The sequence below is a fragment of the Pseudoalteromonas xiamenensis genome (assembly GCF_017638925.1).
Classification (GTDB): Bacteria; Pseudomonadota; Gammaproteobacteria; order Enterobacterales; family Alteromonadaceae; genus Pseudoalteromonas; species Pseudoalteromonas xiamenensis.
In genome coordinates this window covers 692,055-749,725 of record NZ_CP072133.1, presented here as the reverse complement: position 1 = coordinate 749,725, position 57,671 = coordinate 692,055, and the positions used below count along the sequence as shown (strand labels likewise).

Here is a 57,671-nt window from a genome sequence, read left to right as displayed (position 1 = left end):
GATATTGTGGAACGTATTTGCAGCTTGTTGGCCTTGTTCAAGCGCTATACGCTCTAATTCGTCCGAAACGACTATTTCAAAGCCGCCAATGCCGAGTTCGTTAGCCTCATCTATGTTCGGGCGTCGTTTGTGTTCTTGATGGAACTGTCGAAGTAATAGCTCGTCTTGACGCCTTGCCTTTTCGAGGTCAGCTTTCCATTGTAAGGCTTTAGACGCTAGGCCTTCATTGCCCTTGACTCTTTCGATTTGAGATTTCCATTGCGCGACGATAGCTGCGGCTCGGTATTCAGCTTCTTTAAGGCTGTCAGTTCGCAAGCTTTGCCAAAACTCGGTTTTGTCGAAATGGTCTCGTGCGTCTTTGGGAATAGTTAAACGGGCGTAGTAAGTTTTGCCCTTGAGTACAACGTGGGATTTACCTGTCGATCCTTTCCAGCGCGTCATTAATTCATTACAAGCAATTGTTAACACTGGGGGCTATTCTAACGGGAAAAACGGTCTCCGAAAAGGGTCTCCGAAGCCTAGAAAAAGAAAAGCCCCAAGCCGTTGTTTATTAACGAATCTTAGGGCTTTCCGAGAGGTGGTGGAGCCGGGGGGATTTGAACCCCCGTCCGAAAAGCCTCGACCCTCGGTCCTACATGCTTAGTCTTGTCTATATATTAACCTTCAAAACTCGGACAGACACGATTAGTGAAGGCGAGGCCGCTTAAGTTTAACCCTTCAACCCCGGCCAGGGTTTCCGTGGCGATCTTGTGTAGGGTGACACTCAAAATCCAGGCCCACAAGAGAGCTTGGGAGAGTGCTAGCGGGCTATTATGCCGCTAGAGCGTAGTTATCGTCGTTTGCGATTACTTTAAATGCGGCTTTTTTACGAGGCCAACCGCGTCCTCGACATGCACCTCAGGCTTCTTGAATTCCGTCGAATCCTAATCGGCCCCTGAATCTTGTTCAGATGAAGTAAGGCAAGTATAGCGGAGTTTGGGGTACTAGCTCAATAGTGTTTCTAGCATATTCTTTTTTATTTTAATTACTTGGTGCTTTTCTGTTCGATTTCTGTTTACAATCATTTATATTTTGTTTCTACTTACGATTGCAATTGTAACGGAACAGCGATTAACTGTGCGTAATTCGTTGTCTGTTGCATAAAACAATAATAACAGCGTACCTAATTTAGCGTCGGAAGGTTGTGAATGTCGCTTTTTGTTTTCGATGAACAGTCTGGTCAACTGTCTCTTTCAGGTCACCCGAAAGATACAGGTTTTCCTGCCACAAGTGCTCAACTAATAGAGTTGATTGAGCAGTCTGCTTATGCTGACTTCGATATTTTGCATGCCAACGTCGGTAAACTTTTCAATCCGAGTAATGATCAAGCGAAAGACTCACTGTTAGTTGCGAAAGCAGCTGATGCGCAAATATCTGTTCGAATCGATGACAACAATATGCTCGCAGAAGCGCGTATTACCACTGCGCGTGGCGGCAAAATGATCAACATGGATCAAGCCAAAGCGACATTAGCAGCAGCAGGTGTGGTTCGTGGTATCAACCAAAGCGCATTAGACAAATTTTTAGGACAACAATTCGAGTCGCCAAGTGGTGCGACATACAATGCCATTGTGGCGCACGGTCAACGAGCTAAAGATGGTTCGGATGCTCGATTTGTTCGTTTGTGCATGACAGCGCAAGACCGTATTTTAAGCCCGCAGGAAAAAGAAGGTGGCAAGGTTGATATGCGTGACCTCGGTGCCATCATCACGGTGGTTCCGGGTACGCCATTGATGAAACGTATTCCCGCGACGCTAGGTGAAGCGGGATTCACGGTGTTTGGCGATGTGTTACAACCTAAGCCTGGCCGCGACCTTGAACTTGAAGTGTTCGATGGTACGAAGCTGGACCCCACTGATTCAAATTTATTGATTGCCGATGCGAAAGGTGTTCCTGTTGCCCTACCTCGAGGTATTCGTGTTGATGATGTGCTGTGCTATGAAAATATCGACGTTACAACGGGACATGTGGAATTTGACGGTAGCGTAATTGTCAGCGGCGATATTAAAGACGGCATGCGTGTCAAAGCGAGTGGAGATATTACGGTAATTGGTTTTGTCGAATCCGCAACACTTGAGTGTGAGGGGGCGGTTACTATTGTGTTAGGCGCGATTGGCCGTAAACGAATAGAGAATGAGGCGTTTTCTTGCGAAATTAAAGCGAAACGAACCATTTCAATTGGTTATGCGCAGTATTGCAATATCCACAGCGATCAAGACCTCTTTATTGACCGACAAGCTTTGCACTGTGATTTGAGCGCTCGACGCCTAATACGCGTGGGTAAAGGTGAAACACCGCGGGGTAAAATCATCGGCGGTCATATTTTAGATGCTTTGCGCATTGAAACGGGTGAACTGGGCGCACCATCTGGCACCAAGACTCGAATTTCGATAGCTCAAAATTGGCATACACTTCGCGAAAAACAATTGCAGTTTGTGGAATTTGAGAAAATTCTCAGTGCAAAAGCAGAGGCCGTTCGTCAAGCGAAGAAAAAAGCAGCAAAGGCTGCGCCTTCAAGCAAGCGCGACGCGTATCTGCAAAAGTTATTAAACAGTGAAAAACAGTTAGACCTCCATTTAGCTCGAAACCGCCGTAACGTGGTGCTGGTAAAACAGAAGATCAATGCGCTTTTAAAAACGAGTAGGGTGAAGGTGAATGAATTAATGCATCCAGGGGTGGAACTTAAAATAGCGCGAGATTGCAAAATGTTTTCACGAATTTACCCGCCACATTTGCTAAAACTGGATGAAGGTAAAATTACCCAGCAATTTGTAACGGGTTAAAGAAACCAAGCGTTAAGCTTGGTTTTCTTCAGAGAGTTCTTCTTCATTGTCGGCTGTATCGTTTGTCAGCGGCCATCCGCCTAAAGCTTGCCATTTATTAACGATGTAACAGAATAGTTCTGCGGTACGCTCTGTGTCATACAAGGCACTGTGCGCTTGCTTATTATCAAATTCAATCCCAGCCGCGATACACGCCTTTGCAAGCACAGTTTGCCCAAGTGCAAGACCAGCAAGCGAAGTGGTATCAAAACTCACAAATGGGTGAAATGGAGTACGTTTAATTCGGCAACGCTCGATTGCGGCATTCAGAAATCCATGATCAAACGCGGCGTTGTGTGCAACGACAACGGCCCGGCTGCATCCTGCGTCCTTCTGAGCTTTACGAACGGCTTTGCAGATCTCTTTGATTGCTTCAGTTTCTGGCACTGCGCCTCGCAACGCTGAAAATGGGTCAATTCCATTAAAGTCAATTGCAGCTTGCTCAATGTTTGCCCCTTCAAATGGTTCAACGTGAAAGTGCACCGTTTGGTCTATACTGAGTACACCGTTTTCGTCCATTTTAAGGGTGGTTGCCGCTATTTCTAGCAAGGCATCGGTATCTTTGTTAAAGCCTGCGGTTTCGACGTCGATAACAACAGGAAAGAATCCGCGAAAGCGTTTTGCAAATAACGTTTGCTCTGAATTAGTCATGACCATTTTGCGTTGCTGAGTTGAGCCGCGTATTATGTCAAAAGATGGCCTGTTTTGACCAGCCAATATTACCCCGAGTTTTTAATGTAAAGGCACGGGTATTGCATAACCTGTAACATTCAGCCGCAGAAATCGGATATTGGACGTTTTTTTGGCGGCATTGTTTTGTAAGTGAAGGTGAATAACGTGAAGTATGGTTGGCTTTTCCTCTCGATGGGGATCACAGTTACATGCAGCTTGAATGCGCATGCTGCGATGCGGCAATATTCCGCCACGGCGGACGCGTCTAATTGGACCGTGAACAAAACCAACCGATTAGCGTGTACTTTGCAGCACGAAGTGCCGTACTACGGTGATGCCATATTTTCAGCTGCGGCGAGTAAGAACAAAGATTTAACCTTTAACTTTGATATGATGGTCCGCCCTGAATCTTACGACTTTGCGGGAGTTCAATCGGTTCCGCCAGCTTGGCGTGCTGGACAGCCTGCGCGTGATTTAACAACCATGAAACTCTTGAAGAAGTTTGATGGTGAATTAGGTAACGATAGCGCGTGGGAAATGTTAACCGAGCTTGAAAAAGGGTACTTCCCAACGTTCTATTACAAAGATTGGTCGAATAAGGTGGATTACATCTCCGTTGCACTGTCTTCTGTGAATTTTAAACAGGCGTATTGGGCATTTTTGCAATGTCGTGATGGGCTACTTCCTTATAGTTTTGAAGACATCGCCTTTACGGTTATGAACTATAAGAGCGCGTCGAGTGAGTTAACCAAAGACTCGCGTAAACGCCTTGAAATGATTGGTGAATACCTGAAGAACGATCCTGAAATTGCAACTATAGAAATTGCGGCCTTTACTGACAGTTATGGTGGTCGTTCGACGAACTTAGAATTATCGAAGAAACGTGCTCGGGCGATAAAAGACTATATGGTTTCATTAGGTGTTGCTGAAACGCGTATTATGACCGATGGTTTTGGTGAAAAACGCCACATTGCGGACAACGCGACAGTCATTGGTCGAGGTAAAAACCGCCGCGTAGTGATCCAACTGGCACGGCAGTAACTTTTTCTAAAGGCATTCAAACCCCTTTCTTTAACTCGTTGGTAAGGATTCAAAACGTCCACGCCAACGAGTTTTACCCGAAATCTATCGTTCTTTTCTAAGCAGACCACGGATCACAAAACGGGCAGGGTGAAGGCCTTCGTTTAGTCGCTCAGATAAAGGTCTTGGTTCATCCAGTAAACAAGAAACATAATGCTCTGCGAGTAGCGGCGCACTGCATAGTCCTCGGGCGCCAAATCCAGTAAAGACGTGAAGCCCTTCATGTGGCCTTTCGAGCTGAGCAAAATCATAATGTTTGCCTTTGCGAAGATTACCAAATGCGTGATCGTAGCGACTTTCATCTATTACCTCACCGAGCATGGGAAGGTGGTCAGAGAAACAGCAGCGAACGGCCGATTTAGCGCCAGTGATTTCCCCAAGGGTTTGATACCACGGTTGGTCGCCATAAAAACGAGCCAACTGCGCTTGATTAATTTGGTTGTCCTCGTTAGTGACCGCACGCGACTTTGTGTTTTTATCAAAGGTTGCGCCCATGCAGTGTTCGCCCTGATGAGCAGGTGTAAAGTACCCTTTATGGCAAAGCACGGTGTTAAGTTTCATCGAATTGTTTGAGGCTTGAATGTGTGAAACCTGACCTCGCACGCCGTGAAGAGGCAGCGCAGAGGTTTGTGTAAACCCATCACTGTGTTCGCCTGCGCTGACAAATACGTCTGAAAATGGTCCGAATATCTCGGAGCCAGTATGCAATAACCAGCCACTGTCGGTAGGTTCAATATTCAATATTTTGCAGTTAAAATGGGTGTCCATTGATTTTAATGACGCCGCTTTCGCACTCACTGCTTGCGTTAATTCAGGTGGACTTACCCAACCGGCTTGCTCGATAAACAATCCGCTGTGGCCCGTAGGAAGGCCTGCAATTTGGTCAGCTTCCTGTTCGTCTAGTTTACGCAGTAATGCGTCAGGCCAAGTCGCTTTGTCCATAATGTTGGTTTGGCGCTCGGCCACTGTTTGACTAATCGCCTGGATCAATACACCACACCATTGATGTGCGTAATCAAACCCTTCATTCAAGAGTTGTTGGTACAGTCGTTTGGCGTATAGGAAGCTATGCGCATACATTTCACTTTGAACGGTAAAATCGGCCTGTAGATGCGGGTAAACAGCACCTTGACGATTGTGCGATGCCCCCATTGCAAATTCGTTATCCGCGCAAAATACTGACACGGATCTCCCTCGCTTAGCCAACGCAAAGCTTAGTGACGCGCTGGCGATCCCGCCACCGATGATGGCAACTCGGTCCAGCGTGCGCGGCGCATGAGTAAAATACACTTTTTCATGCTTGGCATCAGTGACGTTGTTAAGCTCACCTGTGAGCATTTCCCGTTTTCGACCATAGCCTTTAGATTTGACCATGTTAAAACCAGCGTCGATGAGGCCTCGACGAACAAACCCCGCAGCAGTAAACGTCGCCACTGTCGCACCTTTACGACTTATGTTTGCCATTTCATCAAACAATGATTGTTGCCACATTTCAGGGTTTTTACTTGGTGCAAATCCATCTAAAAACCAAGCATCAACAATTCCTCGGTCGCTGTAGCTCATTTGCGGTAAACTTTCTTGAACGTCTCCAAACCATAGGTCAAGGACAACATTACCATTGTCAAAGACTAAGCGATGGCAACCTTTTAAGGCCATTGGATATTGACTGCATAGCTGTTTTGCGTAATGTGCAACAGTAGGCCAAGCTGAAAGGGCTTTTTCCAAGTCTGCCTGATTGATGGGAAATTTCTCAAATGAGACGAAATGGAGTCGTTTAACTTTTCTTGTGTCGCGAAGTGCATCGAACTGTTGCCACGCGTTTAAAAAGTTTAATCCAGTTCCAAAACCAGTTTCTGCAATAACAAAATGCTCACGGTCATGGTTTTGTAACCGCTCATCGATACGATTTTGAATGAAGAAGACGTAATGTGATTCTTTGAGGCCGTCGTCGTTGCTGAAATACACGTCGTCAAATGCATCGGCGACCGGAGTACCTAGTTCATTAAAATGTATTTTGGCGTTTTGGATCATTAGCGGACTTCAGATCAAAGAATTTTGACTATTTTACGAGTTTTCTTTGCTTTAGTCCGTTGTTATTTATAAATTTGATTTCAGTTTACGTGTGTACGCTGGAAAGCTGACCACTTTGCATTAAGTTTCAGCGTAAAATAATTGCAATTTTGTATAGTTCTAAGGGAATTCCCATGAGAAGAGCCGTAATTACGGGTATCGGTGTAGTATCAAGCATCGGTAACAACAAGCATGAAGTATTAGAATCATTAAAAGCAGGTAAAAGCGGTATCGCTCACAACGAAGAGTTTGTTGAGTACAATTTACGTAGCACGGTATCAGGTAAAATTGATATCGATGTAAAAGAATTAGTAGACCGTAAAGCATTCCGTTTTATGGGTGACGCTGCTGCTTACTCGTATATTTCAATGCAGCAAGCAATTGAAGATTCAGGTTTGACGGAAGAGCAAGTGTCAAATGAGCGTACGGGCCTTATCGTGGGTTCAGGTGGCGGTTCTTCTAAATATCAAGTTGAAGCGGCAGACATTCTACGCGAAAAAGGCGTAAAGAAAGTTGGTCCTTACATGGTGCCTCGTACAATGGCGAGCACGACGTCAGCGTGTTTGGCAACACCATTTAAAATCAAAGGTGTGAACTATTCAATTAGTTCAGCGTGCGCAACGTCAGCACACTGTATTGGTAATGCGGTTGAGCAAATTCAACTTGGCAAGCAAGACGTGATTTTCGCAGGTGGTGGTGAAGAGCTTCACTGGACATTGGCGATGGAATTCGACGCGATGGGCGCACTTTCAACAAAGTACAATGAAACGCCAGAAAAGGCATCTCGTACTTATGACGCAAACCGTGATGGTTTTGTTATCTCTGGTGGCGGCGGTATCGTTGTTGTTGAAGAGCTTGAGCATGCCTTGGCGCGTGGTGCACACATTTATGCCGAAATCGTTGGTTACGGTGCAACCTCTGACGGTTATGACATGGTTGCACCATCAGGTGAAGGTGCGGTGCGTTGTATGAAACAAGCACTGGCGGGTGTACAAGGTAAAGTTGATTACCTAAATACACACGGCACATCAACACCAGTTGGAGACGTAAAAGAATTAGGCGCTATCAAAGAGCTATTCGGCAATGACTCACCAGCAATTAGCGCGACTAAAGCGATGACAGGTCACGCGTTAGGTGCAGCGGGTGTACATGAAGCGATTTTCTCATTACTTATGCTAGAAAATAACTTCGTTGCGCCTTCAATTAATATTGAAGAGTTAGATGCAGAAGCGCAGGGCTTGGACATCGTCACAGAACGTCGAGATACGGAACTGAATATTGTTATGTCAAACAGCTTCGGGTTTGGCGGCACAAATGCAACGCTAGTAATGCAAAAGTACAAAGGTTAATTGAGTCCAGCCTTTGAGTAAAAACCGAGCCTAGCTCGGTTTTTTGTTTTCTAAGACTTTAAGACGTGGGGAGCGGCTCTACTTTAAAATAAGTAAATGTTCTACATACTCGAAAAATCAAACCGAGATAAAAATCAATATAAGCGCAAAAGTTGATTAAAGTTAGTAAGTTGGCAAGAGACAAGGTTTGCAGAAATAAATAATATTATTGCAAATAATAATGAGAATAGTTTGCAATAAAATTTATGAAAAGTTAGGATGCGTCCAAATTCGGAACTCTATTTGGCGATTTGGGACCTACTATGCGCTTACTTTCTACCTCTTTGTCTTTACTCTCTTTATGTATATCAGCATCTCTTTATGCAAGTGAAACTAAAGCACCTCAAGAGCAATCTCTTGAACGTATTATTGTCACAGGATCGCGTGTTGCTGAAAGCATGGACGAGGTACCAGCTTCAATCACCATCATTACCCAGCAAGCGCTACAAGAACAGTTAAAAATCAATCCAGAATTACAAAGTATACTAGGTGCTTTGGTGCCAGGCATGGCTGCAGACACGGGTTCTTCAAGTAACTCATCACAAACCCTCCGAGGCCGAAACCCATTGGTTATGATTGACGGCGTTCCTCAGTCAACACCTTTGCGCAACGGGGCACTCGACATTAGAACAATTGACCCAAGTGCGATAGCGAGGATTGAAGTTATAAAAGGCGCAACGTCGATTTATGGAAATGGTGCGGCAGGAGGGATTATTAATTTCATCACCAAAAAATCACAAAGTGGTGCGCCTGTGAATGGTGAAGTAAACGTCAGCAGTCGTTTTAGCGCCGTTAAGTTAGAAGAATCTGCAGGTGCTCGGTTCTCCGGGGCGGTAGATGGTACTTTAGACAAATTTAATTACTTGTTTGTGGCGAGCTATGAAGAAAATGGCGTTCAACGTGACGCAGAAGGTGACATCCTTGGTTTGCAATATGGCTTGTCTGATTCTGTAACCGAAAACTATTTCACTAAGCTTGGTTATGACATCGATGCGGATAAATCGCTGAGTGTGAGTTACAACTTTTATCGCTCACAGCAAAAAACGGATCTTGGTGATGTGGTCAATGATATCAATACCGGTACAAAAACTTACGCGATTCACGTGCCGAAAGCCTTACAAAAACAAGGTAAACCGCAAGGTCCTGATGGCAATGAAAACGTCTCAATAAAATACATCGATAACGCTATTTTTGGTGACACGCAACTTACCGTTGACTTGTACTCACAGAAAATCGAAAACGTTTTCTTCTATTCACCTCGACTCGCAAATCCCGACTTAGGGCTAGACGGTGGGCAATCGATCATTCGGTCAGAGAAATCAGGCCTACGCTCAACGTTTAACACGCAATTGACGTTTTCAAATACGGAGGCAACCTTCATCTATGGTGTCGACCTTCTCAACGACACGACTTCACAACCTTTGGTAGATGGGCGTGTTTGGGTGCCAGAAATGGACATGCAAAGTGCAGCGGGCTTTTTGCAAACTAAATGGGTCTTCAATAATGATTTTATTGTCAAAGCGGGCGTACGAAACGAGCGCATCGACTTAGAAGTTGATGACTATTCAACGTTGAAGTTATGTACGTCAGCGACACAGTGTTCAACTGCGGTAGATGTCAAAGGCGACACCTTAGAATATCGCGCGACAACCTATAATCTGGGCATTAAGTACAATTGGAGTGAGGCGTTTAGCCCGTTTGTAAGCATGTCACAAGGCGCCGACATTTCTGATTTGGGATTATTGTTGAGAGCCGCAACAGTGTCGGATATTGCGGATATCCAAACGGAAGCCGCAATTATTGATAATTATGAAATGGGATTTAGGTCACAGTTTGAATCGACACGCTTTGAATTCGCAGCATTTCGAAGTTTGTCAGAATTAGGGACGTCGAATAAGCTCAATCCGCAAACGGGTGTCTACGAACCTTTGCGTGCTCCACAGCGTATTTGGGGCTACGAAGCGGTGATAAGTCATGACTTCTCGCGTGCTTTGCAAATGACAGCAAGTTATAGCTTTGTAGAAGGGAAGCAAACGAGTACAGATACCTACCTAGGTTCGCGTCAAATCAATGCACCGAAGGGGACCGTAAACGTGAAGTGGCGAGCGACTGATCGATTAATCGTGAATGTTGACGGTATTTACGTGGGTGATAGAAAACGTTTTGATCCGGATGCATCAGGTAAATATGGCGCGGATCAAGGGCCAGTGGACAGCTATTTCGTCGTAAATCTAAATAGTAACTATCAGTTCACGCCTAAATTATCAGGCTATGTTGGTATTCAGAATCTACTCAATTTAGATTATTACCCGTCTCGTTCGCAATCCTACGCTTATGGCAGTTATAACGTTAAAGGTCTTGGCACAACGGTCAATCTAGGCGTGCAATTTAAGCTCTAATGTACTCGCGATAAGCGCTGCATCTCCCTTTGACGAAGGAAAGGTAAAATCAATGCATTTTACAATTCCTTCGCATCTTTCCTGCCAAAACGCGTGGGATCAGTTACAATAGCGACCCACATAACCCCAATTAAATTCAAAGAGTTTGTAATGAAAATCCTTGCGGATCAAAATATGCCGTTGGTGGAGGAGTATTTCTCAGATATTGGCAATGTTGTACGCTTTGATGGCAGGAACTTAAGTCCTGAAGCGGTCCGAGATGCGGATGTGCTTTTGGTTCGCTCTGTCACGCCAGTGAATGCTGAATTACTAAAGCAAGCAGTAAAGTTGAAATTTGTTGGCACCGCAACGATAGGGATTGACCATGTCGATACCGAACTCTTATCTCAGCGCCAAATCGCTTTTTCGAGTGCGCCGGGATGCAACGCCATTGCCGTTGCTGAATACGTAATTAGTACCTTGTTTGCCTTTTCCCAAGAACTAAATGAGCCACTTTCAGGCAAGAAAATCGGTATCATAGGACTGGGAAATATTGGTGAATGTTTACGACATAAGCTGGCTGCGCTTGATGTTGAATTGCTGCTCTGTGACCCTGTTCGTCATGAGCAAGGTTCGCTTGATGAACACATCGACATTGATACGTTGCTTACCGAAGCCGATATTATTACTTGTCATGTGCCATTGGTTAAAACCGGAGCGCACGCGACGAAACATTTGCTCAGTGAAAAGCGGTTGGCAAAATTAAAACCAGGCACAATTGTAGTGAATGCGAGCCGAGGCGATGTCATCGACAACCAAGCTTTATTGCATTTGATGCAGCGTGGGTTGGGGCTTGAGCTCGCGCTAGATGTTTGGGAAAATGAACCTAATATTGCGTTAGATTTACTTCCTTTCGTTCGCTTTGCATCTGTGCATATTGCGGGTCATACGTTAGAAGGCAAAGCCCGAGGCACAGAGATGCTGTATCAAGCGCTCAGTCGTCTTGTAGGCTTTCAGCCGGATAAAACGCTCACCCAGTTTTTACCGAATCCAGCATTGGATAAATGTACCATTTCGAACGAGTTTGAAATGACGGATTTAGGTCGACTGGTTCATTTAATCTATGACGTACGTCGAGATGATGGCTTGCTAAGACGAAATATCACGACAAAAGGTTTTGACTATCTGCGTAAAAACTACCCTGTGCGTAGAGAATTTAGCACGTTAGCGGTAGAATGTAATACATTGCAAGCGTCTACATTGGCGCAGTTGGGCTTTACGACACGCCCTATTTGAAAAGAGGATTACCATGTCGCAGAAATTTAATGTTGCGGTTGTAGGCGCTACAGGTCTTGTAGGTCGCCAAATGATTGAAATTTTGGAAGAGCGTAACTTCCCAGTTGATACGTTATATCCGCTTGCGAGTAGCCGCAGTGCAGGTGAAGACGTGGATTTTAAGGGAAGCAAAATTACCGTAATTGACGTTGAAGAATTTGACTTTGCGAATGCGCATATTGCCCTGTTTTCGGCAGGTGGTAGTGTGTCTGAAAAATACGCACCAATCGCTGCAGAAGCGGGTTGTGTGGTGATCGATAACACCTCACATTTTCGTTATGACTATGATGTGCCACTTGTTGTGCCAGAAGTTAACCGTGAAGCACTGGCTGATTTTCGCAATCGCAACATCATTGCTAATCCAAACTGTTCAACTATCCAAATGCTCGTAGCGCTTAAGCCAATTCATGACGCTTACGGTATTGATAGAATCAACGTAACAACGTATCAGTCGGTATCGGGTGCAGGCAAAGAAGCCGTTGAAGAATTAGTGCGTCAAACGGCCAACTTAATGAATGGTCGCCCAATGGAAAACGAGATTTTCCCAAAGCAAATCGCGTTTAACGTTATCCCGCAAATCGATGCGTTTCAAGAAAATGGCTACACCAAAGAAGAAATGAAAATGGTGTGGGAAACGCAGAAGATTTTTGGCGATAGCACGATTATGGTTAACCCAACAGCCGTTCGCGTCCCTGTGTTTTATGGTCACTCAGAAGCGATACATCTTGAAACGCGCATGCCGTTTGACTTACAACACGTAAAAGACTTGCTGCGTGACGCGCCGGGCGTTGAGTTGATTGAAGATGAGCAAGATTATCCTACCGCTGTCTCGGATGCGAGTGGCAACGACAATGTGTTTGTTGGTCGTGTTCGTCAGGATATTTCACATCCAAATGGATTAAATCTATGGATTGTGTCTGATAACATTCGTAAAGGTGCGGCGACGAATAGCGTACAAATCGCAGAAGCGTTAATTGAGTCATACCTTTAAAACTGACTATTCGTGCGGTTTTTTGCCGCACGAATTCTCCATTTCCGCGTTTTATGATCTATTCTCATTTTATTGCAAAGTTGGTATTTAAATTTGCTCCTACTTTGTTCCTATAAGCATGTTAATTTTCAATATCTTGCAATGGATATTCCGGCCTTTCTGGTTTATAGTTTGGATGTGGAATAGAGCTTGCTTAATAAAATTATAAGATACCACGTGACGAACTGTTGACGTGGTAGTAGTTTGAAATATTATCGCTCGCTTTTTTGGCGGGTATGACTTTAAGGGATCAGCATGCGCGGTTTAGCCTTATTTTGTATTTTAGCGTCTGCATTGCTTGTCACTCCAGTCCATCCTGAAGAGGGAACGCCTCTGCGAGTGCTCAAGGGAGTTGACTACGGGATGCAAGGGCGTGCGATTGGCCCAATTAAGCCAACCGATACGTTATGGCGGATTGCTGCCAAAGTGCGGCCGGACGAGTCTGTCTCCATTTATCAGGTGATGGTGGCGCTTTATGAAAAAAATCCGGATTCCTTTTTAGATCAAAATCTCAACCATATGCGCAGTGGCGCGTACCTCCAAATTCCTTCAATGGGTGAAGTCCGTAAGGTTAACCCGATTTTTGCCCGTCAGCGCTCAGAACAAGATGACCATTTATGGGATCTCAAAAAGAGTGGCATGTTAGATGAAAACACCATTGAAGAGGCAAAGAAAAAAGTAACTCAAGCGCGCAAAGTGGACGTTGATGCGGCTAAGCAAGAATTGGAAGATGCGATTAAAAATATTCGCATTGAACAAGATGCACGTTTGGTTGAATTACAAAATGAATTTAAAACGTCAGTAAAAAGCGTAGAAGAAATACTTCAAGAGAACAACAAACTAAAAAAACAACTTGGAAGTATTTCAAAAGAAATAGAAACCGTTCGCCAACAGCTTGGTCAAGACAGTGATATTCAAAGACAGTTGCAAGCCGTTATCGACCAGCAACGCGAACTAATCGCACAACAAGAAGCAAAAAAAAAACAAGCGAGTGAATTCCAATTTGACCTCTCCTCACCACTCGCCATAACTCTGCTTGCGACTATACCAAGTCTTTTAGCCCTTATTGGCTTTGTGTTTTTCTTACGTAAACGCAAATCCAAAACGGCTCATTCCGATGATGACGATGATTTCTTACCTAAATCCCCAAGTAAAAAAGATGATTTAGACCCTCTAGACTTAGGTCCAATCGGTGCAGCGACTGCTGCTGGCATGGCAACAGGCGCTGCAGTTGCGTCTGATGATGATCTCAGCGTTCAACTTGATGACGACATGTTGCCTGAAGATGACATCATGTTTGATGACCTTGAGGAAGATGCATTTGAAGATTCGAATAGTGTTCTAGACAACGACGAACTAGACAGTTTGCTTTCGGAAGACATTGCGTTTGATGACGAAATTGGCGACATCGACGCTCTCGATACTGGTGACGATTTAGATGACTTCTTACAACAAAACTTTGACGGCGACGCGATTGATGAAATCGATCTAGATGTTGAGTCTGCGGGAGATGGTGGTGATATTCTCAGTGCAGATGATATTGACGATTTGTTTAAAGAAGTAGCAGGCTCCGACGACGAGCTTGATCTTTCAGACGACAATACACTGGATGTCAGTGATGATGCACTAGCCGCATTGAGTGAAGAATTAGCAACCGACACGCACAATGATGTAGATGTTGATATTGATTCTTTGCTTGAAAATAATGCCCCCGTCCAAGAGGACGAAGAGTTTGATTTAGACGACATTGACAGTCTCATTGATTCGGCAAATCTCGAAAAGGAGTCTAGTTCTGAAGGAAACGAAATTACAGACGAGGCCGATGACTTAGATGATTTGTTGGATGAAGATGATTTACTCGACGAAGTCGATGATATCGATTCACTCTTAGATGAAGTTCAAGACGAGAAAAGCAATGCCCCCGTCGATGCGGACGACATTGATGCACTTTTAGATGCGAATATTGATTTAGACGATCCCTCTGAATCAACGGATGAACTTGCCGAAGAACCATTCGACCTTGATGACATTGATAGTTTGTTGGATGACGTGCAAGACACGCAAGATACGATTGCGGTTGCCGATTCAGATGAGTTACTCGCTGAAGAACCGTTGACTGAAGATGCAAGTCTCGATGACATTAACGCGCTATTAGATGAAGAGTCTGATTTAGGCGAATTGTCTGAAGAATCACTTTCTGAAGATACAGAGTTAGCTGACATAGATGCTTTGTTGGAAGAAGAAGCTCGAACTCGACGACCTTGATGCACTGCTGGACGAAGAACCAGCAGAAGACTTACTGTCAGAAGATAGTCTTTCCGAAGAGCCAGAGCTAGACGACCTTGATGCGCTTCTGGAAGAAGAACCAGCAGAAGAGGCTTTGTCAGAAGACGGTCTTTTAGAAGAGCCAGAGCTCGATGACCTTGATGCGCTTCTGGAAGAAGAACCAGAAGAAGACGCTTTGTCAGAAGACAGTCTTTCTGAAGAGCCAGAGCTAGACGACCTTGATGCGCTTCTGGAAGAACAACCACCAGAAGACTTACTGTCAGAAGACAGTCTTTCCGAAGAGCCTGAGCTAGACGACCTTGATGCGCTTCTGGAAGAAGAACCAGCAGAAGATGCACTGTCAGAAGACAGTCTTTCTGAAGAGCCAGAGACTCGATGACCTTGATGCACTGCTGGACGAAGAACCAGCAGAAGACTTACTGTCAGAAGATAGTCTTTCTGAAGATCCAGAGTTAGACGACCTTGATGCGCTTCTGGAAGAAGAACCAGAAGAAGACGCTTTGTTAGAAGACAGTCTTTCTGAAGATCCAGAGACTCGATGACCTTGATGCGCTTCTGGACGAAGAACCAGAAGAAGACGCTTTGTCAGAAGACAGTCTTTCTGAAGAGCCAGAGACTCGATGACCTTGATGCGCTTCTGGAAGAAGAACCAGAAGAAGACGTACTGTCAGAAGACGGTCTTTTAGAAGATCCAGAGACTCGAAGACCTTGATGCACTGCTGGAAGAAGAACCAGCAGAAGAGGCTTTGTCAGAAGACAGTCTTTCTGAAGAGCCAGAGACTCGATGACCTTGATGCGCTTCTGGAGGAAGAACCAGCAGAAGACGTACTGTCAGAAGACGGTCTTTTAGAAGATCCAGAACTCGATGACCTTGATACGCTTCTGGAAGAAGAACCAGAAGAAGACGTACTGTCAGAAGACTGTCTTTCTGAAGAGCCAGAGACTCGACGACCTTGATGCGCTTCTGGAAGAAGACCCTGCAGAAGACGCTTTGTCAGAAGACAGTCTTTCTGAAGAATTTGAGCCACAGATTGGTGATTTGGCATCTCTGCAAGATGTCTTGGATGATACGCAATTTGGTGATTTGAATGACGTTGCAGAAACACCAAAATCATCAGAACAATCTGAGATTGATCCTTTTGAAGATAATGCACCGGATGAAGCTGAGTTAATTGATGGAGATGATTTACTCGCACAGCTAGATGGCGAAAGTAGTCAAGAAGATGACCTGCAGGAGCAGGCGTTAGGTGACTTTAAAAATGTTGATCAACTTTTAAATGAACTCCAAGCAACGGAAGACGAATTAGCTCCAAAGCAGCCACAATGGCATGACCCACTTGATGACGATGTCGAGGAAGTCGACATCGATCTTGGTGATGATCCGCTGGTGGACGAAATCGACCTAACGTCAGAAGACGAGACATTAGAAGATGTCGTAACACCAAGTGCCGAACTTGAAGAGTACCCCGAATTAGCTTTTGATGGTGACGATAACGAGGTTTCTTCGGAGCTTGATGATGCATTCGGATCCGAAATTGATCTCGACGGCGATACGGATACATTGTCTGTAGATGTAAATGAACAAGCTCAAAATGATGAAAATGAGTTTGATTTAGATGCGGAGCTAAACTCCGATGCGTTTACTGATGAGGGAATGCCACTCGACGATGCGGAAGCATTTTCACTTGAAGACGAGTTGGAGGATAAACTCGAAACGACAAGTGATGCCGCCACGGTTGAGGCTGAGTCAGAAGAAAATACAGACGCGGAAACGTTGCTTGAAGACGAGTTGGACGGTGAACTTGAAACGACAAGTGATGCTGCGACTGTTGAGGCTGAGTCAGTAGAAGACACAGACGCGGAAACGCTGCTTGACGACAAGTCGGCGCTCGATGCCGAGCTAAACTCGGATGCGTTTACTGATGAGGCCATGACGCTCGAAAATGCGGAAGCATTTTCACTTGAAGACGAGTTGGACGACGAACTCGAAACGACAAGTGATGTCGCGACTATTGAGGCTGAGTCAGAAGAAAATACAGACACGGAAACGCTGCTTGACGACGAGTCGGCGCTCGATGCTGAGCTAAACTCGGATGCGTTTACTGATGAGGCCATGACGCTCGAAAATGCGGAAGAATTTTCACTTGAAGACGAGTTGGACGATGAACTCGAAACGACAAGTGATGCTGCGACTGTTGAGGCTGAGTCAGAAGAAAATACAGACGCGGAAACGCTGCTTGACGACGAGTCGGCGCTCGATGCTGAGCTAAACTCGGATGCGTTTACTGATGAGGCCATGACGCTCGAAAATGCAGAAGAATTTTCACTTGAAGACGAGTTGGACGATGAACTCGAAACGACAAGTGATGCTGCGACTGTTGAGGCCGAGTCATCAGAAGACACAGACGCAGAAACCCTGCTTGACGACGAGTCGGCGCTCGATGCGGGGCTAAACACCGATGCGTTTACTGATGATGCAATGACGCTCGAAGACGCGGAAGCGTTTTCACTTGAAGACGAGTTGGACGACGAACTCGAAGCGACAAGTGATGCCGCCACGGTTGAGGCTGAGTCAGAAGAAGATACAGACGCGGAAGAATTTTCATTTGAAGAAGAATTGGACGACGAATTCGAAGTCACTGCGGATGACAACGTTCTAGATGATAGTGCGTTTGATTTAGACGCTGAGCTTAACTCAAGTGATTTCAATGATGACAAGCTGAGTCTCGACGATTTTGAAGATGAGTTAGAGATTTCGAGTGGCGTAGAAGAAGATTTAGAAGATGAACTTAATTCATCTCAATTCGATGAGGCAAATTTTGTACAAGACGATGAGCCTAAACAATCTGATAATTCAGAAAGAACGCCAGAAGCCTTTTTGGCTGAATTGGATGACGCGTTAGGTCAGGTTGAAGAGTTTGATGAAGAGGCAGAAAACGACGAGGAAACGGTTCAACCAGACATTGAGAAACCACCTCTTGTTGATGAACAGGCTATTGAAGATGAATTCATGGCTGACTTCACACAAACTGACTTCGACGCGTTATTGAATGAGCTTGCAGAGCCAGAACCTTTGGATCCCGATGAGGATCAGCTGCACGTCGACTTTGATGCCTTGTTGGCTGATGAAGATATTCAAGACGTGGAGATATCTACAGAAGGTCAGGCTATCGCGTCTGAGGATTTCGTTGATATTGAGTCATTGCTTGAACAAAGTGATGATGCAGAGCTGGAAAACGAGCCATACGAAGAAATCAATATGGATGTTGGTTTAGGCGATTTTGAAGAGTTTTTAGCTGGCGAAAATGCAGTAGATGTAGATGCTGAAGAAGGCGGTTTTTCAGCCAAACTGGATCTTGCTCGAGCTTATTTAGAAATCGGCGATTTAGAATCGGCTGCACAAAGCATTCAAGATGTTTTAGACAACGGTCCTGATAGCTTGACAGCAGAAGCGGAGCAGTTGCTACTTAGAACGAAATAACGCGTTATATAAGCTGAAAATAGATTAAAGGGCTGCGTTTGCAGCCCTTAGCTTTTAATATTAAGTAATATTTCTTACAATGCGCCACAGTTTAATCAGTACAGAGTCAGAATAATGCGTTTTGCGTTAGGCATAGAATATCAAGGTGAGCGCTACAGTGGTTGGCAACGCCAGAACCACGTAAATAGTGTGCAACAAGAAATTGAAAAGGTGCTGTCTAAAATCAGTGACCACCCTGTCGAGATTTTTTGTGCAGGACGAACGGATGCGGGTGTGCACGCAACGGGGCAGGTCATTCACTTTGACACGCACAACCCGCGTGATTTAAAGGCCTATGCACTCGGCGCAAACTCACAACTGCCTGATGATATTGCTGTCCGCTTTGCGACGGTGGTAAATGAAGACTTCCACGCTCGTTTTAGTGCAACGGCAAGACGTTATCGTTATGTCATTTTGAACCATGCATACCGTCCTGCAATTTTGCGTTCAGGTATTACCCACCATTACCCAAAGCTCGATGCAGAAAAAATGCACATTGCAGCGCAACACTTACTTGGTGAGCAAGATTTTAGCTCATTTCGCGCTGTGCATTGCCAATCGCATACGCCATTTCGAAATATTCACCATGTCGATATTAGCCGTACTGGTGATTTTATTGTTATCGATATTAAGGCAAACGCATTTTTACACCACATGGTGAGGAATATCACAGGAACATTACTTGATATTGGGTCGGGACGTTTACCTGTTGAGTGGATGCCTGAGTTATTGGCTTTAAAGGACCGCACCAAAGCGAGCGCAACCGCAAAAGCGAATGGCCTTTATCTCGTTGATGTAGATTATCCAGCTGAATTTGGGATCCCTAAACAGCCTTTAGGACCATTGTTTTTACCTGATAAAACAATAGGCTAGATTATCGGCGAATTTAAATTCATCGGTGCTGCAATGAAACATACAGCGTTGAGTCACTGCACTAGATGAGAGAAGCGAGTAAACGCAGAGTCTAGCCATACTAAACCGACCAGTTTTTTCTATTAACTGAAGTAAATCCATGATTTAATGGCTGCAGTTTGTCTGCTGTATGTAGACCTTGACACAGATTTAAGCACGAGAGAGTTGCAAATGAGTTGGTTAGAAAAGATCTTACCTAAGACTTCAAAGTCATCGACAAAGAAAGAGATCCCGGAAGGTGTTTGGGCTAAGTGTGGTGATTGTGATGCAATCCTATACAAAGCAGAGCTTGAAAAAGCGTTAAACGTTTGCCCAAAGTGCGATCATCACATGCGTTTAAGTGGTCGTAAGCGTCTTGAGTATTTCTTAGATGATGCGGGCCGCCAAGAACTTGGTGTACAACATGAACCACAAGACGTGCTGAAGTTTAAAGACTCTAAAAAGTATTCAGATCGTATTGTTCAAGCTCAAAAAGCCAGTGGTGAAAAAGACGCACTTGTTGCAATGAAAGGCAGCTTGAAAGGTATCCCTGTAGCAGCTGTGGCCTTTGAATTTAACTTCATGGGCGGTTCAATGGCTTCAGTAGTTGGTGCTCGTTTCGTTGATGCAGTAAATGAATGTCTTGAGCATAACATGCCGTTAATTTGTTTTTCTGCGTCAGGTGGTGCACGTATGCAAGAAGCGCTTATGTCGCTTATGCAGATGGCGAAAACCAGCGCTGCATTGGCAAAAATGAGTGAGCGTGGTTTACCGTTCATTTCAGTACTGACTGACCCTACAATGGGCGGTGTATCTGCATCGTTAGCGATGCTTGGTGATATCAACGTTGCGGAACCAAAAGCACTAATCGGCTTTGCGGGTCCTCGTGTTATCGAACAAACAGTACGAGAGAAATTACCTGAAGGCTTCCAACGTAGTGAATTCTTATTGGAACACGGCGCAATCGACATGATTATTGACCGTCGCGAAATGCGTGACAACCTTGCTCGTATCGTTGCAAAGTTCATGAACTTGCCTTCTACAGAACAAGAGCATAGAGTAGCGTAAATTTTTTACGGAAGCTTTGTGCTGATATGCTAAATTCAATTCCAAGCCAATCTTCTTCACTGCAAGATTGGCTTTCTTATTTAGAACGAATTCATCCTAAAACCATTGATATGGGTCTCGAACGTGTAGCGAAAGTTGCACAGTCACTGGGCTATATTGATTCACCAAGTAAAATCATTCTTGTCGCTGGTACAAATGGTAAAGGAACGACGTGTCGTTTACTTGAAGCGCTTTTACTGGAACAAGGCTATTCTGTTGGCACATACGCGTCTCCGCATTTGGTTCGCTACAATGAGCGAGTACGTATCAACGGACAAGATCTAGACGACCAATATCACATTGACGCATTCAACGAAATCGAGCAAGGCCGAGGCGAGATATCCTTGTCCTATTTTGAATATGGAACGTTGGGTGGGTTGTCTATTTTTAAGCGTTTTGCTGTTGATTATATTGTCCTAGAGGTAGGACTGGGCGGACGTTATGATGCCACTAATATTGTTAATCCATTTGCGACAGTAATTACGACGATTGATTTAGACCATAAAGATTTTCTTGGGGATACTCGAGAAAAAGTAGGTTACGAAAAAGCGGGCATTTTTAGAAAAGGGATCCCTGCGATTGTAGGGGATTTAAACATTCCTCAAACGGTGACTGATTATGGTAATGAAATACAAGCTGATCTCATCCTGAGTGGCACGGATTTCGAATTTATTCAGAAAGAATCGTCGTTTATTTGGAAGTATCAAACACAGGCTTGGGAATTTGACCTCCCAGCTATTCCTGCGCAAAACGCAGCAACGGCGTTTACGGTATTAGCGACACTAGGATTGTTGCCTGACGAAGCAACAGCGCGACGAGTGCTGAAAGAATTGCAGGTAGAAGGGCGATTTCAACGTTTGAGTGAACAACCGTTGGTATATACGGATGTCGCGCATAACCCGGAATCTGCGCGTTACCTTGCTGGAAAGCTTCGAGAGTTTTCAAACAAAGGCTTTAAAATCCATGCATTAGTCGCTATGCTTTCCGACAAAGACAAAACTAACGCTATTTTACCGTTAGTCGATGTCGTGAATCGTTGGACCGTAGCTAAACTGGAAGGGCCAAGAACAGAGCCTGCAAAAGTATTAGCGGATTTGTTGCAACAGCACACAAGTCAGGCCGTGTCGGAAGCAGATAGTGTTACAGATGCTTTGAAGAATATTCTTCCAACGATGAATAATGATGACCTTCTGATCGTATTTGGGTCATTTTATACGGTGGCAGACGCTATCGAGTATTGGCAGTAAAAAGAGGAAAGTAGGTGAATTCGTCGTTTGTTAACCGATTAGTAGGGACGAGTATTGTTGTAGTAGCAGCAATCGTTTTTATTCCAAATATTTTGGATGGCGAGAAAGTTCATCACAAAGAGTCGTTTCCTACTATCCCAGAGCGTCCTGAATTCACCACGATTGATTTACAAGCCGAAGTTAATGCCAAAGTCGATGTGGCGGAGCGTCCATCTGAAGATGTGATTGAAAATGAGCAGGCATTGGACGAAGACAATGCCTCTTATCAAGCTGCTCTGGCCGATGAATCAAGCTCAGTTGATACGAATGGTCCATCTTCAGCTGAACCTAAGCACGATAATGTCGAAATAGCAGAACAGCCTATTGTCAAAACCGAAGTAGCAAAAGTTGAAAAGCCAGTTGTCGAAGTAACCGCTGTGGCGAAAAAACGTAATCCTAATCTAGATAAAACGGCGTACGTCATTCAACTTGGTAGTTTCTCGCACAAAGCAAACGTAGACGCGCTAGTCGAGAAGTTAAAGAAAGCAGGTTTTGATACATTTACCCGTCCGGTTAAAACGCCTAACGGAACACTGACAAAAGTGTTTGTAGGCCCTACAACAAATAAAGCATCATTAGAAGGTAAGTTGTTGGAACTTAAAAAGTTGACTAAGTTAAACGGTCGTTTGACTGAGTTTGAACCAACAAAATGATCTGGCATTTATCGTGTCGGTCTTATAGAATGCGCCCCAAATTTACGACTTATTGGTAATTATGCTCTGGGTTGATTACGCCATACTCGGTTTAATAGGATTGTCCACTTTCTTTGGATTAATCCGCGGTTTCGTAAAAGAAGCCATGTCGTTGACCGTTTGGATCGGCGCCTTTTTCATCTCCAGCATGTTCTATCAATATCTTTCTACCTTCCTAACATTCATTTCAGAACCCCTTTTAAGAAATGCTGCCGCAATTGCCATACTATTTATTGCGACTATCCTGTTAGGTGGGTTTATCAATTTTGTTCTTGGCGAACTTGTTCAACGAACAGGATTGTCCGGTACAGACCGAGTTTTCGGTTTAGTATTCGGTGCACTCAGAGGTGTGTTGGTCGTTAGCGCCTTATTATTCTTCCTTGATGCGTTTACCAATGCCCCATCTACAACTTGGTGGACGTCATCTAAGTTAATCCCTGAATTTGGATTTGTTGTTGAGTGGTTCTTCTCCTATCTGGAAGGCAATTCAAGCTTTTTAAATTCAGTAAACCGTTAATCGGCGAGGAAATATTTAATGTGTGGTATCGTTGGGATAGTCGGAAAGACGCCAGTTAATCAGGCGATTTATGACGGCTTAACTGTTTTGCAACATCGCGGCCAAGATGCAGCTGGCATCATTACCATTAACAACAATACATTTAGTTTGCGCAAAGACAACGGCTTGGTAAAAGACGTTTTCCATACGCGCCATATGAAGCGCCTAGAAGGTCATATCGGTATTGGCCATGTCCGTTACCCAACCGCTGGTTCATCAAGCTCTGCAGAAGCACAGCCTTTCTACGTTAACTCGCCTTTTGGTATTGCACTTGCGCACAATGGTAACTTAACCAATGCAGAGCAGCTCAAAGAGCTTCTGTTTACCCAAGCGCGTCGCCATGTAAACACGACTTCAGATTCTGAAATCCTACTAAATATTTTGGCTCATGAGTTGAGCAAAATTGACAAGCTACGTTATGAAGCTGAAGATATTTTTAAAGCTATCTCAGCGGTTAATGGCCTCGTGTCAGGTGGTTATGCAAGCATTGCGATGATCATTGGCCACGGCATGCTTGCGTTTCGTGATCCACATGGTATTCGTCCACTGGTGTTTGGTAAGCGTGAAACTGAACGTGGTGTTGAGTACATGTTTGCGTCAGAAAGTGTTGCTTTGCAAACCGATGGTTTTGAGTTCATTCGTGACGTTGCGCCAGGTGAAGCTATTTACGTGACGGAAGACGGCGAATTGTTTACTCAAATGTGTGCAGAAAAAACGAAATTGGCGCCATGTATTTTTGAATTTGTTTACTTTGCGCGTCCAGATTCTGTGATCGACAAGATGTCGGTTTACGCAACACGCGTAAATATGGGGACTAAGCTTGGTGAAAAAATTGCACGCGAATGGGGCGATAAAGACATCGATGTAGTTATTCCAATCCCAGAGACGTCGTGCGATATCGCGCTTGAAATAGCGTCAGTGCTGCAGCTACCGTATCGCCAAGGTTTCGTAAAAAACCGTTATATCGGTCGTACGTTTATCATGCCAGGTCAAGAACTACGTAAAAAGTCAGTACGTCGTAAATTGAACGCAATTGATCGTGAATTTAAAGGTAAAAATGTACTACTAGTAGATGACTCGATTGTACGTGGTACAACGTCTGCTCAAATCGTTGAAATGGCGCGAGAAGCAGGTGCTAAGAAAGTGTATTTCGCATCAGCAGCACCAGAAGTACGTTTCCCTAACGTATACGGCATTGATATGCCATCAGCAGCTGAGTTGATTGCGCATGGCCGTGAAGTAGAAGACATTAACGCATATATTGGTGCGGATGGTCTTATTTACCAGTCACTTAACGATTTAATCGCAGCGGTAGGCCAAGAAAACCCGGAAGTAACGGCGTTTGAGACGGCGGTTTTCGACGGTAAATACATCACGGGTGATATCGACCAAACTTATCTAAACCGTATTGATGCTCAGCGTAACGATAAAGCAAAGTCATCTCGTGATATGGCCATGTCAGCGGGACTTGAACTCCATAATCAAGAAACGGGTTCAAATGACTAATCGCGGAAGCCGATTTGGGAATAGAAAAAAGGAGCGCTAGCGCTCCTTTTTGTTTGCTAAGGACTTCATGCTCATATCATGTAAACGTTGGAGAAATGATGCCGTTGGTCCACAAAATTGCTGTGGCAGCGAGGATTATGACAAGAAGGATAAGACCACACGTCACTACCGAGTCTCGCGTAAATAAAGCCTCGTTCTTCTGGAATATGCATCAAAATTGGGACTCCGGTGTACAGTAAGTAGACCGAGTAGGCGAGTGCAACCATACCGACACACGCAACAAACCACAATTCTGGATAGAAAGACGCAAACGCAGACATAAACATTGGCGTTGCTGTGTAGGCGGCCAATTCAAGCGTTTGAGTAAAGGTAGGTTTTGCGCCGAACGTTACTGCCATCCAATGGGCAAGATAAGCGAGTGCAAAAACCCCAAGGATTAGAGCGCAGTACATGGCGACACCGATAAGCACGGCGCTTTCATGCGTTAGGTAGACGTTGTCACCGGTACCTATGCTCCAACCCAAATAAACAGAGGAATAATAGCCCATAAGGCTTGGAATTAGCGCGATTAAAGCAATGTGCGACAAACTATATTTTACGTTCTCATGACGGTTATCGATAGTTTGCCATTCTTCTAATGGATGAGCGTATAAGCCCCACAGATGGTTTAATATCATAGTTAGCCCCTTAATGGTTCGCTGCCTTTTTTTTGTACAGCTTAAATTAGGTATGAGCTACCGTTCATTTTTTGTCAAGAAATGGTAAAAGAAGGTTGTAAAGTAGACTTTCATCTAATCTTATTTAGTCGTATCAAAGACAATGTGTAACAAAACAAAAGTCATTGATTTCGGTAATGCAAATCAGCTTGTGAGCTGTGCACAGGGAAGCCTTGTGTTAAAATGGCGGCAGTTTTGAATGAAAGTGTAAAGTCATGCTCGAGAAATACAGCGAATTACTAGCGCCAATTAACGCGTTTTTACAGTGTGCTACGCCGGAAGAGTGGGTTGAAGAAGCCAAAAAGCCTGAGAATTTGGCTGTTATTCTTACCGACCACTTAGTCTGCGAGTTGAAGGCTGCTCAATCGGCGATGTATTTAATCCGAAAATACGCAGTTGACGGCGCGAGCGCCGATGCACTGTTAACTTGGTTAAAGCCATTTGAAGATTACACCTACCGCAAAGAAGGTGAATGGCGCGAATTAATTAAGTTCAATAACTTAACGAAGGCGATGTTGCCAAAATCAGGGTCACCTTACGGACAAGATCTCATCGATAAAATGGTATTGCTCATTAAAGAGGAACTGCATCATTTTTATCAAGTACTTGAAATCATGTCTGATAATAATATTCCTTATGAAAACATTGCCTCAAGCCGTTATGCCAAAGGCATGTTACGTCATGTGACGACACACGAACCCAACACCCTGATTGATAAACTCATTGTTGGTGCGTACATCGAAGCTCGGTCGTGTGAACGTTTCGCAAAACTTGCGCCTCATGTCGATAAAGCGTTGGGCGAGTTCTATATATCATTACTTCGCTCCGAAGCGCGTCACTATCAGGATTATTTGACGCTTGCCGAAGACATTGCGGGGTGTGATATTTCCGAGCGAGTTTCGTTTTTTGGGCAGGTTGAAGCCGAACTAATCGCTTCGTTTGATGAGGATTTTAAGTTTCACAGTGGTAATCCTCGAAAAGGGGAGTGATGTTTCCACGTATTGGTCTTGCTGATCAATACGTGCAACTATCATCATTTAGCAAATGGGTCACAGTGCAAGCTCAGCCCATTTTCATTGGCGACAATGTAGCTTGATTGTGTATACCAATCACCTAAGACAGTACGCGTTGAACCAAATACTTCGTTTTTATGTATGTTGGGTCGGTGTGTATGACCGTGTATCATGTTTTTTACTGCGAATTTTTCAAACATCTTGGTGACGGCATCTTGCGTCACGTCCAATACTTCGGGTGGTTTGTCCATTTGACTTAGTTTGCTCTTTTCTCTTGCCTGTCGAGCAACGCGTTTTCGATACCAAAGTGGCATAGCTAACATTAAACGTGGCCACCACCAACCACGACTTTTGCGCCGGAATGCTTGGTATGCTTCGTCCTGAGTACACATTTCATCGCCGTGCAATATCACCGTGGGCGTACCGTACAAATTAATCACTGATTGTTCTGGCAATAGAGCGATGCTGGCGCGAGCGGCGAACCGTTTGCCAACAAGGAAATCACGATTACCATGCACGAAATACACGTTAATGTTTTTTTCCGCGAGTTGATTCAGTCTTTCCGCAATGCCTAAAGTAAATGGGGTTTCATAGTCATCACCAACCCACACTTCAAAAAAGTCGCCAAGGATGTATAAAGCATCGACATTTGATGTCATATGACTATCGAGAAATTGGTAGAAGGCATGAAGAATATCAGGGCGATTTTCAGATAAATGTAAATCAGAGATGAAATAAGTTTGACGCATAAAGTCCCAATACAAAACAAGGGCAGGTGATCCTGCCCGTGGCGATAGATTATTCTACCGTTACTTTTTCAATGATTACGTCTTCTAACGGAACGTCTTGATGGAAACCGTGAGAACCAGTCGCAACTGCTTTGATTTTATTAACAATTTCCATGCCATCAGCTACTTCACCGAATACGCAGTAACCCCAACCTTGTGATGTTTCGCTTGAGAAGTTCAAAAACGTATTGTTGTTCACGTTGATAAAGAATTGCGCTGTCGCTGAATGTGGATCTGGTGTACGAGCCATTGCGATAGTGCCAACCGAATTGCTAACGCCGTTATTCGCTTCGTTTTTGATAGGTGCTTGTACTGACTTTTGAGTCATACCTGGCTCAAAACCACCGCCTTGTACCATGAAGCCGTCAATTACACGGTGGAAGATAGTACCGTCGTAAAAACCTGATTTTGCGTAATTAAGGAAGTTTTCAACAGTTTCAGGCGCTTTGTCTGCAAAAAGGTTTAGGCGGATTTCGCCGTAATTGGTGTGTAGAACAACCATGATATTCCTACTCAATATGAATGTGTTTGAAAGGCCTATAGTTTACAGCACATTAAGGGATTGTACAAAACACCCAATCACGCCATATACCGCATTTTGGTATAGAGTGTGCCACGGCATGATGTTATTATTATGTAAGACTAACTATGTTGAATTAGGAAAGAGACTCGATGTTACAAATTTACAACACATTAACACGTCAAAAAGAAGACTTTAAGCCATTAAAACCGGGCAAAGTAGACATGTATGTGTGTGGTATTACCATTTACGATTATTGCCACGTTGGCCATGCTCGTACCTATGTCTCTTTCGATGTAATGAATCGCTATTTGCGTCACCTTGGTTATGACGTCACTTATGTACGTAATATTACGGACGTTGACGACAAAATCATCAAGCGCGCGAATGAAAATAATGAAGCGATAAATGATTTAACAGTTCGAATGACAAAAGCAATGCACGATGATTTCGATGCGTTGAATATGCTAAGAGCGGACATTGAGCCAACGGTAACGGGTCACATGGATGAAATTATTGCCATGGTCGAACGCCTAATTACCAAAGGCCATGCGTACGTTGCTACAAATGGTGATGTGCTTTTTGATGTATCGACCTTTGAGCACTATGGCAAGCTTTCACAGCAAGATTTGGACATGCTGCAAGCAGGTGCGCGTGTTGAAGTGGCCGAAGGTAAAGACGACCCTCTCGATTTTGTGCTTTGGAAAAAAGCCAAGGCAGGAGAACCTTCATGGCAATCACCATGGGGGGAGGGGCGCCCGGGTTGGCACATTGAATGTAGCGCGATGAGACTCAAAACACTTAGGTGAACATTTTGATATTCACGGTGGCGGTTCGGATCTTCAATTTCCACACCATGAAAATGAGATTGCGCAATCTTGCTGCGCGAATAACGGTCAATACGTCAATACTTGGATCCATACTGGTATGGTGCAAGTAAACAAAGAGAAAATGTCAAAATCGCTTGGTAACTTCTTTACACTTCGAGATGTCTTGAAAGAATTCGATGCTGAGACGGTTCGTTATTTCTTAATTAACGGTCATTACCGTAGCCAGTTGAACTATTCTCAAGAAAATTTAGAACAAGCGCGTGCAACGCTTGAACGAATTTACACAGCCCTTCGCGGCGTGGAATTAGTTGAGGTGGATTTATTGAGTAACGATTACGTGGCTCGATTTGAAGCCGCAATGAACGATGACTTCAATACGCCAGAAGCGCTACCTATTATTTTTGAACTTGCCAAAGAATTAAACATTCTGAAAGACAGCGATAAAACAAAGGCAGGGGAATTGGCCTATGTTCTTGTTAAGCTTGCCAGTGTACTCGGTATTGCACAAAAAGATCCTGAAACGTTTTTACAGGGTGAACAAGATGCTGACGAAGTGGCAAAAATCGAAGGACTAATCGAAGCGCGTAAAACGGCTAGAGAAAATAAGGATTGGGCTGCGGCTGACGCGACGAGAGATGCATTAACGGCAATGGGTGTGGTACTCGAGGATAGTGCGGGTAAAACAACCTGGCGTAAAGCATAACGATAATTTTCGAACTAAGCCGCGTAGGAAACTAACGCGGCTTTTTTGTGGAATGAATTAAAAATAAGAAATAGCTATGCATGATATCAATCTAGTTTTAGACACACCCATATTTAAGTTTGGAAGCTATTCGCTACTGGTTGGTGAGTTGATTTCTTTCCTTGCGGCACTTTTGATCACCTTTATAGTTGCTAATCTGACGCAGCTGCGCCTTCAAACGATTGGCTAATCGCAAAGGAATGATGACGGTTACCTCTATTTACGTGATAGGGCGAATTATTCATTACATCATTTTGTTTGTGGGTTTTCTTATTTCGTTGCTTGCGCTTGGGATCAAGCTCACCGAACTTGCGTTAGTCGCGAGTGCGTTAGGTGTTGGTATTGGGCTTGGTTTACAGGGGTTAGTAAATAATTTTGTTTCCGGCATTATGATTTTGCTCGAAAAAAGTTTGAAAGTAGGGGACTTTATCGAATTAGCAGATGGTATGGTAGGTGAAGTAAAAGAAATTCAAATGCGTGCCACCCTAATCCGCACGAACGATAACATCGATGTACTGATCCCGAATGCAACACTGACCTCAGGTATGGTGACAAATTGGACATTGAGTGACAACTTACGTCGATTTCGTATTCCATTCAGTGTTGCCTATGGCAGCGATAAAGATATTGTTCGACAAGCTGTGCTCGAAGCGGCACGTGAAGTTAAATACACACTTGATATCGAAGGGAAAGAACCAAAGGTATGGATGACGGGGTTTGGCGACAGTAGTTTGAATTTTACGTTGGGTGTCTGGGTTGAGCCTGATTTTGTAAAGCATCCTACAAGTCTCATGTCCGATTACCTATGGGCAATAGATGATAGTTTCCGAAAATATGACATTGAAATACCGTTCCCGCAGACGTGATTTGCACATTCGGAGTGATTGTAGACAAGACGCCAATTAAAATAACCAATTCAAGAATATTTGAAAGAGTATAAAAAAGGCACTTAACGTGCCTTTTTTATTGGAATGTATCCCAGTGACTAACTGTGATACTTTTCACACGCTTCTAAGGTGTTTTCAATTAGACTTGCTACGGTCATTGGACCAACACCACCAGGCACTGGGGTAATGAAGCTTGCGCGATTCTGAGCAACACGATATTCCACATCACCAACAAGTTGGCCCGACTCAAGACGGTTAATGCCAACATCAATCACAATCGCACCTTCTTTAACCCATTCGCCAGGAATAAATTCAGGTTTACCAACGGCGACAACAAGAAGATCGGCACGACGTACGTGAGATTCTAAATCTTGAGTGAATTTGTGGCATACCGTAGTTGTACATCCAGCAAGCAGTAACTCGAGCGACATTGGACGACCAACAATGTTTGATGCGCCGACAACAACAGCGTGCATGCCTTTATAACGTACGCCGGTCGAATCCAACAGTGTGATAATGCCCTTTGGAGTACAAGGTCTAAGTGATGGCATACGCTGTGCCAAACGGCCAATGTTGTATGGGTGGAAGCCATCAACGTCTTTGTGTGGATGAATACGTTCAAGAATTTCTTCAGCATCTAATCCTTGAGGAAGAGGAAGCTGTACTAAAATTCCATCGACGCTAGGATCATTATTGAGGTTATCAATAAGAGTCAACAATTCAGTTTGGCTTGTATCACCAGGTAAATCATACGATTTAGAAATGAACCCGACTTCTTCACATGCTTTGCGTTTTGAACCAACGTAAACTTGGCTTGCAGGATCTTGTCCCACTAAAACCACAGCTAGACCTGGTGCGCGCAAACCTTGTGCAACACGCTCAGCAACGCGTTTAGCAACATTGTTTCTTACTTGTTTAGCGATAGCTTTTCCATCAATGATGTTTGCTGTCATGTTTGACCTTTATTTAGGAATTGAATAACTTGAACGATATGGCGTTTTAAGGGGTTACGCCAGCGCTATTTTATATAGCAGCATAATCGGGCGTATTTTCGCAGAAAAGCGCATCAGCGCCAAGCAACGAAATCAAAATATCTAGGATAAATGTCCGCAATAGACGAGTTGGGTAAAACAATTGCTTGTTTTTCAGCAGGATTACTCATAAATTCAACATTGTGCGGTAAATTTGAGCGGTTGAACGTTTTTCTAAAAAAAATGTTTGACCTCAATGGGGCAAATCACTATTATGCACCCCGTTGCCAGCGAGGAGACTCGCAAACAACAAATGTCGGCGATTAGCGCAGCTTGGTAGCGCACTAGTTTTGGGTACTAGGGGTCGCAGGTTCAAATCCTGCATCGCCGACCACTTTTTAAAATAGGAAAGTAGCATTTTGCTGTTTACTTCGAGTTTGCGCCCTTAGCTCAGCTGGATAGAGCAACGCCCTTCTAAGGCGTCGGTCGAAGGTTCGAATCCTTCAGGGTGCGCCATTCTTATTTTAATCTTTATGTAGCGGCGGCTGTAGCTCAGTTGGTAGAGTCCTCGGATTGTGATTCCGGTTGTCGTGGGTTCAATCCCCATCAGTCGCCCCACCTACATAACTTTATTGTTCGGCGATTAGCGCAGCTTGGTAGCGCACTAGTTTTGGGTACTAGGGGTCGCAGGTTCAAATCCTGCATCGCCGACCATCTTCTCAAAAAAACATATCTTATCGGCGATTAGCGCAGCTTGGTAGCGCACTAGTTTTGGGTACTAGGGGTCGCAGGTTCAAATCCTGCATCGCCGACCACTTTCTTCTCTAAAATATCTCAATCTTGTCTCTTTTTTACGCGAACAGTACGCGAATCGCAATTATTTCCCTGTATTACTCGACTCTCGCATTTTATCGGTTATAATGCCGCGTCAAGTTAACTAACATTGAGTCCTGTTGGGGCAGGCAACAAGAGGTAACATCCGTTCTTGCTTAAAACTGCTTACACGTTTTGGTAAGAAAATGCCGTGATGAGCAACTTGTTTGTAAGGAAGGCGGAGTGCCGCCAAAATTGAAGATTGAGGTAAATCATGCAAGTTTCTGTTGAGACGACTCAAGGCCTTGAGCGCCGTCTGACCATCACCGTTCCTGCAGAGAACGTTGAGACTGAAGTTAAAAAACGCTTACAACAACTGTCAAAAACACAGCGTATTGATGGTTTCCGTCCTGGTAAAGTTCCAGTAGCTGTTATTACTAAGCGTTACGGCCTAGCTGTACGTCAAGAAGTTGCTGGCGATTTAATGCAACGCAACTACATCGAGGCAATCATTGCTGAGAAGATCAACCCAGCAGGCGCGCCTACTTTTGCTCCTAAAGCACTAGAAGCTGGTAAAGATCTAGAATTCGTTGCAACTTTTGAAGTTTACCCAGAAGTTGAACTTAAAGATTTAGAGAAAATCGCGGTTGAAAAACCAGTTGTTAACGTGTCTGACGAAGACTTAGCAAACATGCTTGAAACGCTTCGTAAACAACACGCAACGTGGGAAGTAGCAGAAGCTGCAGCTGGCGAGAACGATCGTGTAACAATCGACTTCGTTGGTTCAATTGACGGTGAAGAATTTGAAGGTGGTAAAGCAGAAGAGTTCCCACTTCAACTAGGTCAAAACCGTATGATCCCTGGTTTCGAAGATGGAATCGTGGGCAAGAAAGCAGGCGAAGAGTTCGTTGCTGACGTAACTTTCCCAGAAGAGTACCACGCTGAGAACCTAAAAGGTAAAGCGGCTCAATTCAAGATCACAGTTAAGAAAGTTGAAGTTCAACAACTTCCTGAGCTTAACGACGAATTCGCAACTAAATTTGGTGTTGCTGAAGGCGGCGTAGACGCACTTAAAGAAGAAGTTAAGAAAAACATGTCTCGTGAACTTGGCCAAGCGGTTAAAGCTCAGGTTAAAGAGCAAGCAATTAACGGTCTTCTAGAGACAAACGACGTTGACGTTCCTAAAGCGCTAATCGAGCAAGAAGTTGATGCATTACGTCAACAAGCTGCTCAACGTTTTGGTGGTAACGCAAAGAACATGCCTGAGCTTCCAGCTGAGCTGTTCCAAGACCAAGCTGTTAAACGCGTTAAGACTGGTTTACTTCTAAGTGAAGTGATCAAGTCAAACGAAATCAAAATTGACGACGCAAAAGTAGTTGAGCTAATTGAAACAGTTGCTTCTGCTTATGAAGATCCAACAGAAGTTGTTGAATACTACAAGTCAAATGATCAGTTAATGCAGCAAATGCGTAATGTAGCGATGGAAGAGCAAGCAATTGATGCTATCCTAGCTAAAGCAACGGTTACAGAAGTAGCTAAGTCATTCGATGAAATCATGAACCCACAAACGGGTGCATAATAAGTCGTTGACTTAAGTCTTCGCTGACGTTTTAATGGCTCGAGATACGTTGCAAATGCAAAGTGTCCGGGCCATTTTAGTTTCTGGCTTAGACACTTAAACACGCTCAGTGCGTGAATAAGGAATTTACAAAAATGAGAAATGGTATGATTGATCCTCTTAATGCGCTAGTGCCGATGGTTGTAGAGCAAACGGCAAAAGGTGAGCGCTCTTACGATATTTATTCTCGTCTATTAAAAGAACGTGTGATTTTCATGACAGGCCAAGTGGAAGACCACATGGCAAATCTGATCGTTGCGCAGTTACTGTTTCTAGAATCAGAAAGCCCAGAAAAAGACATTTTCTTGTACATTAACTCTCCTGGTGGGTCTGTAACAGCGGGTATGTCTATCTATGATACGATGAACTTCATCAAGCCAGATGTAAGTACAGTGTGTATTGGCCAAGCTGCATCTATGGGGGCATTCTTGCTTTCAGGTGGCGCAAAAGGAAAACGTTTTTGTTTGCCAAACTCGCGAGTGATGATCCATCAGCCACTTGGAGGTTTCCAAGGTCAAGCATCTGATTTTGAAATTCACGCAAAGGAAATTTTATCAATTAAAGATAAATTGAACCGCCTTCTTGCAGAGCATTCAGGTCAGCCACTCGAAGTGATTGAACGTGACACGGATCGCGATAATTTCATGAACGCTCAACAAGCGGTTGATTACGGTATCGTTGATTCCGTACTAACACATCGTGGTGACAAATAGCGCAAACACGCTACCAAACTATGCTAAATGTGAATTTATTTGGTATAGTTTGGTCATGTATCAAGTTATCCTAGCTGATAACGTCTTTATGTAAGAGGTAGTTGAATGTCCGACACTCCAACAGGTGGCGACAAAAGCACAAAGCTCTTGTACTGTTCATTTTGCGGTAAAAGTCAGCATGAAGTGCGCAAGCTTATCGCAGGTCCATCAGTATACATTTGTGATGAATGTGTTGAGCTTTGCAATGACATTATCAGGGAAGAGATTAAAGACATCGCTCCCAAACAGGCATCCGCTGATAAATTGCCTGTACCAAAAGAAATTCGCAATCATTTAGATGATTACGTAATCGGACAAGACCATGCTAAAAAGGTCTTAGCTGTTGCGGTTTATAACCACTACAAACGTCTAAGAAATCAAGAATCAAAAGCAGACGTTGAGTTAGGTAAGAGTAATATCCTATTAATTGGACCAACAGGTAGTGGTAAAACATTGCTTGCTGAGACATTAGCTCGACTTCTCGATGTGCCATTTACCATGGCCGACGCCACAACGTTAACCGAAGCTGGTTACGTGGGTGAGGACGTAGAAAACATCATTCAAAAATTACTGCAGAAGTGTGATTACGACGTTGAAAAAGCACAACGTGGTATTGTTTACATCGATGAGATTGACAAAATATCACGTAAGTCTGATAACCCTTCAATTACAAGGGATGTGTCAGGTGAAGGTGTGCAACAAGCCTTGTTAAAGCTCATTGAAGGCACTGTGGCTTCCGTACCGCCTCAAGGTGGACGCAAGCACCCTCAACAAGAGTTCCTGCAAGTTGACACATCGAAGATCCTGTTTATCTGTGGTGGTGCATTTGCTGGTTTGGATAAAGTCATTGAGCAGCGCAGTCACAAGAACACAGGTATTGGTTTTGGTGCTCAGGTGAAAGGCGCAGACAGCAAGCAAACGTTAACGGAAGCGTTCCAACAAGTTGAACCAGAAGATTTGGTTAAGTATGGTTTGATCCCAGAGTTTATTGGCCGTCTTCCAGTTGTTGCGACACTTGCTGAGCTTGATGAAGCTGCACTTATCCAAATTTTGAGTGAGCCTAAAAACGCACTTACGAAACAGTTTGCTGCGTTATTCAAGATGGAAGGTGTGGACTTAGAATTCCGAGAAGATGCACTGAAAGCAATTGCACATAAAGCGATGGTGAGAAAAACTGGCGCTCGTGGATTGCGTTCAATCGTTGAAGGGATTTTATTGGACACCATGTACGAACTGCCTTCGATGGAAGACGTATCTAAAGTGGTTATCGACGAAACCGTGATTAAAGGTGAGTCGGATCCAATCTTAATTTACGAAAATACCAGTCAAGACAAAGCTGTTTCTGAATAATCAGAGGGCTTGTGAAAAAAGGAGCTTTCGGCTCCTTTTTTTATCTATGTATTGAACTTTACTTGGCCTATCCCCATATAGCTGAGTAATCCTTTAAAAGATAAACAGTGCGAAGAGAGTAGAATGACACTTGAAAGAACGGATCGAGTAGAGATCCCAGTACTGGCTCTGCGCGATGTGGTAGTTTACCCACACATGGTTATCCCGCTTTTTGTGGGACGTGAGAAGTCTATCCGTTGTCTTGAAGCCGCAATGGATGCTGACAAACAAATTTTCTTAGTCGCGCAAAAAGACGCTACGGTAGATGATCCTGCGGTAGAAGACCTGTACTCAATGGGTACTGTTGCGACAGTGCTGCAACTGCTTAAGTTACCTGATGGAACAGTTAAAGTTTTAGTTGAAGGTAATCAGCGTGCCAAGCTCGTTAAATTCCTTAATACGGATGAATACTTCCAAGCGGAAGCTGAGTTTGTAGAATCGACACACATCGATGAACAAGAACAAGATATTTTCATTCGAAGTGCAATTAGCCAGTTCGAAGGGTATGTAAAACTCAACAAAAAAATTCCACCAGAAGTACTTACTTCAATCTCGGGAATAGATGAAGCCGCGCGTCTTGCTGATACGATGGCTGCACACATGCCATTGAAGGTTGTAGAAAAACAAAAAGTACTTGAAATCAGCGACGTGACAGAACGTTTAGAGTACTTAATGGCGCTGATGGAAGGTGAGATAGATTTACTTCAAGTTGAGAAGAAAATTCGTGCGCGCGTTAAAAAACAAATGGAAAAATCGCAACGCGAGTACTATTTGAACGAGCAAATGAAAGCCATTCAAAAAGAACTCGGTGAACTTGATGATGTCCCAGATGAATTTGAAACGCTGAAAAAACGCATTGCTGATGCGGGTATGCCAAAAGAGGCAGAAGATAAAGCAACAGCTGAGTTGAACAAACTTAAAATGATGTCGCCTATGTCTGCAGAAGCGACGGTTGTGCGTTCGTATATTGATACACTAATCAATGTACCGTGGAAAAAACGTTCAAAAGTGAAGAAAGACTTAGCAGGCGCTGAAGACATTTTGAACTCAGACCACTATGGTTTAGAAAAAGTAAAAGAACGTATTGTCGAGTATCTTGCTGTTCAACAACGAACAAACAAGTTAAAAGGCCCAATCCTTTGTTTGGTGGGACCACCGGGTGTTGGTAAAACGTCATTGGGTCAGTCGATTGCAAAAGCAACTGGACGTAAATATGTGCGTATGGCGCTAGGTGGCGTGCGTGATGAGGCTGAGATCCGTGGTCATCGTCGTACTTATATCGGTTCGATGCCAGGTAAACTAATCCAGAGCATGACCAAAGTTGGTGTTAAAAACCCACTGTTTTTGCTCGACGAGATAGACAAGATGTCGTCAGACATGCGTGGTGATCCGGCTTCTGCTTTGTTGGAGGTATTAGACCCAGAACAAAACAGTAACTTCGCAGATCATTATCTCGAAGTGGATTACGACCTTTCAGACGTTATGTTTGTTGCTACTTCAAACAGCTTTAATATCCCTGGACCACTTTTAGACCGAATGGAAGTCATTCGATTGTCTGGGTACACGGAAGATGAAAAGCTCAATATTTCTAAGCAGCACCTCATTCCAAAACAAGTAAAACGTAATGGACTTAAGGACTCAGAAATCACCATTGAAGATAGTGCGATCATTGGCATTATTCGTTACTACACGCGTGAAGCGGGAGTACGTAACTTAGAACGTGAAATTTCAAAACTGTGTAGAAAAGCAGTCAAAGAGATTCTTCTCGATAACAACATCAATCATGTCACAATTGACGGTGATAATCTTGGCGAATACTTAGGTGTTCAACGTCACGATTATGGCAAGGCCGAAGACGGTGACCGTATCGGTCAGGTAACGGGCTTAGCTTGGACAGAAGTTGGTGGCGATTTGTTAACGATAGAGTCTGCTGCGGTGCCAGGTAAAGGTAAGCTCACGTTTACAGGCTCTTTAGGTGATGTAATGCAGGAGTCTATTCAGGCTGCGATGACGGTTGTTAGAAGTCGCGCAGAGAAACTTCGCATCAATGCTGATTTCTATGAGAAACGTGATATCCACGTACACGTGCCAGAAGGGGCAACTCCTAAGGATGGTCCAAGCGCAGGTATCGCCATGGTGACCGCACTTGTCTCAAGTCTAACAGGTAACCCTGTGCGTTCAGACGTGGCGATGACAGGTGAAATTACGTTGCGTGGTGAAGTACTCCCAATTGGCGGTTTGAAAGAAAAGCTGTTGGCAGCGCATCGCGGTGGAATTAAGCGCGTTCTTATCCCTAAAAAGAACGAACGTGATTTGAAAGAAATTCCTGACAATGTGTTAGAAGGGCTAGAAATTCATCCAGTTACTTGGATTGATGATGTGCTTCGCTTAGCATTGGCAAATCCAATTGAGCAAATTTCGCTAGAAACCGCGTAAATAGTGAAAAAAAGCTAAAAAAGTGTCTGAAAAGGCTTTTCAAATCTAAAAGGTGTGTTAAGTTAGGCACTGGAATCAAGCCTAGCCCTTGTGTGGTCTAGGCTTGACGCGAATTATAGGATTAGAGAGTCAAATTGATGTCTCTAAATTTTTAACTTGCAGTGATGTTAATAAAATAAACAATCGCTCTTGATAATAACAATGTAAGAGGATGATATTGTGAATAAATCTCAATTAATCGATCAAATCGCAGCTGATGCTGACATCTCTAAAGCGGCTGCAGGTCGTGCTCTAGATTCATTCATCGAATCAGTAACTGGCGCTCTTAAAGCTGGCGACTCTGTAGCGCTAGTTGGTTTTGGTACTTTCTCTGTGCGTGAGCGTGCAGCTCGTTCAGGTCGTAACCCACAAACTGGTGAAACGATCCAAATCGCTGCAGCAAACATCCCATCTTTCAAAGCTGGTAAAGCACTTAAAGACGCAGTGAACTAATCACTCGGGGCAGGTCACGCGTTTTTAACGTGATCACGTTCTGAAAAACGATGACTTGCTTCACCAAAAAAAGCGTATCTGGTAAGATACGCTTTTTTTACATAGTTAACGGCGTAAAACAAGGCACGCACATTAGGTGTAGCTTTGGCTTAGATAAAGAGAATAACACATGCTAGAAAAGATCAGAGAAGGCTCACAAGGCGTTGTCGTCAAGATTATCTTAGGCTTAGTGATCTTGTCTTTTGCTTTAGCAGGGATTGGTGGTTACCTGGGTCGAACTACAGAACAACCAGTCGCTGAAGTAAATGGCGTTGTCATTGGCCAGTCAGATTTTGCTCGCGCGTTTGAAAACGAGCGTGCACGTCTTGAGCAACAATTTGGTGAGTACTTTAATCAAATCGCGCAAGACCCAAATTATATGGCTCAAGTTCGTCAAGGCGTTGTAGAGCGTCTTGTGCAGCAAGAATTACAAACACAATTAGCAAAAGAGCTAGGCCTTCGTATTAGCGATGAAAAAGTTAAACAAACGATTTTGGAAATGCCTTATTTCCAAATGGGTGGTGAGTTTAGCAATGATCGTTACCTTCAAGTAATTCGTCAAATGAACTACCAACCGGATTCATTCCGCGAGTTCCTTCGCGAAGACATGACGCGTAGCCAGCTTGTTCAAGCGGTTGCAGGCACAGACTTTGTGCTTGAGAACGAAGTGAAATCTGCGATGGCGTTGGAAATGCAAACGCGCAAAGTGAATTATGCGATTTTAGGTAAAAGCACGGTTGTAGACACGATGTCAGTGTCTGATGATGAAGTTAAAGATTACTATGACTTGAATCAAAACCTGTTCCAATCTGAAGAGCAAGTGGCGGTTGAATACATTGAATTGAGTGCAAATGATGTTCAGTTGGCTTCTGCTCCGTCAGAAGAAGATGTTAAAGCGTATTATGAAGAGCAAAAGTCTCACTATTCTGAGCCTGAGCGTCGTCGAGTTGCACACATCTTGATTGATAATTCAGAAGATGATGCGAAAGCAAAAGAAAAAGCGGAAGCTATTCTTGCACGCTTAAACGCAGGTGAAGATTTTGCCAAACTGGCGGAAACCGAATCGTCTGACGTTGTTAGCGCGGAAGTGGGTGGTGACTTAGACTGGATTGAAAAAGATATGATGGACCCAGCGTTCGAAGAAGCGGCATTCGCGCTTACGAATAAAGGGGATATTTCAGGTATTGTTAAATCAGAATTCGGTTACCACATCATTAAACTGACTGATCTTCAGCAAGGTAAAGTGAAAGCATTAGCAGATGTTCATGACGAACTTCTTGCAGAACTTGAGCGTAATGCAAAAGTTGATGCGTTCTACCAAAAGCAAACGGCTATTGCTGAAAAAGCATTTGAAATTGCGGACAGCCTGCTAGATGCATCAGAAGCGGCTGGTGTCGAAGTGAAGAAATTACCACTTATGGCGAAATCAGCACTTCCTGAGCCACTTAATAACGCCGCTGTAACGCGAGTTTTAGCAACGCCAGAAATATTGGAAGACCGTGTTAACTCGGAAATTGTTGAAGTTGGCCCAGAACACATTGTTGTTGTTCGTATTGCGGATTACAAACCTGCGACGACTAAACCGTTAGATGACGTGAAGGATACGATTGTAAAACGTTTGAAGACAGAAAAAGCGTCAACGGAAGTGAAAGCGCAAGCAGATGCGTTGTATGCGAAGATTCAGGCAGGCGAAGCATTTGATGCTGTCGTTTCTCAAGCGAATCTAGACGTGAAAGCGGAAGATGCACTTGCTCGTCGTAGCTACTCGGTCGCGCCGGCAATTGTTAAAGAAGCCTTTAAATTACCTCATCCAACAGAGAGTTCTAAACCAGTTGCGGTGGTCGAACTGGCGAGTGGAGATGCTGCCCTTGTACAACTTGTAGCAGTAAATCCAGTTTCCGTAGAAGAGGCACTTAATGAGCAACAATCGAAAAATTTCGAGATGGCTCAAGCAAATAAAAACTACATCACTTTGTTAGAAGCACTTAAAGCACAAGCAGACGTTAAGTTTGTTAAAGTAGCAGCTGCTTCGCAAGAGTAATTGAGTAATGAAAAAGCGCCTCACTGAAATGAGGCGCTTTTTTCCGATTTCGTTAATTGTTCCTTTTGCTTCCTATAGCCCCACTAACAGTATTTTCCCAAGCGCCATCCCTTCTCGCTGACAACTAAAATCGAGTCTACGTGTAACTTCTGTTTTAAATAGTTGTTCAAGTTTACTAAATGTGGCGGGTACAAATTTAATGGTTTTGACGCGTAAGCTCTTTCTAGTGCGTTTGTCTAAAAAGGCGTAAGCGGTATGAGTTAAAGCGTCCTTTGCTGCCTCGAGGATTTCGGGAGATACAATGTATTGGTGAATAGCCTGCTGCGCTTCTTCGACAGGAATAACCCGGCAGCTACTTGCCATAACGCACGTCGCATAAATATCAAGTACGCCAACGGCTCTGACTTTTTGGTTTTCAGGGTCCTCGTAAACAGCCATAACACAGGGTACTTTTGTCTCATCAAATAGTTGTGGTTTGATAGTTTGAATGACGAGATTTTCATCGATGTGTTTGTGGATTAGCTTTTCTAGCTGATTGAGCTTAGGTAAGGCAAGGTCACTATCAATCGCAATTTCAACATTGTTGAGCAACAGTTCACTGCTTTCGACGCCCTGTACAAGCGGTAAAATGTGATTGTGCAGTGTCTCGTCGTCAAATGGTTTAGACAACACAAAAGCCGCACCTGCTTGCAGCGCAAGTTCAATTTGATCTTGGTCATCCACCGTCGTGATCATGGCAACTTTCATATCCAGTCTACGTTGCATAATTGCATTGAGTAGTTGGATACCTGACATGTCAGGCATGTTCCAGTCGGTTAACACGATATCTGGTTTCCATTGTCCAATTATTTGCAGCGCCTTACGGGCTCTGTCTGCTTTTTGAATGTGTAGTTTTCTATAACCAAATTTTTCTAGGCCACGTCGGACTATTTCTAAAGTTGCTAAGCTATCGTCTACAATCAAGATTTTCACAAAATCTCCAAATGCACTTTGATTAAATTAGTATAGGCATATTTTTTATGTAAAACTAAACTCATGATATACGGTATAAAAAAAAGAGGCTAGTTATGTGGCAGACTGCCATTTCCGGAACGGTTATTCAAGGATTGATCGGCAACTTAGGATTACTGATTTTAGCTGGTTGGTTTTTGATACTGTTGCTGATTTTGCGCGAGTTTCGCCATTTTATACACAATACTAAATCGTCTCGAGGACAAGAAGACAGTGAGATATTGGCGATGTGCAGAGAGTCGGTGGACAATGCACTAAGCTACGTGAAAAGCCATGCCGACACTATTTCAGAATTAGCAAAAATACAGCTCTCATTAGAATCTCAATTGGCTGAAGTTCGAAGCTCTTCTCAAACACAAATTTCAGACCAAGATCAAGCAACGATAGATGAGCTAAATCGCAAGCTAATGCGTTCTCACGCGCTTATTAAAAAATTAAAGGGTGATTTAGACAAAAGTGTTGAAAAGCTTCACGTGACACGACGGAAGCTTTATGACCAATATGAAACGGTGGAGTCGTTGCAAAAGGAAAAAGAAGAGCTTATCGACAAGTATGCACAGTTGGAACAACAATTAGAAGAACAGAGTTCGGCAACAGGTTCTCAAAGTGTACAATCGCTGACCCTTACCTTTGAGCAAGAAAAGCGAGATATGTTGGCAGCGTTGCAAAACTATAGACGTCAAATTGCGGAGCAAAATCAAGCTATTCAACAGTTAGAACTCCAGCACACGACTGCCGCGAATCAAGGCCAAGTGTCCGAAATTAAAAAAGAACTCGAGCAGACACAGAATGCACTTAAGCATCTGACGAAAGAGAAGAACTTTATTGAGTCAAAATATCTGCAGTTAGTGAAAGAATACGATAAACCGGGCGGATAGCTAGGCATAGAGAATCACGTTAAAACGGCCACTAAACTAAAAATTCAGCAGCCTCTGTGTGATGTAGGATTTCGGCGCGGCGAACACGAGTTCTGTTTCGCCATATTCAACCACTTTACCTCGATGCATAACCAAAACTTGATCACTCATGTGTCGCACGGTGCTCAAATGATGTGTGATTAAGACAAAGCTCAGTCCGGTTTCTTTTTGTAACTTTAGTAGAAGGTTAACGATTTGGAACCGAACGGATGGGTCTAAAGAAGACAGCGCTTCATCGAGTACCAGCACTTTCGGGTCTAAAATCAAAGCACGCGCAAGTGCTACGCGCTGCAATTGCCCACCGCTGAACATGTGGGGATAGTATTCTTGATGTTCGTTGAGCAACCCGACTTTACTCAGTGTTTCTTTAATTTTGAGTTGTCTTTGATTTTCAGTCAGTTGCGTATTAAACCGCAAGCAATCATCCAATACGTCGCCGATTGTGAGACCGGGATTGAGCGACCGGTTTGAGTCTTGGAAAATCAGACGAATGTAGCGACATTCGGGTGTGCGCATACCATCGTCTTCAATCGTTTCAGACCCTAACAAAATTTGACCACTGTCAGAGTTTTCGGCACCAGCAAGCACTTTCGCGAGGGTGCTTTTACCTGAACCCGTTTCGCCGATAATCGCGAGAGTTTCCCCTTCAGCCAAACAAAAAGAGATGTCGTTTAAAACTCGCAAGTGACGTCTTTGAAAAATACCCGCTCGAATTCGAAACGTTTTATTGAGTGCTTGAACTTTTAAAACCGGCTGCATGTTATTTTCCTCGAACCAGAGGGAAGTGACAGGCAAATGAATGCCCATGCGTTCTTTCTACTGTAGGTGTAACAACACAGGCCTTTTGTGCCTGTGGACAACGAGGACCTAGACGACATCCTATGGGCAAATGCTGCAAAGGCGGAATCGTGCCTTTCAGCGCGTAGAGTGCTTCTTTATGTGCTACGCCTTGCCCGTAATCAGGGAGGCTTTTCACCAAGGCTTGAGTGTATGGATGAAGCGGTAAGTTAAACAACGCCTGCGTTGGGCCAGCTTCGACCATCTGGCCGCAATACAGCACATGCATCGTATGCGTCCAGTCTGCGATTTCCTCGAGTTCATGTGAAATCATCAGAACAGACATATTTTTGAGCTGGTTAAGGCTTTTCAGCAACCGAAAAACCTGTGCTCGAGTCGTGGTTTCCAGTGCCGTGGTCGGCTCATCCGCGATCAATAGCTTAGGACCTCGAGCAATCGCCATCGCAATCATAACCTTTTGACAAATCCCCTCGGAAAGTTCATGAGGGTAACTCGACATTACCTTGTTGTGCTCACGGATCCCAACCTTGTGAAGCAGGGCCACAACACGTTGCTTTCTGGCGGTTCGGCGAGCGAAGAAACCGGTTTCAATGATACTGTCATCAGGTATGGATTCTGCGATTTGATCGTCAATTTTGGCTGTAGGGTCGAGACATAAGCTCGGCTCTTGATAAATCATCGCAATATCTTTGCTGATAATTTTTCGACGCTTCTCAGGACTTAGGCGCATCAAATCCACGCCACGCCAGTGCATTCTATCCGCCGTAACGGTCCATCGGTTATTCAAAACACCGACAATCGCCTTTGCAATCAAACTTTTTCCAGAGCCAGATTCTCCGACTAATGCATGGACTTCACCTTCTTTGAGGCTCAAGTTGATTCGATCAACCGCCCGGATCACGGTGTCGGCGGTTTTTAATTCAATCGTAAGATTACGAATATCGAGAAGTTGCATTAGTCCGCCTTACGTTCTTTCAGCACTTGTCGTAAGCCATCACCAACTAGATTGGTTGCTAAAACAGAGATAAACAATAATACGCCGGGTAGTCCTACAGTCCAAGGAGCAATGTAAATCAAGGCTAAGTTTTCTGCCAAAATCGCTCCCCATTCAGTAATGGGTGGCTGTGCGCCGAGTTTCAAGAAGCCAAGTGCGGCAATATCTAGAATCGCCGTGCTTAACGCCATCGTGAAGATAACCACAATATGTTCATAGATATTGGGAAAGATCCCTCGCACTAATATTTGCCATTGATTTGCACCGTCTAAGCGAAATGCGGCAATGTAATCTTTGTTAAGTTCATCAACGACGAGATTACGAACAGAGTGGATGTGTTGAGGTAATAGCGCAAAAATAATAGCCCAAACCGTATTCAAAAGACCAGGACCTAAAATCGCGATAATGATGATTGCGAGCAAAAGAGAAGGGATCGCAAGCGTTAAATCAAGTAGGTGATTAAGGAAGCTGGAACGTATGCCTTTTGACATGCCTGCAAAGGTGCCGAGCACAACCCCAATTAACGTGGTAATGAGTGCCGCGACAACCGATAAGCCGAACGTAAATGTTGCGCCGTTCATTAATCTCGATAAAACATCTCGTCCGAGGTCATCCGTACCCAATAAAAATCGAACGTTACCGGCGTCATGCCAAGAAGGGGGTAAAAGTAGGGCATCACTGTGCTGCTGATTGATCCCATAAGGCGCAATGAGCGGTGCTGTAACTGCTAAAACAAGTAAAGCAAGAAATACCCATAAACCGACCAGGGCAGGGTGGTTTCGTTTAAATTTTTTCCACAGTCTCGATAACGGCGAGCGGTTAGATTCCTCGCTATAAAGCTTAAATTTTGCCATGTGCTTTATTCCTCGAGATAGGATCTAACAAACTGTTGGTTAATTCAGCACTCATATTTGCCAAAATGACAAACATTGAAACAGCAAGCAATCCACCTTGTATTGCGGGGTAGTCACGTTGATAAATGCTATCGATCAACCAACGACCGATGCCTGGCCATGAGAAAATCACTTCGGTGACCATTGCCAATGTGATTAGCGTACTAAATTGTAAACCAATCTGTTTTATTACCGGTAAAAGCGCGTTACGAAGCGCATGATGGAGAATAAGTTGAGCGCGCGATAGTCCTTTGGCACGAGCTGTTTTGATGAAGTTTTGCTCCAAAACTTGTAACATCGAATCACGTGTGAAGCGAATAAGCACGGTCGTTGGGTACATCGCAAGGACAATCGTCGGCAGTGCGAGGTGATGCAAAGCGTCCTGAAACGCTAAACCTTTATATGGAAATCCATCTAACCATATGTCGAGCAAAATGAAGTTGGTCACGGGTTCTATCTCATAGAGCAAGCCGATTCTACCGGACATAGGAAACCAACTTAAGGTAAGACAAAACACCATGATTAGCAGCAACGCCAACCAAAAAATTGGAATCGAAAAACCCATCAGCGTGAGAGATGTAATGACGGAGTCAGGCCAACGTTTGTGGTAGGCGGCGGCCAAAATCCCACTAGGAATACCAAAGATTACCGCGACAATCAGTGCGTAGATACACAACTCTAGTGTCGCAGGAAACAGAATCCATACATGCTCAAACACGGCTTCACCAGAGGAAAGGGAAACACCCCAATCTCCTGTTATGATGCGATGCAGAAACGCAAGATACTGAGAAACGTAACCATTGTTGATGTGGTATTTTTCGATTAATAATTGCGTTGTAGTGAAATTAGAATTAGTGACACCGCTTAGATTCGTGAGTAAGTCGCCAGGAAATAGATAGCTTAGTGAAAAGGTAAATACACTGAGCGCGAACAACATAAAGCACAGTAAGCTAAACCGACGTAATAAATATTCGCGCATGGCTACGGTTTTCTCCTTGCTTCGGCCAACGAAATGCCACCAAAGGGTCTGAGCGTTATACCTTCTATGTTTGTATTCGATGCTTGGAAGCGTAAACCATGTGCAATTGGCATCAATGGCAATTCTGCAGCTATCATTTCCTGCGCTTTTTTATAGAACACTTTACGCGCTTCAATGTCGTTGGTATCGAGAGCTTGAGTCAGTAACAAATCAAATTCTGGGTTACACCAATTTGACGGGTTTTTGCCACTGAAGGTTGCCGTGCAGCTTAAGAGTGGGGTGAAAAAGTTATCAGGATCAGGGGTGTCTGCGGCCCAGCCAAGTAACACACTATCGTGTTCATGTTGTCCCACTCGCTCAATGAAGGTATTCCATTCGTATTCAACTATTTTTGCGGTGACGCCAATCTCTCGAAGATCGCTTTGAATTAGTTCAGCCATTTTACGTGCATTTGGGTTGTAAATTCGCGACACCGGCATAGCCCAAAGGGTCATTGTAAAACCATCCTTGTAGCCCGCTTCTTCAAGCAATTCTTTGGCTTTTTGAGGGTCGTATTGAGGCAGCTCAGGTTGCGGCACATAAGCCCATGAGGACGGGGGTAAATTTGACGTTGCAGCAATGCCACTACCATAAAACACGGCTTGCATTATCTTGTCGACATCGACAGCATAAGAAAGTGCGCGTCTAACAAGAGGATCATTAAATGGAGGTCGTTCTGTATTAAATGCCCAATAGCCAATGTTTAAATTAGCTTCTTTATCGACGTGAATGTCTTCGCGGCTTTGTAAAAACGACAGTTGCGTAGCACTTGGATGCGCCGTAATGTCGCACTCTTTGGTCAACATTTTTGCGATACGTGATGTACCATTAGTCGTTATATCATAAACCAATTGTTCCATCGCTACAGGGTGTTTCCAGTAGTGTGGATTGCGGTGATAACGAATCAGGTTATCACGTAAAAAGCTCTTGAATAGATAGGTACTTCGTGCCAACGGGAAGCTGATCAAACTGCGTTTCTTTTCCGGCTTGTTGTAACTTTTGTGCGTATTCTTTGGAAGTAACAACGGCAAAATCTGTCGCTAAGTTTGATAAAAAGCTACTTTCCGCATTAAACAGTTCAAACCTAACCGTGTAATCATCTACCTTGACTACTTGTCTTATCAATTGGTCCATCCCAACGCTTTGAAAGTACGGATAGTTAGCATCACCAATAAAATGATAAGGGTTATAAACATCGAAGAGTCGGCCAAATGAAAACACCACATCGTCTGCGTTTAAGGTTCGCGTCGGTGTAAAGTAGCCTGTTGTGTGAAAATGGACGTCTTTTCTCAAATGAAACGTAATGTTTTTACCGTTATTTTCGATGTCCCATGAAGTGGCCAGTTCAGGTTGGTACTCTCCACTATCTGGATTTATGCTCAGCAGTTTGTCATACAACTGATTTGCAATAATATCGATAGTTGAACCTGTCGTTGTGACTTGAGGATTGAACGAAACAGGATTTGCTTCGGCGCAATAGACTAGTCCTTGCGCCAATTTTGCTCGTTCATTTTCACTGCTTTCAATACAGCCCACCAAGAAGACGGGAAGTATTGCTAACACCAGCTTTCGCACGTTTATGCCTCGTTTTTCTGTTGCGAATCTAATAGGTTATATTTTTTTAGATAACCTCTTAGCTGATGATACGTTAAACCGAGCACTTCTGCAGTTTTCTTTTGATTAAATTGTGAAAATTCTAGTGCTTTTTGCAGTAATTGCGTCTCATAATCATTCGATAAAGTTTTCAAGCAAACTGGAAATTGCCACGCTGAAGGGGCGCTAAATTCTGTTGGCGTAGAGGCCACGATAGTTTCAACTGGCATTTCAGCAGGTTTATTTGCTTCTGTTGGTGCCTTGACTCGCGCTGTTGGTCGAAATGGGCTTCGAAATGGATCGATGACAATATCGTGGACAGGTAGCTGCTCTGTACCATGGCGATATAAACTTCGCTCAACCACGTTTTTCAATTCACGAATGTTACCAGGCCAATCGTAATCCAATAGAATTTCGCGTGCGCGTTTAGTGAAGCCACTGAAAAGTGACCAGCCAAGATCTCTGGCCATATTGATCGCAAAGTGTTCAGCAAGTAATAGAATATCTTCACGGCGATGGCGAAGCGGAGGTAACGTGATGACGTCAAAGGCTAGACGGTCTAGCAGGTCATGGCGAAATTCACCATTTTCTGCCAATGTAGGAAGATCTTCATTCGTCGCACAGACTAAACGTGTATCCACTTTGATAGTTTGTTTACCACCAACACGCTCGAATTCGCCATATTCAATAACGCGCAAGAGTTTCTCCTGAACCATTGCAGACGTATTAGCAAGTTCGTCTAAAAACAAGGTCCCGCTATTCGCACGTTCAAATCGACCCTCATGTCGTTTGCTTGCGCCCGTGAATGCGCCACTTTCGTGACCAAAGAGTTCGCTTTCAAGTAAGTTTTCGTTAAGTGCAGCACAATTCATTTTAATGTATTGTTGATCCCAACGTTCTGAAAGGTAGTGCAATCGAGCTGCGATGAGTTCCTTACCTGTACCACGCTCTCCGATAATTAATACGGGTTTATCGAGAGGGGCAATCATAGAAACTTGGTCGAGTACGGCTAAAAAGCTGTCCGATTGACCGAGTAAATTATCCTGTTGGCGCATATTCGCTAACTCTTAGTTATTTTAGCTAATAACTAGTGTATTTTATCACGATGAGATTTTAAAGGTTTTTATGTTTTGTTTTAACTTATTGATATTTAATAATTAAATCTTTTTTAAAAGTTGGCAAGGTTATTGATACTAGATTGTCATCAATAAGTTTATTAATCACAGAGGTAATATTATGGGAATTTTCTCTCGTTTTGCAGATATCGTGAATTCGAATATCAATGCAATTTTAGATAAAGCCGAAGATCCTGAAAAAATGGTGCGTCTGATCATTCAAGAAATGGAAGACACACTGGTTGAAGTGCGTTCTACTTCTGCGAAAACACTTGCTGAGAAGAAAGAATTGGCACGTCGTGTTGAGGCACTTAATGCAGAAAAAGCGGAATGGGAAGCTAAGGCTGAATTGGCGCTATCAAAAGACCGTGAAGATCTCGCTCGTGCGGCGATTTCAGAAAAGCATAAGGCGACGGCTGCAGCCGATGCAGTTGCAAAAGAATTGGCGCACGTTGATGAGCATATTGAGAAACTTCAGCAAGAAGTTGTGACGTTGCAAGAAAAATTGGCGGATGCAAAAGCAAGGCAAAAGGCAATTATTCTGCGCCAGCGCTCTGCAGAATCGCGTCTTGAAGTGAAAAAGGCTTTAGATAGCAATCGAGTTGATTCAGCACTTCACCGTTTTGAACGTTTTGAAACGAAAATTGATGGTATTGAATCTCAAGTTGAATCCTACGAGATGGGTAAAAAGTCCTTAGCAGATGAGATTGCCCAATTGCAACAAGATGAAAAAATTGATGATGAGTCTCGCAGCACTTAAAAAGAAGCTTGCAGAAAAACAATAACGACGCGTAAAAGGCGCGCACCGAAGCATTAAAGCGCGTCTTGCTCTACATTCACAACAGGAGAAGAATTATGTTTGACCCAGAGATGTTAATGGCCCCGTTCATCATTTTTATGCTGATTGTTGCGCCACTGTGGTTGATTTTACACTACCGTAGCAAAAAACAAGTGAGTCAAGGGCTGAGTGAACATGAACATCGTCAATTGATTGAGTTGGCAAGCAAAGCGGAGAAAATGGCTGAACGTGTTGAAACGCTAGAAACGTTGCTTGATCAAGAATCGCCAGGTTGGAGACGAAAAGTATGAGCCAAAAACGTAGAGAGTTATTCCGCGATCCTCGTCGGGGCAAAATAGCGGGTGTTTGTGCGGGCCTCAGCGACTACTTTAATATGGAATTATGGTTAGTTCGCATTTTGTTTATCAGTGCAGTGTTACTATCTGGTCCATTCTTTATTGTGATTTACGTGGCATGTTGGTTTATTCTGGATAGACAGCCCACAGAATTTACACAGCATGTGCCGCAAGAAGAACAGCATGAAGAACGTGTAAATGTTAAATTCAAGGTGTGGCAAAAAGGGGAGCCTCCAAGACAAGCACTATACGAGCTGAAGGACCGTTTTACTCGGCTAGATGGTCGGATTCAAAAGCTTGAAACTTACGTGACGTCACCCGAGTTTACCGTAAGTCGAGAAATAGACCGTTTATAATCGTACGGTGGCCATTGCCACCGACGCACATTTTAGAGCACTATGAGTAGACCCCAAATTTATCTCAAGCAATTTCTACAAACGGCAGAAAAAGTCGTACAGCGCGGTTTAGATAAACACGTTAAAATCGCGGTGACAGGTTTTAGTGGAAGTGGAAAAACCGCATTTATCACCTCGTTTATTCGTCAATTGACGACGCAGGCAACGAATGACAACTTACCCTTTTTTGATGTAGTAAAGTCAGGGCGTTTCATTGCGTGTAAGCAAATCTCTCAAGATGCCATGTCGGTTCCCTCATTTGATTATCAAAGTGCAATAAAAACGTTGTTGGATACTGAGCCGAATTGGCCCTTCGCAACGAAGCGCATTAATACTATTTCACTTGCGTTAAAGTATTACGCAAAAGAGGGGTTACGTGCACAGCTCTCACCGGAATCAACACTTTATATCGAGTTATATGACTATCCTGGTGAGTGGTTAATCGATTTACCGTTGCTCAATCAAGATTACGAAACGTGGTCTCGAGAGGTTTTAAAGAAGTATCGCACCGAGCGTTATCATGAGTTTGCTAATGCGTTTTTGCAGCAGATCCACACGCTTGACGCTACTCAAGATTCAGACGACAACCTCCTTGCTGAAATTGCTTCTATTCATGGTGAATTGTTGTGTAATTTAAAAGCGAATACGCCAGCTATTTTGTTACAACCTGGTCGTCAAATATTGCCAGGCGACCTTGCTGGTGCACCGATGCTGTCCTTTTTCCCATGTGAGAAGCCCCATTCTGTAGAAGAAGGATGCATCTATGAGCAACTAGAGAAACGTTTTGAAGCCTACAAAGAACACGTAGTAAAACCGTTTTACAAAGACTACTTTTGCCAATTTGACAGGCAAGTTGTGCTTATGGATGCCTTTTCTGCATTGCAAGGTGGTTATGATTATCTAAGCGAATTACAAAGTGCGACTCAGCAAATGTTGAGTTTGTTCGACTATGGCAAAAACCATTGGCTTCGTCGTTTATGGTTGCCCAAAATTGACAAAGTGCTTTTCGCTGCAAATAAATGTGACATGACAAGCAGTAATCAACATAGCAATTTGGTACGGCTATTGGATTCATTACTCCAAGATAGCCAAAACACCATGAAATTTGACCACGTGAACGTCGAAACGATGGCGACGAGTCTCGGTTAGAAGCTCTTTAGATAGGCAAATTCAGGAAAACTCGAAGAAGTTAAATTGTGTTTATGGTAAGCCGATTGGTGAGCAAGAATGGGTTACCTATTTACCCTCGGCAATTCCCCCTACATTACTCCAAAAAGAACAGTGGCCTGATGGCGGTTTTGAGTTTTTATCTTTTACACCACTTGCTGCAAAGGAGGGAAGACTTGAACATATTCGAATGGACCATGCTTTACAGTTTCTGCTTGGGGATAAGTTACGATGAATAACAAGAAATCAGAAATGATTCAGCAAGCTAGGCGAATAGAAGCGCACACAAACGATATTTTTGCAGAACGTTCAGAGAAGCCAGTTGCAAAGATTATTGACGTTTCAGACGAGTTTGAACTTCAAGATGTGTCCATCGATGCTCCTGTTGATTTGGACGTTGTATATGAAAGCCGTCAAAAGCGGCCATGGCTCAAGCTGTGGTTAGCACTCGCGGGCACCGCGATTATCACTGAAAGTGTTCTGGGAATTTGGCAAGCATTTGAAAGTTCATTATTTCTGGGGATTTTATATAGCGCGCTAGGTGTTCTGTCATTGGGGATAATAGGGCGGCTTATTTTTAAAGAAATTAAAGCGCTAATAAAATTGAAGCGCTTAGAGAAAGTGAGAGCGGATGCCGAACGATTATTACAAAGTGAACAAGTTGGTGAGGCGAGTAAATGGCTGGAGTCGCAGTTAAAACAAGTGTCACCGCAATTTGCTACTGAATTCAAAACACTAGTTAAAAGCCATCATACAGACAAAGAGTTGGTGATGCTGTACGACACGCAGGTATTACAGTATATCGATAATGAAGCTCAGCAAATTGTCGCGACGTCAGCAAGTGGCTCGGCACTATTAGTTGCATTAAGTCCGATGGCCACACTGGATATGGCTGCGGTATTGTGGCGAGGGACACGCATGATTGAGAAAATAAGCGACTTGTATGGTGTGCGTTTAGGCTATCGTAGTCGATTGAAACTATACAAAATGTTGCTGACACAAATGGTGTTTGTGGGTGGAACAGAGTTGATCGCTGATTTGGCTACCACGTCGTTAGGAGCGGAGTTGCTCGGTAAGCTTTCTGCACGTTCTGCGCAAGGGGTTAGCGCTGGTATTTTTACCGCGCGTCTGGGAATTAAAACCATGGAGTTATGCCGGCCTATTCCGACTTTTGATAAACGCCCAGTGCGTTTACATCATGTTGTTAAACAGGTTTTTAAATCGCTTACGAGTCAATCGACCACTTCAAACTGACAACTTTTCTGTACAGTGTGCCGTGTCTAGTCGAGTAGCCTAGACATCTGTGCATCTGGCTTGCTTGTGATTTATTTGAGCTCGAATAACTATTAGAGCAATCAAGAAAAAGAATGAGCAACAGGTTATGACAAAATTTCACGATGATACAAATTGTATCCACGGTCCTTCTCACAATGAAGATCCGTATGGTGCGCTGACAGCACCTTTGTATCAGACATCTACTTTCCATTTTAAAGATGCCGCGCAAGGCGCTGCACGATTCGCGGGTGAAGAGCCTGGCTACATTTACACCCGTTTAGGCAACCCAACAACTCGCGAGTTAGAGGAGAAAGTTGCTGCACTAGAGGAAATGGACGATGCTGCGGCCACAGCAACAGGCATGGGCGCTGTATCAGCATCGGTATTAAGCTTTTTACAATCTGGCGACCATCTTATTGCGTCTAAAGCGTTATATGGATGCAGTTTTGCGCTTTTCTCGCACATGCTGCCGAAATTCGGTATTGAAGTTACTTTTGTCGATATGACTCAGCCAGATGCGTTGCAAAATGCATTGCAACCGAATTCAAAAATGGTGTTTGCTGAAACGCCTATTAACCCCACAATGACCGTTTTAGACTTGGATATGATCGGTAAATTTGCTAAACAAAATGGGTTAATCAGTGTCATCGATAATACGTTTTTAACTCCCTTGTTACAGAAACCGAAGCATTTTGGAATCGATATCATTATTCACAGTGCGACAAAATATCTAAATGGTCACGGTGATGTAGTGGCAGGTATCGTATGCGGCAGTAAAGAGCATATCGAAACGATTAAACTGACAGTTTTAAAGGATATTGGTGCGACAATCAGTCCACATGATGCATGGCTTATTAATCGCGGTTTGAAAACACTTTCAGTCCGCATGGAGAGGCATTGTGCCAGTGCACAGCGCGTAGCGGAATACTTAGAGGGCCATCCTAAGGTCAACGAAGTGTATTATCCGGGATTACCTTCACATCCAGGTCATCGTTTCTTAGGCAAACAAATGAAAGGTGCTGGTGGCGTAATTGCATTTGAGATTAATGGTACGTTGGAGAACGGTGAAGCTTTTATCAACGCGACAAAACTTTGCACGTTAGCTGTCTCACTGGGTGATCCAGAGACACTTATTCAGCATCCAGCCTCTATGACGCATTCACCTTATACTCGAGAAGAGCGGTTAGCCGCAGGCATTTCAGATGGATTGATCAGACTTTCAGTCGGGCTTGAAAATGTTGAAGACATTATCGCTGATCTGGAACAGGCGTTCTCCCACTTCTAAATTGTATTTTATTGTTTACAGAACCTCCCTTGTGGAGGTTTTTTATTTGCTGGTCTTTATGTGGCGTATTCTTTTGTGTACGAAACTGTACGGATATAATTACAAAAAATAGGGCGTGTTTGGTGTGACCAGTGGGTCCAGCTATTAATCTTTTGCTTACTTTCTCATAGTATCGAGGTAACAAGTTGAGGAGCAAACAACACCAAATATAAGCTCCTGCTCGTCATTTATGAGAAGGTCACTATGGCAAAATCAAGTAAGTATGTTTCAAAAACTCCAGACGACAATGGTGTTATTCATTGGTCTGTTGAGGAAAACCAGATTTGGCAGGAGCTGGTTGAGCGTCAGCTGGAATGCATTAAAGGCAAAGCGTGTGATGAATACCTTGAAGGTTTACGTAAGATTAATCTTCCGCACAATCGCATTCCACAACTACATGAATTGAATGAAGTGTTGAAAAGAGAAACTGGCTGGCAAGTCGCCCCTGTTCCTGCTCTCATCGACTTCGACGAATTTTTCCGTCTACTCGCAAATAAACAATTTCCTGTTGCAACGTTTATCCGTTCAAGGGAAGAGTTTGACTACCTTCAAGAACCCGATATTTTCCATGAAATATTTGGTCACTGTGCCATGCTCACCAACCCAGATTTTGCTGAGTTTACTCATCAATACGGTAAATTGGGTTACGCGGCAGAGAAAAAAGATAGAGTTTACCTTGCCCGTTTATACTGGTTCACGGTTGAATTTGGCCTAATGAAAACGGCTGAAGGTCTGAAAATTTATGGTGGTGGGGTGTTATCAAGCCCTGGCGAAACACAATACGTTTATTCGGGTAAACCAGAAATTTCTGCTTTAGAGGTGCTAGATGTGCTTCGTACACCGTATCGCATCGACATTATGCAACCTCTTTACTATACCATTACCTCTATCAAAGATTTGTTCGAAATCTCTAAGATGGACATAATGTCGCTTGTTGAAAAAGCCAAAGAATTAGGGCTGTTTGAGCCAAAGTTTCCACCTAAAGAAAAGTTAGCTAGCTAAGGAATTTTTACATGTCTGATTTAAGTGCACAAAAATGTGAAGCGTGTCGTGCTGATGCGCCTAAAGTGGCAGATGCTGAACTTGCAGAATTGATCAAACTTATCCCTGATTGGGTGCCAGAAGTCCGCGATGGCATTATGATGTTGGAGCGAGTGTATAAGTTCAAAAACTTTAAAGAGGCAATTGCGTTTACGAATAAAGTAGGCGATATGGCTGAAGAAGAGGGTCATCACCCAGGTCTTTTGACAGAGTGGGGCAAAGTTACGGTAACTTGGTGGAGTCATTCTATTAAAGGCTTACACAAGAACGATTTTATCTGTGCGTCTAAAACAGACGACGTGTTTAAAGCGCTTTAAACAAATATAATAAAAAAGCCGACGTTAATCGTCGGCTTTTTTATTGGTGTCAACGTGTTCAGGCTCTTCTGTCTTTACGCCCATTAGTTCATTTGTTTTACTTTTAACCGTGTTGAATTTGTTTGCGTATTTCAACAGTGAAATATTGCCCCAAATGACACACACCACTACAACAATTATCAGTACTACATGCCATGTTTCGAATTCTGTAGTCATCCTCGATTTCCCCTGAAAATTTGTTAAAGACATTATGCCTTTTGTTCTTCCAGATATGCTAACATTCTGGGCAATTAATCGTGAGTGTTAAGTGATAAGTCAGCATTGGTTCGCTACGGTATCACTTGAATATTCTGGAGCTATCTACCTGCAATGGAACAAGTTTTAATATGGCCTAAAGAGTACCCGTTACTCGTTAAAGGATTAGTGGAACAAAACGGGGCATTTATCCTTGATGCGTTGGAAGCTTGGCCTTCTTGTGGCACAAGCGAGGACGACCAAGGTGTCGTGTCAACCGTACTTCCACCACTATATTATTTACAATGGATGAAACCGCTCGAGCCTTTTGAAGCGTGTTATTATCAACACATCGCCGAGTTTGATGAAACGGCGCAACGTTATTTGATGCAATTGAGTCAGCATTTTGAAGCGGCTGAAATGGCGCAAGAAAGCCAGATACTAACATTATTAGGCCCATTTAGCGGCTACTCGGATATTGCAGCGCAAGCGACTGTCGATACGTCCATCTCGTTGTTCAAGCTACTTTACGATAAGCGTTACTTCAATGTCATTGCTTTTTGTTTAGAGCAAGGAGCAACCTTAAGTGCGGATGACGTGATGTTGCTATGGCAAGAACTTGAATTCAGAGAAAAGCTGACAAAGCATATTCCTCAACAGGTTCGGAATGTCGATACATTGGAAACCGCAGTTTGTGATGCCATTAGTCAAGGTGAAGATTTCTATACTCTGCTTGAGTTGATTAACGAAAATGACGTTAAAGATAAGCTGGAAGAGGCATTGTTGGCGCATTTAAGTTTAGAAAACGCTAAGCAATCCATGGCAATTCGCTTTATTGAACAAGGAGCAAAAGGTTTAGCTGTGAACTCGCTTGGAGAGAGTGCGATTCACCTCGCGGCCCAAAAAGGTTTTATGGATGTTGTCGAACAACTTCAAAGCGAATCAATCGAACAAGCTGACTTAAAGGGTAATAAACCAATCCACCATGCCGTAGTTGGCAATGCACTGCCTGTGGTTAAGCGATTGATCCAATTAGGGGCTGATGCGAAAAGCAAAAATCTAGACGGGTTGAGTGTTTATGGCCTTGCGGTATCATTGCGCCGAAGTGCCATCATTAAATCGTTAGAAAGTGACTTTAATCTCAAAGAGCTTACCCCTGAAGAAGAATTCCAGAAAATACGATTAGCGCACGTACTTTCGATGCTAACATCGGCCATGCTTCCGGGAGTGCTGTTCTTTTTCTTTGATGATGGATTTGCTTATAAATCAGAAGTGACCTTCGGGTTTACCGCATTTGCAATCATCTTCCTAATGTTAGGTATTAAGTTGAAGCGTGATGAGAGTTACCCGATTAAAGGTCATCCATGGAGCTTGGTTTTACTCGGTGTCCTGTCTTGGTTAAGTGTGATTGGTTTACTTGGATTAAGTGTCATTGCGGCACTTACTTTACTTAGGTAGCCTTATTACTTAACGGTTGGAAGGGTCGGAATCTTCAAAAAAAGCGCAACAGTACGTTGCGCTTTTTTTATTAATTATCCTTAAATTCATGAGCCGCTTTTTCGTCGGCTAAATCTTCTTTCAATTTTCGGATTTTGAGGCCAAGTTCTTGTCCTCGGTATCGAGCGTAATAGGTGCATCCGATAAACATGGACGTAGCAAATACGAGTTCTGCGAGGACAAATAGTCGCTCTTCTGGTGCTATCCAAAGTAGGGTGAATCCATGAATAAAGTACAGCATCA

49 protein-coding genes, 5 tRNA genes, 1 other RNA gene and 4 pseudogenes (2 of these 59 cut by a window edge) are annotated in these 57,671 nt (G+C 43.7%); 42 read left to right on the top strand and 17 right to left on the bottom strand.

The genetic code is table 11. The features are described 5' to 3' along the window. Together J5O05_RS03730 and ssrA are read right to left on the bottom strand one after the other, a co-directional pair. Nucleotides 1–441, bottom strand: partial view of a tyrosine-type recombinase/integrase gene (locus J5O05_RS03730; RefSeq protein ID WP_208843652.1) — the 5' end (the start) only. Its footprint begins 897 nt before the window's first position; only the first 441 of its 1,338 coding nucleotides appear in the window; it begins with the start codon at nucleotides 439–441; its stop codon lies off the left edge, out of view. A gap of 137 nt (nucleotides 442–578) precedes the next feature. Continuing rightward, nucleotides 579–935: a transfer-messenger RNA gene (gene ssrA / locus J5O05_RS03725) on the bottom strand. A gap of 252 nt (nucleotides 936–1,187) precedes the next feature. On the opposite strand from ssrA, the gene J5O05_RS03720 reads away from it, so the two are divergent. Further along, on the top strand, nucleotides 1,188–2,822 hold the full coding sequence (locus J5O05_RS03720) for a DUF342 domain-containing protein (protein WP_208843651.1): 1,635 nt from the start codon (nucleotides 1,188–1,190) through the stop codon (nucleotides 2,820–2,822). A 12-nt stretch (nucleotides 2,823–2,834) separates the two neighbouring features. Here J5O05_RS03720 and rnt read toward each other — a convergent pair whose 3' ends face one another. Then, a complete protein-coding gene (rnt, locus tag J5O05_RS03715) occupies nucleotides 2,835–3,512 on the bottom strand; it encodes a ribonuclease T (RefSeq protein WP_208844461.1) in 678 nt (225 codons plus the stop codon). 186 nt (nucleotides 3,513–3,698) lie between these two features. Between rnt and J5O05_RS03710 the strand changes: the two genes are divergently transcribed. Then, on the top strand, nucleotides 3,699–4,574 hold the full coding sequence (locus tag J5O05_RS03710; protein ID WP_208843650.1) for a flagellar protein MotY: 876 nt from the start codon (nucleotides 3,699–3,701) through the stop codon (nucleotides 4,572–4,574). 84 nt (nucleotides 4,575–4,658) lie between these two features. Here the strand turns inward: J5O05_RS03710 and mnmC are convergent, their stop codons facing one another. After that, nucleotides 4,659–6,644, bottom strand: coding sequence for a bifunctional tRNA (5-methylaminomethyl-2-thiouridine)(34)-methyltransferase MnmC2/FAD-dependent 5-carboxymethylaminomethyl-2-thiouridine(34) oxidoreductase MnmC1 (gene mnmC, locus J5O05_RS03705; protein ID WP_208843649.1), 1,986 nt, complete (start codon nucleotides 6,642–6,644; stop codon nucleotides 4,659–4,661). A gap of 173 nt (nucleotides 6,645–6,817) precedes the next feature. Here mnmC and fabB point away from each other — a divergent pair, with 173 nt between their 5' ends. The 15 genes from fabB (at nucleotide 6,818) to purF (ending at nucleotide 24,658) form a co-directional block, all read left to right on the top strand. Then, nucleotides 6,818–8,032: a beta-ketoacyl-ACP synthase I gene (gene fabB / locus J5O05_RS03700; RefSeq protein WP_208843648.1), complete on the top strand. Its 1,215-nt coding sequence runs from the start codon at nucleotides 6,818–6,820 to the stop codon at nucleotides 8,030–8,032. A 302-nt stretch (nucleotides 8,033–8,334) separates the two neighbouring features. Continuing rightward, nucleotides 8,335–10,470, top strand: coding sequence for a TonB-dependent receptor (locus J5O05_RS03695; RefSeq protein WP_208843647.1), 2,136 nt, complete (start codon nucleotides 8,335–8,337; stop codon nucleotides 10,468–10,470). 150 nt (nucleotides 10,471–10,620) lie between these two features. Then, complete coding sequence (locus J5O05_RS03690; protein ID WP_208843646.1) at nucleotides 10,621–11,745, top strand: 4-phosphoerythronate dehydrogenase; 1,125 nt, start codon at nucleotides 10,621–10,623, stop codon at nucleotides 11,743–11,745. Nucleotides 11,746–11,758: 13 nt separating this feature from the next. Then, a complete protein-coding gene (locus J5O05_RS03685) occupies nucleotides 11,759–12,775 on the top strand; it encodes an aspartate-semialdehyde dehydrogenase (protein ID WP_208843645.1) in 1,017 nt (338 codons plus the stop codon). 294 nt (nucleotides 12,776–13,069) lie between these two features. Then, nucleotides 13,070–15,079 (top strand): FimV/HubP family polar landmark protein, encoded by a 2,010-nt coding sequence (locus tag J5O05_RS03680; RefSeq protein WP_208843644.1) that lies wholly within the window; start codon nucleotides 13,070–13,072, stop codon nucleotides 15,077–15,079. After that, nucleotides 15,039–15,479 carry a hypothetical protein gene (locus J5O05_RS03675; RefSeq protein WP_208843643.1) on the top strand — a complete coding sequence of 147 codons (441 nt, stop codon included), beginning with the start codon at nucleotides 15,039–15,041 and terminating at the stop codon, nucleotides 15,477–15,479. Before J5O05_RS03680 ends, J5O05_RS03675 begins: the two co-directional genes overlap by 41 nt. Continuing rightward, the gene (locus J5O05_RS03670; protein ID WP_208843642.1) at nucleotides 15,433–15,642 is read left to right on the top strand and encodes a hypothetical protein; all 210 of its coding nucleotides are present in this window, start codon (nucleotides 15,433–15,435) and stop codon (nucleotides 15,640–15,642) included. Before J5O05_RS03675 ends, J5O05_RS03670 begins: the two co-directional genes overlap by 47 nt. Before the next feature lie 5 nt (nucleotides 15,643–15,647). Then, complete coding sequence (locus J5O05_RS03665; protein WP_208843641.1) at nucleotides 15,648–15,812, top strand: hypothetical protein; 165 nt, start codon at nucleotides 15,648–15,650, stop codon at nucleotides 15,810–15,812. A gap of 153 nt (nucleotides 15,813–15,965) precedes the next feature. Further along, nucleotides 15,966–18,581 carry a FimV/HubP family polar landmark protein gene (locus J5O05_RS03660; RefSeq protein ID WP_208843640.1) on the top strand — a complete coding sequence of 872 codons (2,616 nt, stop codon included), beginning with the start codon at nucleotides 15,966–15,968 and terminating at the stop codon, nucleotides 18,579–18,581. A 114-nt stretch (nucleotides 18,582–18,695) separates the two neighbouring features. Continuing rightward, a complete protein-coding gene (truA, locus tag J5O05_RS03655) occupies nucleotides 18,696–19,493 on the top strand; it encodes a tRNA pseudouridine(38-40) synthase TruA (protein ID WP_208843639.1) in 798 nt (265 codons plus the stop codon). 210 nt (nucleotides 19,494–19,703) lie between these two features. Then, complete coding sequence (accD, locus tag J5O05_RS03650; protein ID WP_208843638.1) at nucleotides 19,704–20,579, top strand: acetyl-CoA carboxylase, carboxyltransferase subunit beta; 876 nt, start codon at nucleotides 19,704–19,706, stop codon at nucleotides 20,577–20,579. A gap of 26 nt (nucleotides 20,580–20,605) precedes the next feature. Beyond that, on the top strand, nucleotides 20,606–21,865 hold the full coding sequence (gene folC, locus J5O05_RS03645; RefSeq protein ID WP_208843637.1) for a bifunctional tetrahydrofolate synthase/dihydrofolate synthase: 1,260 nt from the start codon (nucleotides 20,606–20,608) through the stop codon (nucleotides 21,863–21,865). Nucleotides 21,866–21,879: 14 nt separating this feature from the next. After that, nucleotides 21,880–22,557 (top strand): SPOR domain-containing protein, encoded by a 678-nt coding sequence (locus J5O05_RS03640; protein ID WP_208843636.1) that lies wholly within the window; start codon nucleotides 21,880–21,882, stop codon nucleotides 22,555–22,557. Between the two features lie 61 nt (nucleotides 22,558–22,618). After that, a complete protein-coding gene (locus J5O05_RS03635; RefSeq protein WP_208843635.1) occupies nucleotides 22,619–23,113 on the top strand; it encodes a CvpA family protein in 495 nt (164 codons plus the stop codon). Nucleotides 23,114–23,131: 18 nt separating this feature from the next. Then, nucleotides 23,132–24,658, top strand: a complete 1,527-nt coding sequence (gene purF / locus J5O05_RS03630; protein WP_208843634.1) for an amidophosphoribosyltransferase — start codon at nucleotides 23,132–23,134, stop codon at nucleotides 24,656–24,658. 76 nt (nucleotides 24,659–24,734) lie between these two features. On the opposite strand, the pseudogene J5O05_RS03625 reads toward purF, so the two are convergent. Further along, nucleotides 24,735–25,335: pseudogene (locus J5O05_RS03625) on the bottom strand (Yip1 family protein). A gap of 254 nt (nucleotides 25,336–25,589) precedes the next feature. On the opposite strand from J5O05_RS03625, the gene miaE reads away from it, so the two are divergent. Beyond that, nucleotides 25,590–26,363, top strand: a complete 774-nt coding sequence (miaE, locus tag J5O05_RS03620; protein ID WP_208843633.1) for a tRNA isopentenyl-2-thiomethyl-A-37 hydroxylase MiaE — start codon at nucleotides 25,590–25,592, stop codon at nucleotides 26,361–26,363. 44 nt (nucleotides 26,364–26,407) lie between these two features. On the opposite strand, the gene J5O05_RS03615 is transcribed toward miaE, so the two are convergent. Then, nucleotides 26,408–27,136 (bottom strand): UDP-2,3-diacylglucosamine diphosphatase, encoded by a 729-nt coding sequence (locus J5O05_RS03615; RefSeq protein WP_208843632.1) that lies wholly within the window; start codon nucleotides 27,134–27,136, stop codon nucleotides 26,408–26,410. Between the two features lie 49 nt (nucleotides 27,137–27,185). After that, complete coding sequence (locus J5O05_RS03610) at nucleotides 27,186–27,677, bottom strand: peptidylprolyl isomerase (protein WP_208843631.1); 492 nt, start codon at nucleotides 27,675–27,677, stop codon at nucleotides 27,186–27,188. Nucleotides 27,678–27,847: 170 nt separating this feature from the next. Between J5O05_RS03610 and cysS the strand changes: the two are divergent. Then, nucleotides 27,848–29,228 (top strand): annotated as a pseudogene (gene cysS / locus J5O05_RS03605) (cysteine--tRNA ligase). A 239-nt stretch (nucleotides 29,229–29,467) separates the two neighbouring features. Continuing rightward, entirely contained in the window at nucleotides 29,468–30,133 is a 666-nt protein-coding gene (locus J5O05_RS03600) for a mechanosensitive ion channel family protein (protein ID WP_244369760.1), read from the top strand. A gap of 119 nt (nucleotides 30,134–30,252) precedes the next feature. Here the strand turns inward: J5O05_RS03600 and folD are convergent, their stop codons facing one another. After that, nucleotides 30,253–31,107 carry a bifunctional methylenetetrahydrofolate dehydrogenase/methenyltetrahydrofolate cyclohydrolase FolD gene (folD, locus tag J5O05_RS03595; protein ID WP_208843630.1) on the bottom strand — a complete coding sequence of 285 codons (855 nt, stop codon included), beginning with the start codon at nucleotides 31,105–31,107 and terminating at the stop codon, nucleotides 30,253–30,255. 335 nt (nucleotides 31,108–31,442) lie between these two features. On the opposite strand from folD, the gene J5O05_RS03590 reads away from it, so the two are divergent. The 11 genes from J5O05_RS03590 (at nucleotide 31,443) to ppiD (ending at nucleotide 40,705) form a co-directional block, all read left to right on the top strand. After that, nucleotides 31,443–31,519 (top strand) — tRNA-Pro (locus J5O05_RS03590). 45 nt (nucleotides 31,520–31,564) lie between these two features. Beyond that, nucleotides 31,565–31,641: transfer RNA gene (locus tag J5O05_RS03585), tRNA-Arg, on the top strand. Between the two features lie 25 nt (nucleotides 31,642–31,666). Further along, a tRNA-His gene (locus J5O05_RS03580) sits at nucleotides 31,667–31,743 on the top strand. 19 nt (nucleotides 31,744–31,762) lie between these two features. Next, nucleotides 31,763–31,839 (top strand) — tRNA-Pro (locus J5O05_RS03575). A gap of 24 nt (nucleotides 31,840–31,863) precedes the next feature. Beyond that, nucleotides 31,864–31,940, top strand: a tRNA-Pro gene (locus J5O05_RS03570). A gap of 272 nt (nucleotides 31,941–32,212) precedes the next feature. Beyond that, nucleotides 32,213–33,517: a trigger factor gene (gene tig, locus J5O05_RS03565; protein WP_208843629.1), complete on the top strand. Its 1,305-nt coding sequence runs from the start codon at nucleotides 32,213–32,215 to the stop codon at nucleotides 33,515–33,517. Between the two features lie 134 nt (nucleotides 33,518–33,651). After that, nucleotides 33,652–34,269, top strand: a complete 618-nt coding sequence (gene clpP / locus J5O05_RS03560) for an ATP-dependent Clp endopeptidase proteolytic subunit ClpP (protein WP_208843628.1) — start codon at nucleotides 33,652–33,654, stop codon at nucleotides 34,267–34,269. A 105-nt stretch (nucleotides 34,270–34,374) separates the two neighbouring features. Continuing rightward, entirely contained in the window at nucleotides 34,375–35,658 is a 1,284-nt protein-coding gene (clpX, locus tag J5O05_RS03555) for an ATP-dependent protease ATP-binding subunit ClpX (RefSeq protein ID WP_208843627.1), read from the top strand. 123 nt (nucleotides 35,659–35,781) lie between these two features. After that, nucleotides 35,782–38,133, top strand: a complete 2,352-nt coding sequence (lon, locus tag J5O05_RS03550; protein ID WP_208843626.1) for an endopeptidase La — start codon at nucleotides 35,782–35,784, stop codon at nucleotides 38,131–38,133. 219 nt (nucleotides 38,134–38,352) lie between these two features. Further along, nucleotides 38,353–38,625: a nucleoid-associated protein HU-beta gene (gene hupB, locus J5O05_RS03545; RefSeq protein WP_208843625.1), complete on the top strand. Its 273-nt coding sequence runs from the start codon at nucleotides 38,353–38,355 to the stop codon at nucleotides 38,623–38,625. A 169-nt stretch (nucleotides 38,626–38,794) separates the two neighbouring features. Beyond that, nucleotides 38,795–40,705, top strand: a complete 1,911-nt coding sequence (gene ppiD / locus J5O05_RS03540) for a peptidylprolyl isomerase (protein ID WP_208843624.1) — start codon at nucleotides 38,795–38,797, stop codon at nucleotides 40,703–40,705. 72 nt (nucleotides 40,706–40,777) lie between these two features. Here the strand turns inward: ppiD and J5O05_RS03535 are convergent, their stop codons facing one another. Next, nucleotides 40,778–41,677: a response regulator gene (locus tag J5O05_RS03535; RefSeq protein WP_208843623.1), complete on the bottom strand. Its 900-nt coding sequence runs from the start codon at nucleotides 41,675–41,677 to the stop codon at nucleotides 40,778–40,780. Between the two features lie 95 nt (nucleotides 41,678–41,772). Here J5O05_RS03535 and J5O05_RS03530 point away from each other — a divergent pair, with 95 nt between their 5' ends. Next, the gene (locus J5O05_RS03530) at nucleotides 41,773–42,594 is read left to right on the top strand and encodes a chromosome partitioning protein ParA (RefSeq protein ID WP_208843622.1); all 822 of its coding nucleotides are present in this window, start codon (nucleotides 41,773–41,775) and stop codon (nucleotides 42,592–42,594) included. A gap of 36 nt (nucleotides 42,595–42,630) precedes the next feature. Here the strand turns inward: J5O05_RS03530 and J5O05_RS03525 are convergent, their stop codons facing one another. The 6 genes and pseudogenes from J5O05_RS03525 to pspF form a co-directional block, all read right to left on the bottom strand. Then, nucleotides 42,631–43,392, bottom strand: a complete 762-nt coding sequence (locus tag J5O05_RS03525; protein WP_208843621.1) for an ATP-binding cassette domain-containing protein — start codon at nucleotides 43,390–43,392, stop codon at nucleotides 42,631–42,633. 1 nt (nucleotide 43,393) lies between these two features. Beyond that, on the bottom strand, nucleotides 43,394–44,386 hold the full coding sequence (locus J5O05_RS03520; RefSeq protein ID WP_208843620.1) for a peptide ABC transporter ATP-binding protein: 993 nt from the start codon (nucleotides 44,384–44,386) through the stop codon (nucleotides 43,394–43,396). Beyond that, nucleotides 44,386–45,279 (bottom strand): ABC transporter permease subunit, encoded by an 894-nt coding sequence (locus tag J5O05_RS03515; RefSeq protein ID WP_208843619.1) that lies wholly within the window; start codon nucleotides 45,277–45,279, stop codon nucleotides 44,386–44,388. The genes J5O05_RS03520 and J5O05_RS03515 overlap by 1 nt, the downstream gene beginning before the upstream one ends. After that, entirely contained in the window at nucleotides 45,266–46,297 is a 1,032-nt protein-coding gene (locus tag J5O05_RS03510) for an ABC transporter permease (RefSeq protein ID WP_208843618.1), read from the bottom strand. The genes J5O05_RS03515 and J5O05_RS03510 overlap by 14 nt, the downstream gene beginning before the upstream one ends. Before the next feature lie 2 nt (nucleotides 46,298–46,299). Beyond that, nucleotides 46,300–47,911: pseudogene (locus J5O05_RS03505) on the bottom strand (ABC transporter substrate-binding protein). Between the two features lie 2 nt (nucleotides 47,912–47,913). Then, nucleotides 47,914–48,984 (bottom strand): phage shock protein operon transcriptional activator, encoded by a 1,071-nt coding sequence (pspF, locus tag J5O05_RS03500; protein ID WP_208843617.1) that lies wholly within the window; start codon nucleotides 48,982–48,984, stop codon nucleotides 47,914–47,916. Nucleotides 48,985–49,165: 181 nt separating this feature from the next. On the opposite strand from pspF, the pseudogene pspA reads away from it, so the two are divergent. From pspA to J5O05_RS03460, 9 genes and pseudogenes are all read left to right on the top strand, one after another. Further along, a pseudogene (pspA, locus tag J5O05_RS03495) lies at nucleotides 49,166–49,829 on the top strand (phage shock protein PspA). A 70-nt stretch (nucleotides 49,830–49,899) separates the two neighbouring features. Continuing rightward, nucleotides 49,900–50,133, top strand: coding sequence for an envelope stress response membrane protein PspB (gene pspB / locus J5O05_RS03490; RefSeq protein WP_208843616.1), 234 nt, complete (start codon nucleotides 49,900–49,902; stop codon nucleotides 50,131–50,133). After that, nucleotides 50,130–50,534, top strand: coding sequence for an envelope stress response membrane protein PspC (gene pspC / locus J5O05_RS03485; RefSeq protein WP_208843615.1), 405 nt, complete (start codon nucleotides 50,130–50,132; stop codon nucleotides 50,532–50,534). The genes pspB and pspC overlap by 4 nt, the downstream gene beginning before the upstream one ends. A gap of 42 nt (nucleotides 50,535–50,576) precedes the next feature. Then, entirely contained in the window at nucleotides 50,577–51,722 is a 1,146-nt protein-coding gene (locus J5O05_RS03480; RefSeq protein WP_341874701.1) for a YcjX family protein, read from the top strand. A gap of 19 nt (nucleotides 51,723–51,741) precedes the next feature. Next, entirely contained in the window at nucleotides 51,742–51,975 is a 234-nt protein-coding gene (locus J5O05_RS22660; RefSeq protein WP_341874719.1) for a YcjX family protein, read from the top strand. After that, nucleotides 51,972–52,994: a TIGR01620 family protein gene (locus tag J5O05_RS03475; protein WP_208843614.1), complete on the top strand. Its 1,023-nt coding sequence runs from the start codon at nucleotides 51,972–51,974 to the stop codon at nucleotides 52,992–52,994. The genes J5O05_RS22660 and J5O05_RS03475 overlap by 4 nt, the downstream gene beginning before the upstream one ends. A gap of 127 nt (nucleotides 52,995–53,121) precedes the next feature. Continuing rightward, complete coding sequence (gene megL / locus J5O05_RS03470; RefSeq protein ID WP_208843613.1) at nucleotides 53,122–54,300, top strand: methionine gamma-lyase; 1,179 nt, start codon at nucleotides 53,122–53,124, stop codon at nucleotides 54,298–54,300. 243 nt (nucleotides 54,301–54,543) lie between these two features. Then, nucleotides 54,544–55,341, top strand: coding sequence for a phenylalanine 4-monooxygenase (gene phhA / locus J5O05_RS03465; protein ID WP_208843612.1), 798 nt, complete (start codon nucleotides 54,544–54,546; stop codon nucleotides 55,339–55,341). Between the two features lie 11 nt (nucleotides 55,342–55,352). Then, nucleotides 55,353–55,697 carry a 4a-hydroxytetrahydrobiopterin dehydratase gene (locus J5O05_RS03460; protein WP_208843611.1) on the top strand — a complete coding sequence of 115 codons (345 nt, stop codon included), beginning with the start codon at nucleotides 55,353–55,355 and terminating at the stop codon, nucleotides 55,695–55,697. A 24-nt stretch (nucleotides 55,698–55,721) separates the two neighbouring features. Here the strand turns inward: J5O05_RS03460 and J5O05_RS03455 are convergent, their stop codons facing one another. Next, complete coding sequence (locus tag J5O05_RS03455; protein WP_208843610.1) at nucleotides 55,722–55,913, bottom strand: DUF2897 family protein; 192 nt, start codon at nucleotides 55,911–55,913, stop codon at nucleotides 55,722–55,724. A 153-nt stretch (nucleotides 55,914–56,066) separates the two neighbouring features. Between J5O05_RS03455 and J5O05_RS03450 the strand changes: the two genes are divergently transcribed. Next, the gene (locus tag J5O05_RS03450) at nucleotides 56,067–57,389 is read left to right on the top strand and encodes an ankyrin repeat domain-containing protein (RefSeq protein WP_208843609.1); all 1,323 of its coding nucleotides are present in this window, start codon (nucleotides 56,067–56,069) and stop codon (nucleotides 57,387–57,389) included. Nucleotides 57,390–57,459: 70 nt separating this feature from the next. Here J5O05_RS03450 and J5O05_RS03445 read toward each other — a convergent pair whose 3' ends face one another. Beyond that, nucleotides 57,460–57,671: the 3' portion of a DUF2069 domain-containing protein gene (locus tag J5O05_RS03445; protein ID WP_208843608.1), read on the bottom strand. 229 nt of this gene lie beyond the right edge of the window; only the last 212 of its 441 coding nucleotides appear in the window; its start codon lies beyond the right edge, outside the window; its stop codon occupies nucleotides 57,460–57,462.

Coding starts and splice junctions, on each gene's coding strand:
- J5O05_RS03720 (WP_208843651.1), top strand. CDS start 1,188: ATGTCGCTTTTTGTTTTCGATGAACAGTCTGGTCAACTGTCTCTTTCA.
- rnt (WP_208844461.1), bottom strand. CDS start 3,512: ATGACTAATTCAGAGCAAACGTTATTTGCAAAACGCTTTCGCGGATTC.
- mnmC (WP_208843649.1), bottom strand. CDS start 6,644: ATGATCCAAAACGCCAAAATACATTTTAATGAACTAGGTACTCCGGTC.
- fabB (WP_208843648.1), top strand. CDS start 6,818: ATGAGAAGAGCCGTAATTACGGGTATCGGTGTAGTATCAAGCATCGGT.
- J5O05_RS03695 (WP_208843647.1), top strand. CDS start 8,335: ATGCGCTTACTTTCTACCTCTTTGTCTTTACTCTCTTTATGTATATCA.
- J5O05_RS03690 (WP_208843646.1), top strand. CDS start 10,621: ATGAAAATCCTTGCGGATCAAAATATGCCGTTGGTGGAGGAGTATTTC.
- J5O05_RS03685 (WP_208843645.1), top strand. CDS start 11,759: ATGTCGCAGAAATTTAATGTTGCGGTTGTAGGCGCTACAGGTCTTGTA.
- J5O05_RS03680 (WP_208843644.1), top strand. CDS start 13,070: ATGCGCGGTTTAGCCTTATTTTGTATTTTAGCGTCTGCATTGCTTGTC.
- J5O05_RS03675 (WP_208843643.1), top strand. CDS start 15,039: ATGCTTTGTTGGAAGAAGAAGCTCGAACTCGACGACCTTGATGCACTG.
- J5O05_RS03670 (WP_208843642.1), top strand. CDS start 15,433: ATGCACTGTCAGAAGACAGTCTTTCTGAAGAGCCAGAGACTCGATGAC.
- J5O05_RS03665 (WP_208843641.1), top strand. CDS start 15,648: ATGCGCTTCTGGACGAAGAACCAGAAGAAGACGCTTTGTCAGAAGACA.
- J5O05_RS03660 (WP_208843640.1), top strand. CDS start 15,966: ATGACCTTGATACGCTTCTGGAAGAAGAACCAGAAGAAGACGTACTGT.
- truA (WP_208843639.1), top strand. CDS start 18,696: ATGCGTTTTGCGTTAGGCATAGAATATCAAGGTGAGCGCTACAGTGGT.
- accD (WP_208843638.1), top strand. CDS start 19,704: ATGAGTTGGTTAGAAAAGATCTTACCTAAGACTTCAAAGTCATCGACA.
- folC (WP_208843637.1), top strand. CDS start 20,606: ATGCTAAATTCAATTCCAAGCCAATCTTCTTCACTGCAAGATTGGCTT.
- J5O05_RS03635 (WP_208843635.1), top strand. CDS start 22,619: ATGCTCTGGGTTGATTACGCCATACTCGGTTTAATAGGATTGTCCACT.
- purF (WP_208843634.1), top strand. CDS start 23,132: ATGTGTGGTATCGTTGGGATAGTCGGAAAGACGCCAGTTAATCAGGCG.
- miaE (WP_208843633.1), top strand. CDS start 25,590: ATGCTCGAGAAATACAGCGAATTACTAGCGCCAATTAACGCGTTTTTA.
- J5O05_RS03615 (WP_208843632.1), bottom strand. CDS start 27,136: ATGCGTCAAACTTATTTCATCTCTGATTTACATTTATCTGAAAATCGC.
- J5O05_RS03610 (WP_208843631.1), bottom strand. CDS start 27,677: ATGGTTGTTCTACACACCAATTACGGCGAAATCCGCCTAAACCTTTTT.
- J5O05_RS03600 (WP_244369760.1), top strand. CDS start 29,468: ATGATGACGGTTACCTCTATTTACGTGATAGGGCGAATTATTCATTAC.
- folD (WP_208843630.1), bottom strand. CDS start 31,107: ATGACAGCAAACATCATTGATGGAAAAGCTATCGCTAAACAAGTAAGA.
- tig (WP_208843629.1), top strand. CDS start 32,213: ATGCAAGTTTCTGTTGAGACGACTCAAGGCCTTGAGCGCCGTCTGACC.
- clpP (WP_208843628.1), top strand. CDS start 33,652: ATGAGAAATGGTATGATTGATCCTCTTAATGCGCTAGTGCCGATGGTT.
- clpX (WP_208843627.1), top strand. CDS start 34,375: ATGTCCGACACTCCAACAGGTGGCGACAAAAGCACAAAGCTCTTGTAC.
- lon (WP_208843626.1), top strand. CDS start 35,782: ATGACACTTGAAAGAACGGATCGAGTAGAGATCCCAGTACTGGCTCTG.
- ppiD (WP_208843624.1), top strand. CDS start 38,795: ATGCTAGAAAAGATCAGAGAAGGCTCACAAGGCGTTGTCGTCAAGATT.
- J5O05_RS03530 (WP_208843622.1), top strand. CDS start 41,773: ATGTGGCAGACTGCCATTTCCGGAACGGTTATTCAAGGATTGATCGGC.
- J5O05_RS03525 (WP_208843621.1), bottom strand. CDS start 43,392: ATGCAGCCGGTTTTAAAAGTTCAAGCACTCAATAAAACGTTTCGAATT.
- J5O05_RS03520 (WP_208843620.1), bottom strand. CDS start 44,386: ATGCAACTTCTCGATATTCGTAATCTTACGATTGAATTAAAAACCGCC.
- J5O05_RS03515 (WP_208843619.1), bottom strand. CDS start 45,279: ATGGCAAAATTTAAGCTTTATAGCGAGGAATCTAACCGCTCGCCGTTA.
- J5O05_RS03510 (WP_208843618.1), bottom strand. CDS start 46,297: ATGCGCGAATATTTATTACGTCGGTTTAGCTTACTGTGCTTTATGTTG.
- pspF (WP_208843617.1), bottom strand. CDS start 48,984: ATGCGCCAACAGGATAATTTACTCGGTCAATCGGACAGCTTTTTAGCC.
- pspB (WP_208843616.1), top strand. CDS start 49,900: ATGTTTGACCCAGAGATGTTAATGGCCCCGTTCATCATTTTTATGCTG.
- pspC (WP_208843615.1), top strand. CDS start 50,130: ATGAGCCAAAAACGTAGAGAGTTATTCCGCGATCCTCGTCGGGGCAAA.
- J5O05_RS03480 (WP_341874701.1), top strand. CDS start 50,577: ATGAGTAGACCCCAAATTTATCTCAAGCAATTTCTACAAACGGCAGAA.
- J5O05_RS03475 (WP_208843614.1), top strand. CDS start 51,972: ATGAATAACAAGAAATCAGAAATGATTCAGCAAGCTAGGCGAATAGAA.
- megL (WP_208843613.1), top strand. CDS start 53,122: ATGACAAAATTTCACGATGATACAAATTGTATCCACGGTCCTTCTCAC.
- phhA (WP_208843612.1), top strand. CDS start 54,544: ATGGCAAAATCAAGTAAGTATGTTTCAAAAACTCCAGACGACAATGGT.
- J5O05_RS03460 (WP_208843611.1), top strand. CDS start 55,353: ATGTCTGATTTAAGTGCACAAAAATGTGAAGCGTGTCGTGCTGATGCG.
- J5O05_RS03455 (WP_208843610.1), bottom strand. CDS start 55,913: ATGACTACAGAATTCGAAACATGGCATGTAGTACTGATAATTGTTGTA.
- J5O05_RS03450 (WP_208843609.1), top strand. CDS start 56,067: ATGGAACAAGTTTTAATATGGCCTAAAGAGTACCCGTTACTCGTTAAA.